This window comes from Streptosporangium sp. OZ121, from assembly GCF_051918885.1.
In the GTDB taxonomy this organism is placed as follows: Bacteria; Actinomycetota; Actinomycetes; order Streptosporangiales; family Streptosporangiaceae; genus Streptosporangium.
In genome coordinates this window covers 110,363-165,404 of sequence record NZ_JBPXMC010000011.1, presented here as the reverse complement: position 1 = coordinate 165,404, position 55,042 = coordinate 110,363, and the positions used below count along the sequence as shown (strand labels likewise).

The window sequence follows — 55,042 nt, the reverse complement described above, 5'->3', positions numbered from 1 at the left end:
CTGGAACGCGACGGTCACGTGGTCGAGTGCGTCGGAGACGGCGCCGAGGCGCTCAGACGCGCGCTGGCCAGTCCACCCGACCTGATGGTGCTCGACCTGATGCTCCCCAAGATGGACGGCCTCCAGGTCTGCAAGAAGCTCAGGGAGCGGTGGCCGGTTCCGGTGATCATGTTGACCGCGCTCGGTGACGAGCTGGACAGGGTCGTCGGCCTGGAGACCGGCGCCGACGACTACGTCACGAAGCCCTTCAGCCCCCGGGAGCTGGCGCTGCGCGTGCAGTCCGTCCTGCGGCGGGCGCGCGGGTCCTCCCTGCCGGCCGGTACCGGCGTGCTCAGGGACGGCGAGCTGGCTGTCGACGTCGGTGCCCACGAGGTGCGGCTCCGCGGTGACGAGATCATGCTGACCGCCCGCGAGTTCGACCTCCTCGCCCACCTGATGCGCAACCCCCGCCAGGCCTTCAGCCGCTCCGCCCTGCTCGACCAGGTCTGGGGCTGGTCCTTCGGCGACTCGTCCACGGTGACCGTCCACGTCCGCCGCCTCCGCGAGAAGATCGAGCCCGACCCGACCGACCCCCGGCGCATCGTCACCGTGTGGGGCGTCGGCTACCGCTACGAACCGCTGGTGGAGCCGTGATCCCGGAGATCCTGCTGATCGTCGCGGTCACCGCCGGGCTCGGCCTGCTGATCGCGCTGGCCGGGCTGGGCACGATGCGGCTGCTGCGCGAGCGGTCGATCGGCGTGATGCTCGCGGTGGTCGTCGTGGTGACCGTCATGGCGACGGTCGGCGGCATGACGGCCCTCACCCTGAAAATGATCATCGAGGGGGCGTTGAGGGACATCGTGCTCAGCGTCGTCGCCGTGAGCGGCCTGGTCGGGCTGGGCGTCGCGACCGTGCTCTCGCGCCGGGTCGTGGCGGCCAGCCGCAGGCTCGTCGACGCCGTGCACGCCGTACCGGCCTCGGGGGAGTTCACGCCTCCCGAGGGGCTGCCCGCCGAGCTCGGCACGATCGCCGGAAGCCTGGACCAGGCCTACCGGCGGCTGCGCCTCGGCCACGAGCGCGAGCGCGCCCTGGAGAGCGCCCGCCGCGAGCTCGTCGCCTGGGTCAGCCACGACCTGCGCACCCCGCTGGCGGGCATGCGGGCCATGGCCGAGGCCCTGGAGGACGGGGTGGTCGCCGACCCGGAGACCGTCGGCCGCTACCACCGGCAGATCCGCCTGGAGGTGGACCGGCTGTCCGCCATGGTCGACGACCTGTTCGAGCTGTCCAGGATCCACGCGGGGACGCTGCGCCTGTCGCGCGACCGGATCGGCCTCGGCGACCTGGTCGCCGACGCGCTGGCCGGGGTGGAGGAGCTGGCCAGGGGCAAGAGGGTGCGACTGGCCGGCGAGGTCGGCCCGGTGGTCCCCGTCCAGGCCGACGCGGCCCAGCTCTCCCGGGCGCTGCGCAACCTGGTGGTCAACGCGATCAGGCACACTCCGGGCGACGGCACGGTCGTGGTCCGCGCCTCGGTCGAGGACGACACCGCCTGCCTGTCCGTCGCCGACGGCTGCGGCGGCATCCCGGCCGACGACCTGCCCCGCGTCTTCGACGTCGCCTTCCGCGGCGAGACGGCCCGTACCCCCAGCGCCGACGGCGCCGGGGCGGGTCTCGGCCTGGCGATCGCGCGCGGCATCGTCGAGGCTCACGAGGGGGCGATCGGCGTCGTCAACTCCGGCCCCGGCTGCCGCTTCGAGATCCGCCTGCCGCTCTCCGCCTGAGCGGCCCGGCCGGTCCTGTCCTGTCCGGTCCGGACGTACGCAGGCGAACGCGGGGCGGGTGGGCGGTGGGCGGTCAGCTCGCGGCGGTGCCGTTGGAACCGGTGTTGCCGGCGGCGGTGCCGTTGGCGGTCGGTGCGGGCGTGACGTGGCTCGTGGTGCCCTGCGGGCCCTCGGGCCTCACGGAGACCATGAGGGTCATCTGCGCGCACTCGCCGCCCTCGGTGTCGGGTTCGACGTGCTGGCAGGAGGTCAGCCTCCTGGTGGTGCCGAGAGACTCCACCATCGCCCGGAACGTCGGGCACGGCCAGCGCCACATGCAGCTGCGGCAGCGCAGGATCGGATGCGCGGCGTCGCTGGTGATGCCGCCCGCGTCGCGCGGCTGGTGCAGGTCGAGCAGCCTGACGCCGAGCGTGGCGAAGTCGAGGAGCTCTTCGCGCGCTCCCTCGAGGAAGTCGAGGTCCTCGGTCGACAGGCGGGTTCTGATCGGGACGTATCCTTCGTGGTTCACCAGGCTTCGCAGTGAGCTCGCCGCGTCGCGCCACGAGGTGGCCTTGTCGGTGCGAGTGATCATGGATTCCAGGTGCTCCCGAAGCCGCTGTCGCTGGAGATCCTCAGGTAGGTCGGTGTTCATGGGTGCGTTCGAGCCCGTTTCTTGTAACTCAACGGCCGCCACTGACGTAGCGCAGCGACGATCGGGAGGCGCCGGGTCTCCTCCCCTTTCCGGCCAAGCCGGTGTTGCTTAGTGTCAAGCTTCGCGCACTCAGGGTTTCCATGAGGCGGAAACGGGGGACAAAGGGCGGACGACTCGGGTTGTTCAAGAGAACGTGACCAGCGGCTCTCGCGCCGCTAGTGTGCCCGCTGTGGAGCTAAAAGTCTCAACTCGATCTCATGCCGGGCACACCGTCGTGACCATCGTTGGCGAAATCGACCTATACACCGCGCCTCGCCTGCAGGCCGAGTTCACTCGGTTGCTTGGGCAGAGCCAGACCATGCTTGTCGTCCTCGACATGTCCGCCGTGGAGTTCTGTGACTCCACCGGCATGAACGTGCTGCTCTCCGCGCTCAAGCGACTGCGCGAGCGGGGTGGCACGCTGGAGGTGGCGGCGCCCCGGCCGGCCGTACGCAAGATCTTGCAGGTCACCGGCCTCGACTCCGTCTTCGTCGTGCACGAGACGCTGCCGGAGAAGCTGCTGACCTCCGACTCCCAAGGATGACGTCCTCCCCACGGCTGATGCCCGGGGTCTCCACACTGGAGGTGTTCGATGACCGGCACGGCGGCGATCATTCCCGCCAAGGATGAGGGCGACAGGATCGGGGCCACCGTGGCCGCGGTCCTGGCGCTGCCCGGCGTCGATCTCGTCGTGGTCGTCGACGACGGCTCCGTCGACCAGACGGGGCGGGTGGCCAAGGCCGCCGGGGCCCGGGTCGTGCGGCACAGCCACAACCGGGGGAAGGCCGCCGCCATGGAGAGCGGCGCCCACGCCGTACGCCTGCTCGACGGCGAGGAGCCCCGGCACCTGCTGTTCCTCGACGCCGACCTGGGCGAGACCGCCCGTACGGCCGTGCCGCTGATCGAGCCGGTCGCGGCGGGCGAGGCCGACATGACGATCGCCGTCTTCGTCACCCGCGTGAAGCTCGGCGGTCACGGGTTCGTCGTGAGGCTCGCGCGCGAGGGCGTCGAGCGCGCCACCGGCTGGACGCCCGCCCAGCCGCTCAACGGGCAGCGTTGCCTGACCCGGGCGGCCTTCGAAGCCGCCCGGCCGCTGGCGCGCGGTTTCGGCGTGGAGACAGGTCTCACGATCGACCTGCTCAGGAAGGGCTTTCGCGTGCGCGAGGTCCCGGTCGAGATGGCACACCGGGCCACCGGCACCGACTGGAAGGCCCAGATCCACCGGGCCAGGCAGTTCCGCGACGTCGCCCGCGCCCTCCTGGCACGCCGCTGACCCCGACCGGCTGGTCCGGACCGCCGGCCGGGCCCCGCGGCACCACCCGGTTCACCAGTGTCACACCGGTCACCGCACCGGGCACCGTGCCGGGTGTGCTGGAATTTGCGGGTGACTCGGGATGCGTCGGTCGTCGACGAGAGGCGGAGCCCCGCCGGCGATACGCCGCGCGGGCTCGACGTGGCCGCGTTCGGAGCCGTGGGGCTCTCGGTGGCGACCACGGTCCTGATCGGGCTGCTGGGCCCCTCGGCGATGGTCCCGAGGTTGCCAGGGCCCTCCTGGCAGCCTCCGTACTCGCTGGAGGCCCACCCCGGCGCCCATCTGGCCATCGCCCTGGGCGCCGTCGCGATCGTGCTGGGCGGGCTCGGCCTCGCCGCCGCGCTCAGGTCCCGGTGGCGGCCCGACCCGCGCCGGCTGCTCTACGCCGGTTGCGCGGTGGCGGGCCTGCTCGCCTTCCTGCCGCCCTCCGGCTCGGCCGACCACCTCAACTACGCCGCGTACGGCCGCCTGGTCACGCTCGGCCAGGACCCGTACGCGATCACCCCCGCCACCCTCCCCGGTGACCCGGTCACCGGCGCGGTGGAGGAGTGGGCCGGTGTGACCAGCGTCTACGGCCCGGTCGCCACCGCGGTGCAGGCGCTGGCGAGTTTCGTGGGCGGCGACTCGGTCAGGCTGACGGTCTTCGCGATGGCCGTCGTCAACGCGGCGGCGTTCATCGGCACGGCGCTGCTGCTGCACCGTTTCGCCAGGGGTAACGCCGACCTCCAGCGGCGGGCGGCGCTGCTGTGGACGGTCAACCCGCTGATGATCTACCACCTGGCCGCCGGGATGCACGTCGACACCCTCGCCATCGCCTGCATGGTCGCCGCGCTCACGGTTCGCGGCGCCGCCTCGGGGCTGCTGCTCGGGGTGGGCATCGGGGTCAAGCTCAACGCCGGGCTCGTCGCCCTCGGGCCGGCGTGGGAGCTGCGCCGCTCGCCGGGCAGGCTCGCCGTGGTGGCGGGGACCGCGACGGCCACCGTGGTGGCGGTCTACGCCGTCGCGGGGCCGCACGTGCTCGACCAGGTGAGCGCCGCCAGCAGGAAGGTCTCTCTCGCCACGCCCTGGCAGCTCGTCAAGGTGGGGCTGCAGTCGCTCTTCGGGCCGGGCGCGTACTCGGCCTGGATCCAGATCGGATCCCTGCTCCTGATGGCCTGCCTGGCCTGGCTGGTACTGCGGGCGTCAGGGGTGCTGCGGGCGTCAGGGGTGCCGGGGGCGCAACCCGCCGGCACCGCGCCCGCCGTCGCCGCCGCGATGGTGGTCGCCTGGCTGTTCGCCGCGCCGTACGCGCTGCCCTGGTACGACGGGCTGGCCTTCGCGCTGCTGGCCCTGGCGTCCTGGCCCGCGCTGGAGGCGTTCATGGTGGCCAGGGTCGTCGTGCTGTCGCTGGGCTACCTCCCGGCCAGGGAGGCGCTGCGGCCCGACGACCTGCTCTGGACGAAGACGCTGCTCAGGGAGACGGTGGTGCCGTGGACGCTGCTGGCACTGACGGTCGCCCTGGCGTGGTGGGCGGCGAGAGCCGGACGGCGCGCACGCAGGCGGCCAGCGTCAGCGGCACCGCGACCGTGAGGGCCATGGCCGGGATCGCGATGCCCGAGTCGTTCATCAGGAACCCGATCAGCGCGCAGGCCAGCGCCCCGATCAGCCCGGCGCGCAGCGCGGGCGCGAGCGCGTAGGCCCGGCCCAGGGCCGACGCGCCCCACCGCGACGGGCGGTCGAGCACCAGGAACAGGAACGCCAGCGCGACCAGCGTGAGCAGCGACAGCGACCAGTTGCCGACCGTGACCCCGATCATCGCGCCGAACTTGCGGCCGACCACGGTCCAGGCCTCCCCGTCCAGCACCTGCTGCACGAAGGCGCCCAGGTGGGTGCGCTGTCCGGCGGGCCGCAGCCAGTCGGCCACCGCTATGGCGCCGATCAGCAGGCCGCCCGCGAGGCCGGCCAGGAACAGCCTGACCGGCGAGACCCGCCCGCCGGACAGCAGGATCAGGAAGACCGCGACCCCGACCAGGAAGGCCGGGACCCCGCCGAAGTCGGCACCCCACGCGGGCCAGCCGTCGGCGAACACCGCCAGCCCCCCGTACGCCGCGCACACCGTGAGCGCGAGCGAGCGCCGGCCGCGCGAGATCAGCCACTGGGCGATCCCGGCGAGGGCCAGGATCGTGCCGGCGGAGTAGACGGCGAAGGCGATGTTGCTGAAACCGTAGAAGCGTCCGCCGGTGACCGGCTCGTAGCCGGTGACCGCGTTCACCTGCAGCGTCGAGCCGTTCATCACGTCGGCCAGCAGCGCCACCGAGGTGACGGCGGCGACCACCGTCAGCGGGCCGAGCGGGTGCGCCCGCCACGGGCCGGCGAGCGCCACCCCGGCGACCGCGCAGGCGAGGCCGAGGATGGTCACGATCACCCAGAACATCGGTGCGGGCAGGCTCCACCAGGGGACCAGCTGCGCCAGGAAGGTGGAGACCGCGATCGCCCCGCTGACCACGGCGACGACCCGGACGGCCGTCAGGGCGCGGGAGCCGCCCCAGCCCCGGCGGATCGCGGCGGCGGCCAGCAGGTAGAACAGGATCTGGACCGCCACGAACACCGCGAAGAACGGTCCCCTCACCTCGCGCAGCACCTGGCTCGCCAGGTCGTCGTCGGCGAGCTTCCCGGCCGTCGCCGCGACCGGCTCCCCGCTCGGCACGTCGCCCAGCCAGGGGCGTCCCACGACCCCGTTGGGGATCTTCATGTTCAGCAGGCCGATCGCGGTGGCGGTCAGGTCGGTGTTCGTGACCAGGCCGTCCTGGCGGGTGGAGGTGGCGGTGAGGTAGCCGCGCGCGTACGTCCCCCCGTCGGGGGACGGGCCCCGGGCGATCGCCACGTGCAGGTGGGGCACCACCGAGGTGTCGGCCAGGCCCCCGACCAGGACCGTGGTCCCCGTCCCCGGCGACGGGGTCCCGCGTGACGGGGGCAGGCGGTCGAGGACCGCGCCCACCACGCGGTCGGCCCCGGCCACGGCCTCCCGCCTGGCCTGGCCGGTCATCCCGTCCGCGGTGCCGGCCGGGGTGCCGTCCGCAGGGTCGTCCGCGGTGCCGGCCGGGGTGCGACCGACGCCGGTCCAGGCCCTGGTGAGGTCGTCGGCCTCGACCACGATCAGGCCGTACGGGGACAGGTCGCCCAGTTGCTCAATGCTCGCCGCGTATTTCCCGATTTTTCCTGACTTGTTGGCGGCGGCGAGGGCGGCTCCCGGCCCGACGGCGGCCACCTTCAGGCCCGCGCCGGTCGCGAGCTCGCCCAACTGCCCGAGAACCGGCCGGTAGGAGGTGGTGGCGTTGAAAGCGGACAGCTCGGCCCAGCCGGGCACGCTCGCCCCGCCGCCGGGGGCCGGCTCCGGCGGGCGCGGGGGCTCGCAGCCCGCACCGGGCGCGCCCGCGCGCCGGCCGGCCGAGACCGTCAGCCAGCCCGCCACCGGGCAGGTGATCCCCCGATCGGGCGGCGGGACCGCCCGGGTGGACATGGACGCGGAACCGCCCTCGCCCACCAGCCTCCACAGGTTCGGGGTCCGCTCCCGGTCCAGGTCACTCCACTCCAGGCCCGGTATCCCGACGATCACCACCTTCTCGGGAAGCGCCCTCGCCGAGACGCCCGTCGTACCGGCACCGAAGGCGCCCGGAGCGCCCGGGGCGCCTGAGGTTCCAGAAGCGCCGGAGGCGGCGAAGGACTTCGAGGCGCCCGGGACGCCGAGGAGGACGCAGAGCACGGCCAGCAACACGGCCAGCAGCAGGGACGCGGCGGCCGGAGCGGTCCTGGCGACCCGGTGGAGCGGTGGTCGCGTCGCGGTCCCCCCGGTGGCCGGGCGCGCGGTCCCGTGGCCGCGGTGTGCCGAAGCCATCCGGTTCCCCCTGTCCGTATCCGCCGGGCGGCCGTTCTCCCGGCCCCACGGTAACCTGCCTGCTCGTGAGGACTGGCGAGGTGACCACGACCGGGCGGCGCCCCCCGACGTGGCTGTCATGGCTGTCGTGGCTGCCCGCGTTGCTGCTCGTCGCCGCCGCGGTGGCCCCGCTGGTGCTCCACTGGCTGGGCAACGTGGACGACCAGCGCCTGGTCGACCTCGATGTTTACCGTACCGGCGGAGCGGCGATCCTGGAGGGCCGGCCCGTTTACGGGTTCATCACTCCCGCGCCGCAGCTGCTGCCCTTCACCTACCCGCCGGTGGCGGCGCTGCTGGCCACGCCGCTGGCGGTGGTGTCCTGGACGGCGGCGCAGTGGGCGTGGACCGCGTTGATCTTCCTGACGCTGGCGGTCACCGTCCTGCTCTCCTTCCGCGCCGTGCTCGGAGGCACGAAGGCCGTTCCCGGTGCGGCCGTTCGCGGTGCGGCCGTCGCGGGGCCGGGCGCCGCCTCCGGTGTGCCCGCCGGAGACGCGGCGCGCACAACGGGGACGTCCGAGGGCGTACGCGCCCGGCTGGGCGGGCTCGCCGGGTTCGGCGAGGGCGGGGCGGGCCGCCTGTGGACGCCGCTGCTGTTCGCCGCCCTGATGATCGCGTGCACCTACCTGATGCCGATCAGGGACCAGGTCCGCTTCGGCCAGGTGGACATCCTGCTCGTCGCGCTCTGCCTGGCCGACTGCGTGGCCCGGCGCCCGGTGTGGCCGCGCGGCATGCTGATCGGCCTGGCCACCGCGGTCAAGCTCACCCCGGGCGTCTTCCTGATCTACCTTCTCATCGCCGGTTTCGGGCCCGGCGCGAGGCGGGAGCAGCGCGGCACCTTTTTCGTGGCCGCGCTCACCGCGGCGCTGCTGACCCTGCTGCCGTTCCTGGTGATCCCGGCGGACGCCGCCGACTTCTGGTTCCGCGCGCTGCTCGATCCCGAGCGGCTCGGTGCCAACGCCGCGACCACCAACCAGTCGATGCGCGGCATGCTCATCCGCCTCTACCTGCCCGACGTGCTGACGAGCCTGCTCTGGGTGGCGCTGGTCGCGGTGGTCGCCTGGTACGGCTTCCGCCACGCCCGCAGGGCCCTGCTCGACGGGCACCTCGTGGCGGGGGTCGCCCTGGTCGGGCTGATGGCCGTACTGCTGTCGCCGGTCGCCTGGATCCATCATCTGGCCTGGGTGGTCGTGGTGCTCGGCGCGCTGGCCGGTGACGGGCGCGACCCGGTCAGGCTCCGGGTGGCCGCGGGGGTCTGGCTCTACTACGTGCTGCCGATCCCCTGGTGGGGAGTGACGATCAAGGCCGCGGAGATCCCGGTGCTCAGCCCCGTGCTGGGCAAGATCGTGCAGAACGGGTTCGGTCTGGGCGCGCTGGCCCTGGTCTGGTTGCTGGGGGTATGGCTGCCCAGGCGGAGAGAGGCGTTCCGGGCGCTCTCCTGACGGTGTCCCGGACCGGTCCTCCTGCCCGCTCCCCTGACGCCCCCCGCACGCGGCCTTCGAGGGGATGATCGACAGGAGACGGCCTCTGACGTGGAACGACTTCGAGTGATCATGTCGGAATCGGCCGCGTCAGTAGGTAATCCTGCGCACATTTTCCGACAGTCGCCGGATAACCTGGGGGCATGTCGAAACTCGCTTACCTGGGACCGGAGGGGACCTTCACCGAGGAAGCCCTGCGCATCCTGGCGCCCGAGGCCGAGCGCCTGCCGAGCCCGAACGTCACCGCGGCCCTGGAGGCCGTCCGGCGAGGCGAGGCCGACGGAGCCGTCGTCCCGATGGAGAACTCGCTCGAAGGCGCCATCACCACGACCCTTGACGAGCTCGCCCGGGGTGAGTCGCTGCTCATCACCGCCGAGCTGCTGCTCCCCGTCGAGTTCTCGCTCCTGGCGCGTCCCGGCACCGAGATCGGCCACATCAAGAGGGTCTTCTCCCACCCGGCGGCCATCACCCAGTGCCGCAACTTCATCGCCCGCGAGCTGCCCGACGCCGTGGTGGTCGCCGCCCCGTCGACCGCCGCCGCCGCGCAGGAGGTCGCGCTTCCCGGCTCGCCGTACGACGCGGCCATCGCCGCGCGCATCGCCGGTGAGCACTACGGCCTGGTCGAGCTCGCGGCCGGGATCGGCGACCGCACCGACACCGTCACCCGGTTCGTCCAGGTGTCGCGTCCCGGCCCGCTGCCCGAGCCGACGGGTGCCGACCGCACCTCACTGGTCGTCTTCCTCGCCGACGACCACCCGGGCGCGCTGCAGGAGATGCTGACCGAGTTCTCCGTCCGCGGCGTCAACCTCTCCCGCATCGAGTCGCGGCCCACCGGCGACGGCATCGGCCGCTATTTCTTCCACTTCGAATTCGAGGGCCACGCCGCCGACGCCCGCGTCGGAGAGGCGATCTCGGGTCTGCACCGCATCTCCGCCAAGGTGCGCTTCCTGGGCAGCTACCCGCGCGCCGACGGTCTCTTCCCGCAGATCAAGCGCGGTACGAACGACGATGACTTCGCCGAGGCCGCCGGCTGGCTCGACAGGGTCCGCACCGGTCAGGTCTGATCGCCACCCGGCCGGAGAGCCGGCACCCGGTCCCGGGACGGTGCGGGCGTGCGCCCGCCGAAGGCGTCCCGGCGGGCGGGAAACGGATGCCGAGGCCGGCTCGCCACCGCCACCGCGGGGGGCGGGCCGGTCAATCCGGGCGCGGGCGCGAGCCGTACATCGGTAGCCTTGTGGCTGTGATTGACCTGCGTACCCTTCGTGAGGATCCCGACCGGCTACGGGCGTCGCAGCGTGCCCGCGGTGAGGACGACTCTGTCGTCGACACGCTGCTCGACCTCGACGAGCGGCGGCGCGGCGCGCTGAGCCGCTTCGAGACGCTCCGCGCCGAGCAGAAAACCGTCGGCAAGTCTGTCTCCCGTGCCTCGGGGGAGGAGAAGGCCACCCTGCTGGAGCGGGCGAAAGACCTCTCCTCGCAGGTCAAGTCCGCCGAGGCCGAGGCGGAGAGGCTCGGCGCCGAGCTCGACGAGCTGCTCTACACGGTGTCCAACCTCGTGGAGGAGGGGGCTCCCGCCGGCGGCGAGGACGACTACGTCGTGCTGGAGGAGATCGGCGAGAAACCGTCCTTCGACTTCGAGCCCAAGGACCATCTGGCGCTGGGCGAGCTGCTCGGCGCGATCGACATGGAGCGCGGCGCGAAGGTCTCGGGCTCGCGGTTCTTCTTCCTGAAGGGCGTCGGCGCGCGGTTGCAGCTCGGGCTGCTCAACATGGCCATGCAGCAGGCGATCGAGGCGGGCTTCATCCCGATGATCACGCCCGTGCTGGTCAAGCCGGAGTCGATGAAGGGCACCGGTTTCCTCGGCGCCCACGCCAGCGAGGTCTACCACCTGCCCGACGACGACCTGTTCCTGGTCGGCACGAGCGAGGTGCCGATGGCGGCCTACCACGGCGACGAGATCCTGGACGGCTCCGCGCTCCCGTACCGCTACGCGGGATGGTCCTCGTGCTTCCGCCGCGAGGCGGGCTCGTACGGCAAGGACACGCGTGGCATCATCCGGGTCCACCAGTTCGACAAGGTCGAGATGTTCTCCTATGTGCGCCCCGAGGAGGCACACGCCGAGCACCTGCGCCTGCTCGACTGGGAGAAGGAGATGCTGGCCAAGGTCGAGCTGCCCTACCGGGTGATCGACACCGCGGCCGGAGACCTGGGGTCCTCGGCCGCGCGGAAGTTCGACTGCGAGGCGTGGGTGCCCAGCCAGGGCCGTTACCGCGAGCTCACCTCGACCTCCAACTGCACCGACTTCCAGGCCCGCCGCCTCGGCGTCCGCTTCCGCGACTCCGGCGGCAAGCCCCAGCACGTGGCCACCCTGAACGGCACGCTGGCCACCACCCGCTGGATCGTGGCGATCCTGGAGAACCACCAGCAGGCCGACGGCTCCGTCGTGCTCCCCAAGGCCCTGCGCCCGTACGTCGGTCTCGACGTGCTCGAACCCGTCAAGTAGGTCCGCGCCGCTCGCGGCGAGGCACGCGAGCTCGTAGTGAGGGCCCCGCCGCGCGGCGGGGCCCTCACCGCGTTCACGCCGGACGCTCCTCCGCCTCCGCCGATTCCCCCGCTCGCGCCGCGCCCGCCCAGTCGACCAGGACGGATCCTCCGAGTTCCGCTCACTCGGCGAGGTAGCGCTGGATCGTGGGGCCGAGCCAGTCGACGATCTCCTCCCGGGACATGGCCACCACGGGCGGCAGCCGCAGGACGTAGCGGCACAGGGCCATGCCGAGGACCTGGGTGGCGGTGAGCCCGGCCCGTAGCGCGGCCTGGGCGGGGTCGGCGCTGAGGCGGGCGACGAGAGGGCCGAGCTGGGCGGCGAAGATCTCGCGCATGCGCTCGGCGGCGCCCTCGTTGGTGACCCCGGTACGGAGCAGGATCATCATGCCCTCGTCGTCCTCCCAGCGGTCGAGGAAGTGGGCGACGAGCGTCCTGCCCACCTCCTCCCGGGGAACCGCCGACAGGTCCGGAAGCCTCAGGTCGACGTCGGCCGCGGCGGCGAAGAGCCTGTCCTTGTTGCCGTAGTAGCGCATGACCATGGACGGGTCGATGCCCGCGTCCGAGGCTATGGCCCGGATGGTGGCCCGCTCGTAACCGTCCGCCGCGAAGCGCTCGCGTGCCGCGGTCAGGATCGCGGCCTTGGTGTCCTCCGAGGTTCTTCGCATGCCAACAACTGTAGGCCAACGACTGTTGACATCGCCAGGACGGAGATGCACAGTTATGCCAACGAGCGTTGACCAACAAGCGTTGGCATTCTCAAGGAGGACGAAATGCTCCCCACGCTTCCCACGACCACGGACGTTCTCGTCGTCGGCGCGGGCCCGACCGGCCTCACCGCCGCCGTCCACCTCGCCGGGCAGGGATTCGACGTGACCGTCGTCGACGACCAGGCGGCCGGAGACAACACCTCGCGAGCCGCCGTCGTGCACGCCAGGACGCTGGAGGTCCTCGAGGACCTCGGAGTCTCCGCGCGTCTGGCGGCCCTGGGCATCCACGCCCGGCGGTTCACCATCAGGGACCGCGACAGGATCCTGGTGCCCGTCGGCTTCGACCGGCTACCGACCCGCTACCCGTACACGCTGATGGTCTCCCAGGCGGTGACCGAGCGGGTGCTGCTGGAGCGCCTCGCCGAACTGGGCGGACGTGTCGCCAGGCCGTACACCCTGGAAAGCCTCACCCAGGACGACGAGGGGGTGACCGCGCGCCTCTCCGGGGGCGCGGTCGTCACCGCGAAGTACCTCGTCGGCGCCGACGGCATGCACAGCACGGTCCGCGAGCAGGTGGGAGTCGCTTTCGAGGGTGGGCGGTACGCGGAGTCGTTCAGCCTGGCCGACGTGCGCCTCACCGGCGGCGTGCCCCGCGACGAGGTCGTCCTCTACTTCTCGCCCGCCGGGCTGGTCGTGGTCGCGCCGCTGCCCGACGGCACCCACAGGATCGTCTCCACCGTGGACGAGGCACCCCCCACCCCCGACGTGGCCTTCGTCCAGGGACTGCTGGACGCCCGGGGCCCCCGGAAGGAGCGTGCCGTGGTCGGCGAGGTCGTCTGGGGATCGCGCTTTCGCATCCACCATCGCGTGGCCCGTACGTTCCGCGCCGGGCGGGTCCTGCTCGCCGGTGACGCCGCGCACGTCCACAGTCCCGCGGGAGGGCAGGGGATGAACACCGGAATCCAGGACGCCGTCGCCCTGGCCGAAGCCCTCACGATCGCTCTCAAGGGCGCGGATGAGGCACTGGACCGCTATGCCGCCGCCCGTCGCCCCATCGCCCTCCAGGTCGTCACCTTCGCCGGGCGGCTCTCCGGGCTGGCCAACATGAACAGGCACCTGCGACCGCTCAGGAACCTGATCCTGCGACTCCTGGCGCTCAGCCCGGCCTTCCGCCGGCGACTCGCCTGGCGGCTCTCGGGTCTGGTCTACCGGTGAAAGGTAGAAGGCGGGGTTCGCTAGAAGCGAACCCCGCCTTCCGGTTCAACCAAGAGGTCTATGCGTCAGACGGCGCGGACCTGCGAGGCCTGCGGGCCCTTCTGGCCCTGGGTGATCTCGAACTCGACCCGCTGGCCGTCTTCGAGGCTACGGTAGCCGTTGCCCTGGATCTCGGAGAAGTGCACGAACACGTCCGGTGCACCGCCGTCCGGTGCGATGAAGCCGAAGCCCTTTTCAGCGTTGAACCACTTGACGGTTCCCTGAGCCATTAAAGCTCTCCCTCAGGATTTGAAACTTTGGGATTCACACCTCATGAACCCCATGTGTCGTACAGCGGGCCCCGGGGTGGCTCAGTCAAACTGGTTTTCACAACGGGATTCAGCTAATACAACGCCATCACATCTAACACTATCCGGCGCAGCCGTGTTCCCGCCATGAGGAAGATTCCTCGGACCGGATCCCTGGGGCCGACACGCCGACCATCACAGTGCACACTGGGACGTGTTATGCAAAGCCCCAGGCTGGTCGCCACCGACCTCGACGGCACCGCTCTGCGCTCGGACGGCACCGTCTCCCCCCGTACGGCCGCCGCTTTTGCGCTTGTGGAGAACGCCGGGGCCACGCTGGTCTTCGTGACCGGCAGGCCACCTCGCTGGATGCACATGGTCGCGGGAGCCGTGCGCCATCGAGGGCTGGCCATATGCGCCAACGGAGCCCTCGTCTACGACCTGCACAGTGAGCAGATCGTCAAATCCCACCTCATCCACCCGGACGTGCTTGAAGAGGTGGTGAGGCGTCTCCGCGAAAAGGTTCCCGACCTCGCGTTCTCTGTGGAATACGAGGGTGGATTCGCCCACGAATCGGACTTCCGTCTCGGAGGATGGGACAGCAAGGCGGTCGGCGGACGCCGCGTCGGAACGGACACGCTCACCTCACGGCCCTGCGCCAAACTTCTGGCACTACATCCAAGAATGGACCCCGACATCCTCCACGCGGCGGTTTACGGGCTGGTCGGCGACCTGGTCACCCCCACCCATTCCAGCGGCCGGGCACTGATCGAGATGAGCGCGCACGGCGTGACGAAGGCATCGGCGCTGTCCCACCTGGCCATGACGCTCGGCATCGTGGCCGAAGAGGTGGTCGCCTTCGGCGACATGCCCAACGACCTTCCGATGCTCCGGTGGGCCGGCGTCTCGTACGCCGTCGCCAACGCCCACCCGGAGGTGCTGGCCGCGGTCGATCACGTGACCGCGGCCAACAACGACGACGGGGTCGCCGGGGTTCTTGAGGAGCTCTACAGATCGTGACGGACTCCGCGAGCCCTCGGAAAGCCCGGTGAAAGTTTCGCGATCGGGGAGCCGGCGGCGTCCGCCGGACTCTCCGCCCGGCTCGTGAGCCTTCACCACGCCCCTCGGCGGGCCGGTGGGTGTGTCGTGCGGGGGTCTTACAGCGCGGGGGCCTTACAGATCGTGCGGGGGCCTCACAGGTAGGGACCCGCGTTGCCGCCAGGGGGGCCCTCCTGCTGCTGGAGGGACATGCCGCCGGGCAGAGCCCTGCGCATGTTCTCCAGCTGGGCGCGAGCCGCCATCTGCTGGGCGAACAACGTGGTCTGTATGCCGTGGAACAGTCCTTCGAGCCAGCCGACCAGCTGCGCGTGGGCGACCCGGAGCTCCGCCTCGCTGGGCGGGGTGCCGTTGACGTCCTCGGTGAAAGGCAGCGAGAGCCGTTCCAGCTCCTCGACCAGTTCCGGTGCCAGACCGTCTTCGAGCTCCTTGATGGAACTCTCGTGGATCTCCTTGAGCCGCTTGCGGCTGGCCTCGTCCAGCGGGGCCGCCCGGACCTCCTCGAGGAGCTGGCGGATCATGCTGCCGATGCGCATCACCTTGGCGGGCTGCTCGACGAGGTCGGCGATCGACCGGCTCTCACCCTCCTCCTCGCCCTGGGAGCCCTGGGGACCCACGACCACGATGTGCGGAGTGCTCTCCTCAGCGTTCATAGCCTCAACTTACTAGCAGGATTTTCCCGATGTGTTCTCCGGACTCCAGGATGCGGTGGGCCTCGGCCGCGTCGCTCATCGGCACCCGGGCGTGCACCACGGGCCGGATGGCCCCGGCGTCGAGCAGGGGCCAGACGTTGTCCACGACCCCGCGCACGATCGCCCCCTTCTCGTCGACGGGCCGGGAACGCAGCGTGGTGCCGTACACCGAGGCCCGCTTCGCGAGCAGGGCTCCCAGGTTCAGCTCGCCCTTCGCGCCACCCTGCAGGCCGATCACGACCAGCCGGCCGCCCGTCTTGAGAACCCTGATGTTCCCCGGAAGGTATTTGCCGCCCATGATGTCGAGGACCACGTCGGCCTTGACCTTCTCCGAGAAGTCCTCCCGCCGGTAGTCGATCCCCTCGTCGGCGCCCAGCTCCAGGCAGCGGTCGATCTTCTCGGGGGACCCGGCGGTGACGACCACGCGCGAGCCGAACGCCTTCGCCAGCTGTACGGCCATCGTGCCGATCCCGCTCGCGCCGCCGTGCACGAGGAGGGTCTCGCCCTTCCGCAGGCGCGCCGTCATGAAGACGTTGGACCAGACCGTGCAGGCCACCTCGGGCAGCCCGGCGGCCTCGACCAGGTCGACGCCCTCCGGCACCCGCATGACCTGCTGCCAGGGAACGGCGACCTTCTCCGCGTAACCGCCGCCGCTGAGCAGCGCGCACACCCGGTCACCCGGCGCGAACCCCTCGACGTCCGGAGCCACCGCCTCGACCACGCCGGAGCACTCCATGCCCGGGTACGGCGAGGCGCCGGGGGGCGGGTCGTAGAGCCCCTGACGCTGCAGCGCGTCGGCCCTGTTGACCGCGGAGGCGGCCACGTCGATGATGACTTCGCCGCGTTCGGGCAGCGGATCGGGAACCTCCCGCCACGTCAGCACTTCCGGTCCACCTGGTTTATCGATCACGATGGCGCGCATGTGAGCAAAGGTATCCGCTGAGCCCCAACTTGGTGGTTGCTCGCGTTGACAGGAACACAGGGCGTTAACCTGCTATGTGTTTGCTGCCCTTTTATGCCCATCCCGAGGGGGAACACGGTGGCAAGACACGATCGTGAGGAATCTCTCGAGGAACAGCTCGCATGGCTCGACGCCATCAAGGAGCAGGAGGAGGAGGCGCCCGCCCTGGCGGTGAAGGCCGGCGCGGTGGACGACGCCGTCGTCTCGCCGTACCCGAAGGACCCCTGGAGTCTGGTCCCGACCGAGCCGGACACGACGTCCTCGCCACTGTTCCGCGCGGCCGTCGACTCGGCTCACCCGGCCGCCGACCCGCCGGTGGAGGACGCCGACGCGGCCGAGTGGATGGAGGCCTCCGACACGGTGAGTTCCTTCACCGTGCCCGCTCCGGTATCCGGCAAGCAGGACAACGACGGCTTCCTCGCGCCGCTCAAGCCGCTGCCGCGCCAGGAGGAGGGCGACACCGGCGACCACGGCGTCGCCGACTTCACCGAGCCGCACCTTCGCACCCCGTTCGCGGCGCCCGCCCAGGAGCCGTCCCGCGGGCTGTTCGAGCAACCCCGGCGCCAGGCGGAGCCGGCCGAACCCTTCACCGCCTCCGCCTCCGCTCCCGCCTCCGTCTCGGCCGAGCCCTCCGACCTGGAGCCGCTCAAGCCTTCGTCCTCGGACACCGAGCGGTTCACCTTCGGCAGCACGGAGTTCGGCGGCACCGACTCCGACCACTTCTCCTTCGGGAGCGGCGGCACGCGCTCCACCTCGGGCGGCAAGGACTTCTCCTCCACCGGCTCCTCGACCGGCTCATCCACCGGCTCCTCGACCGGCGGAGACTTCTCCGCCGGAACCGCCGGAACCGCCGGAACCGCCGGAACCGCCGGAACCGCCGGAACCGCCGAGGCCGACCGGTCGGCGTCCGGCACGACCGGATCCGGTGGGTCCGAGACCGGCACGTCCGGTGCGTCCGACGGTGGCGACCGGTTCTCGTCAGGTGCCGCGGAGGCCGACCGCTTCCCCGCCGCCGGTGCCGAGCACGACCGCGACCGTACGATCTTCGAACCCTTCGAGTCCTTCGAGTCCACGGTGACGTCGGTGGTGAAGGAGCCGCCCAGGCAGGCGCCCGAGCGCTTCGAACCCGACTCGGATCGCTTCGAGCCCGTTCCGGCGCCCGTCCCCGCGTCCGGTTCCGAGCCCAAGCCGGAGCCCGCCGACTCGTTCCGGGCTCCCGAGTCCTTCGGCACCGACAGGCCGGAACCGGCCGCGGCGCCGGAGCGTCCCGCTACCTCGGGCGCGTTCGGCCCGGAGTCCTCCCCGGGCTCCTTCGGTACGGACACCGCCTCCGGCTCCCGTGGCTCCTTCGGCACGGAGCGTTCCAGCTCGGCTCCGTCTCCTTCCGGTTCTTCCGGGTTTGCCGCGTTCTCCGGCCCCACGGCCTTCGCGCCGGGACGGGACGCGCCCCCCGCCCCCGAGCGGGACTCGTCCCAGGAGCGCGTGGAACGGGAGAGCCCCTTCGCGCCGGGACGGGACGCGGCCGAACCGGTGCGGGAGCCGTACCAGGCACGCCGCCGCCAGACGACCCCGGCACCCGCCTTCGGCGCACCGGCCAGGCACCAACCTCCGGGCACGGCTCCCCGGCAGTCCGCCGACAGCCTGGATCCGGAGTCGCTGCTGAGGGGCCGTCGCAACGCGCCCGCCGGGGGCTGGCGGAAGCTGGTCTACAAGGCGTCGGCCGGGCTGATCAAGCCCGGCGAGTCCCCGGAGGTCCGTCGCCGCAGGGAGCTGGTCGGCCGCGCACGCACTCCGGTGGCCACCGGCCACCACCGCGTCGCCGTACTCAGCCTCAAGGGAGGTGTCGGCAAGACCACGACCACGGTCGGCCTCGGTGCCACGCTGGCCCAGGTACGCGGCGACCGGGTCATCGCGGTCGACGCCAACCCCGACCGGGGCACCCTGTCGGACAAGGTCGAGCTCGAAACCTCCGCGACCGTCCGCGACCTGCTCAACGAGCGGCAGCAGATCAAGAGGTACGTCGACATCCGGGCCTTCACCTCCCAGGCCCCGTCGCGCCTGGAGATCCTCGCCTCCGACCGTGACCCGTCGGTGTCCGAGGCCTTCAGCGCGGCCGACTACCAATCGGTCTCCCAGGTGCTGGAGAACTTCTACTCGATCTGCATCACCGACTGCGGCACCGGCCTGCTCCACTCGGCCATGTCCGGCGTGCTCGGCCTGGCCGACCAGCTCGTCCTGGTCAGCTCCCCCTCCGTGGACGGCGCCCGCGCCGCCTCGGCGACCCTCGACTGGCTGGAGGCCCACCACTACGAGGAGCTCGTCCGCTCCGCGACCGTGGTGCTGTGCAGCGTCCGTCCGCGCTCGAAGTCGACCGTCGACCTCGACCGCCTGGAAGCCCACTTCGCGGCCCGCTGCCGCGCCGTCATCCGCGTCCCCTACGACCCGCACCTCGAGGAGGGCGCGGAGATCGACCTGGAAAGGCTCCAGCCCGGCACCCGCGAGTCCTACCTCCGCCTGGCCGCCTCGGTCGGCGACGGTTTCGCGGGTCCCCAGCCCTGACCCACACCGGGCGGACGCCTCGTCCCCGAATCGGAGACGAGGCGTCCGCCGGGTCCGGGCACGCCCGGGTCAATGAGAGACTAGGGTGCAATCTGACACGTTCTCCGGACGTGTCACCAGGAGAGCTCGCCTAGTGGACGATGGCGGCGGTCTTGAAAACCGCTAGGCCGGGTGACCGGTCTCGTGGGTTCGAATCCCACGCTCTCCGCCGAGCATCACGAACGGCGTCTGACCAGGCACTCGGCCTCGGTGAGGCGCCGTTGATCGTTTCCGGGGTATGCAGCCGTATGCCGCTCTGAGCGGCCCTGAGTCGGTGTTCGCGGAATATGCGCGGAATGATGTTGGTCGCATCCGCGCAGGTCGCGTCGGAAGAAGCGCTACGAGACGTCTTCGAGGAGCGACGGTGGAGATAGTGGACTGGAGTCGGATACCCGGCCCGCGTTGGTACCGTCCCGAGGATGCTCAAGCCGCAGTGGAGGCGTTGGCACTCTCTGTCTCCGTTGGACGAGCCGTCCGCGCGCTGGCCGATCTGCGGTCCGCGGTCAGCAACGATCACGCCGGCACTCTCTACCCGGCCGCCGTCCCGGCTACAGGCGTGTTCCTGCGGGTCATCGGCGACCGGCCAGGCCCGCCCCGGCAGGAGGCTCTCAACACGCTGCTGGACTGGTGGGGCTGCTTTCAGCCCGAGCCGGGTTTCGAAACCTACGAAGATCCCTCGTCCGGATCCGTCGCTCTGATCGAAGGCATCACGAGTCGCGTTCGTAGCGCTACAGATGTGCTCCACCGCGTCATGGATGATCCATCCGAAGGGGGAGGCCACCGGCCCGGCGCCAGGCTTCTGTTGGCCAAGCTCGATATGGTTTGGACCACCGCCGGCGCTTGACTCAAGCGAATGAGGCTGTCTTGGAATTACTGGGAGAAAGCAAAGAGGCCCCGGTGGTTTCGGAGCCTCTTCAGTGCATGACCGATCATGCGGCCAATGCGTCGTCGATCCTACGATTGGCGATCTCCACACCCCCGTCGATGCACTTTGCATAGACCCTGAGCAGCACGTCCACCCCGTGCCCTGCCCGCTCAGCCACGTCTAAAGCCGCCACCCCGGCATTGAGCCAGAGGGACACTGCCGCGTGCCGCAGGTCGTACGGCCGGGCCGCCAGGGGTGAGACCTGCTGTTCGGGAGTCAACGCGAAGGCTCGCGCAGCCTTCCACACCTCGCAGTAGGTCCCGATGGAGATCACTCCGCCGCGCGAGGTCCGGAACAGCCGGCCGTCTTCATGGATGCCGAACTCCTCGATGTGCTCACGCAGGATGGCCACCAGCTCGGGCGGGATCGGCACGGGACGGCCCTCGTTCTCGGCCCGGTGCTTCAGGCCCCGATCGTCGTGAGCCTCACCGCTGTCGGTCCACTTCTTGTTCGTCTGCGGCCTGGACTTGGCCAGGACGAGCCGCCCCCAGCCCGTCGCGGGAAGTGGCAGTCCTGCTTGCGGAGCCCGAGTGCTTCGGCCGGGCGCAGACCGGCGAAGTAGAGGCAGGCGAAGAAACCGCGCAGGTGCCGGCCACGGTCGAGACGGCTCACGTAGGTCACCGCGGTGAGCAGCTCGCGCGCCTGAACCGGGTTGACCACCACACGCCGATCCACGACCTCCCGGACCTTCGGAGGCTTCCACGCCTTCACCTTGTCGATCGGGTTGGAGGGCAACTCCTCCAGGTCCACCGCGTACTGAAGGGCGTTGTAGAAGACCGACCGCTTGCGGGCGATCGTGGTGGCAGCGGCGGCCCCGCCGTCGAGCCGAAGCGTCAGCGCGTCCAGGCCGAGCCGTACGTTCCGGACCTTGTTCAGGTCGGCGATGTGGAGCGAGTGCCGTTCGAGCCAGGCGAGAGCCGTACGGATGGCCTCCGGCCGTACGAGTTGCCGAGCGGCAGGAGGAAGGGCGTACTGCCGGAGAGCCTCCCGGAGGACCAGCGGATCAGGTCTCCCCGACGCGTCCTCGTCGACCAGAGCAGGCGTCACGGTCGCCAGGGCATCGGTGAGACTGTCGCGGGTCTTCGCTGCCGCGTGGGGCCATTTCATGTCCACGTACGCCATGACGAAGCCGAACCATTTCACCGCGCTTTTGACAGCCAGCATGGAGAGCGGAAGTCCGGTCTCCTCGTCGAATGCCTCACCGCGCTTGGCCGCCTGCCGGAGATCGGACTGGAAGTTCTCGGCCAATGCCTTTGTGCGAAAGGTCCGTGACTTACGGCGACGTCCGACAGCCCATCGCAACTCATACGACGGTGCCTTACTGGACTGGTTCCGCCTGATATCCCAGACCTTGACGTCGTACGAGGTTTTCACGCCGCCTCCCGGAGGGTCTCAAGCCAGGCGGTGAGCTCGCTGCAGGCCCCGGTCTGCCACCACCGCGCCGTGGGGCGGGACCGTCGTGCGGTAGGTCATCACCGTTTCCTTTCGTGCCGGGGCGGTGCGCCTGCCTGCTGAGACGTTTCGACAAGAGCAGGCGCCATTCATGCCCTTTTCGGTGCAGAAAAGACAAAAAGTGGAAAAGGCGCATAGGGCATTAGTTGGGCAGAACGGGTCCGTTCGGTTCTGCCTCACGTGCCATAGTGAAGGGAAGCTCAACGCCCATCTAGAGATCTGTATTGGCCAATAGGATCAGCCAAATTGGCCAATACGGCGGGAGGTGGTCATGCCTCGTCGGCCGGACGCAGTTGATCCTTCGAAGTCGCCGATCGCCCTTTTCGGCGCATCCCTAAGGCGCTGGAGGGAGTACCGGGCAGGCTCCCTCAAAGACGTGGCGGCACAAATCAATATCGACTTTTCGGTGCATGGTCACTGGGAGCGTGGCGAGCGCCTCGCGCCGATCGAAGCCGTCGAAAGCCTTGACAGGCTCTACCGCGCCGATGGCGCTCTGACCGCTCTCCACGAGCTCGTCCACGCGGCCAAAACCGGGGCGGTGCCGCTGGCGGGATCGCCGACTCTGCCGGATCCTGTCGGTATGAACGAAGCACGAAGACGGCTTCTTTTCGGCGCTGTAGGAGTAGGCGCATCCACCCTGCTGCCAGGGTTGGAGCAGCTACGTACCATCGTGGACACGCAGCTCGGCGGGCCTGACCTGGACGAGTGGAACGAAATCGCCTGGGAGCACGCTCACGGGGTTGTCTCACGTCCCCTGGCTGAGGTGATCCGTGACCTGTCGGTGGATCTGCTGACCTTGCAGCAGACGCTGCCGACCGTACCCAGCCGCGACGCGGCTGGCTGGGCGATGCTGAACGCCCGTTTGACGTTCCTCCTGGCCTACGTACTCGGGGCGGCCGGACACACCCACCAGTCACGGCACTGGTGGGGTTCCGCGCGCCGGGCCGCCGCCCAGACCGGCAACAGCGAAGTCACTGCCTCGGCATATGCCTGGGAAGCGGTCCAAGCTGTGTACGAAGGCCGACCTCTGGCCCTGGCGCTGTCGCGCGCAAATGCCGCTCTCGCCCTCACCGCCAAGCATCCAGGGCGCGCCGCAGCAGAGGCCCTGTGCGCCCGTGCCTACACGCTGGCCCTCATGGGTGACCACGCCGGCGCGCGCGACAGCCTGGAGCGGCAGGCCGACGTTTTCGCCACGCTTCCCGACACCATCACCCGCGACAAGATGTCCCTGGAGGGATGGTCGGAGTCCCGGCTGCTGCACACCCGGTCTCTCGTGCAGACCATGACAGGCAGCCCAGCCTCGGCCTCTGCTCAGCAGGAGGCACTCGACTCCTACCCTTCCGACCGCGCCCGGGCGATAGCGCAGATCCGCTTGCACCAAGCGGCTTCTGAGGTCCGGGACGGCAGCGTGGAAGACGGCCTTCGAGCTGCAGCATCGATCGTGGAGGGCCTCGGGCCGGAGCATACGACGAGGTTCGTGCTGCATGTCGCTCATGGTGTGGCTGATGTCGCGCCAGCAGGTCACAAGACCACCGCCATTGCGGAGTATCGGGAGCGTCTCGCTATAACAGCGGCAAAAGAGGATGAGTGACTGATACTGATATCGAATATCGGCCCCTGACAGGTGAGGCTGCCTACGAAGTACTCAACGAGGAGTACATCGGCCTGTACCTGGAGAATTATGCCGAGAGGCCTTATTTGGCCGGACCGCTCTACAGTCGCGAGCGGTTCCTGCAGCGCACGGGCCAGCAGGTGCAGAATGACACTTTCGTTCTGGTGTCGGCCCGGGACCGGCGAGAGCTCGTGGGATTCTCTTTCGGCTTCGTGTTCGGGGCGGATCGGTGGTGGGGAGGGGAGAGCGTTCCTGCTCCCGCCGAGCTGGCGGGCTCGCCGAGGTTCGCGGTGATCGAGCTGGACGTCCGGGAGGACTACCGGCGGCGTGGCATCGGCCGGCGGCTCCTGGAGACGCTGCTGGCCCAGCAGGACGCGCCGTATGCGACGCTGCTGGCTGATCCCGAAGCTCCCGCCCACGCCATGTACCAACGCTGGGGATGGAGGGTGGTGGGTCCTGTCCGAGCTGCGCCTGACTCCAGGACCTCCGACGCTCTGGTGCTGGACTTCGGCCAGCGATAGAGGCGACACTCCACCGTGAGAGCGCACTCAGGGGAACGACGAGAGCCCCACCGCCCAAAGACGGTGGGGCTCTTCGTGTGTCACTCGGAGATGTTGAGGGTCGCGATCGCCGCGGTGGCCGCGCAGCTGTAGGCGCACAGGCGCAGGACAGCGGGGCGGGGCGAGCGGGTGGCGGCGTACATGATGAGCACGATCGCGACCAGGAGACTGATGGTGGCCAGCAGCATCACCCATCCCGGGGCACTCCAGCTGAGGGCCGTGCGCATCAGCGAGCCCTTTCCAACTTCGCGGCCCTGGTGAGCGCGCGAATGCCACACTGAAGACCTGGCGCATCCTGCGCAAACTCCACTGCTGCCCTCTTCGCGCGGGCCAGCTGGTCAAAGCCATCCGCACCCTTCAAATGCGCGAGGCAGGATGAAAACGTTCACTGGCTCTGCAGGAGAACTGACCTGTAAGAACTTCCATCCCGTCTGATGGACGGCTCATGGGTAAGGCGTTCTCGCTATCCCCTGAAGCTGAGCGTAAACGGGCATGCCCTTTTAGGTTTAGTTAAGATCTCGGAGATCTGCGAGTAGAAGTGAAAGTGATGCTCAAATCGAATCCAAATGCCTGGACGCGCCGAAAAATCGAAGCCCATGGTGTAGGTAAGCGCATCGTCCCAACCGGCACGCGATGTCGGAGAACATCGCTAATGGGCGGTGGTGGAGATTGGGAGCCGTAGCCAGGGCTCCTTCGAGGAGGTTAAGAAAGCAGAAATTATCAAGGCTGACCCCATAAGGTTTGGCTCCCTTGAGTCGTCCTTAGCGCTATTTCCGCAAACGAAGTCGCGGTTGTCGAAGTGGCTTCATTCGGGAAGGAGGCGAAGATGCACGGAAAATGCCTGCTCATTGCCAGTCCACTAGCCGTCGCCCTCATGTTTGGAACGGTCGACATCTCGCAAGCTTCGGCCGTTCCAACGTCCGTAGGCGTCGGCGACAGCTACACCATGGCGACCTTGAAGGTCGCGCCGCCCGTGTGCAGCCGATCATTCAAGGGCAAGCTCAAGAAGCTGTGCTCGAATGGCTGGAGCGAGGGATACACGGCCGGGATAGCCGCATGCAAGAACAAGGAGGGCTTCAGGTCCCTCAGCCCCGCGCTGCAGGATGCCGCATACATACATGGCTTCAACGCCGGGTTCAGCGCGGGCAAGACTGCTTGCTAGCCGCTGCCGAATCGTAGTTACCTAGGGGTTCGCGATCCCGTAAGGGTTCTCGGGCCAGAGCAGGGCGGGCCTGTCCAAGGTTCGGACAGGCCCACCTCCTGTTGAGCTACTGAGCCTTTTTCGTCCTGAAGCCGCAGCTCAGAGCGGGTGAACCAGTAGAGGCGAACACTCAGGCCGGGTCACGTCCAGCGAAGTGGTGTACGAGTTGACCTTCGCGTGATCCTGTCTCCGCGGGTCAAGCGGTAAGTATCCGCGGGGTCGTCAATCGGTCCGGGTGCGGAGGCTCCGCGCCAGGGTGGGGATCATCACCGTCGCAGGGACGAGGTGCAGCCCGAGGAGGGCGATGACGGTGGCGGTGTCCGCCCCGGAGAGGAAGGGCGGGACCAGCGAGATCGCGGTCAGCGACACCGCCGTCCACACGAATCGCTCGGCGGGGCGAGCGCTCCAGCGAAGAAGAGCGACGGCGATGACGATGCCCACGACCGAGAAGAAGCCGGTCACCACGGCGAACCCGGGCAACGGGATCGTCTCACCACCATCGGGGACCTCGAAGTCGACGCCGACGGCCTGGGCAAGCGCGGCGGCGAGGGTGGTGGCCACCATCGCCGCGAGCGTGGCGACGAAGCCGGTGCCGGCGAGCCCGCGGAGCCGGTGGGCGCGGCTGGTCCGGCCCGATGCCGGGCCTGCGACGGCCCCGGTGTCGTTCATGCTGTTCATGTCATCCTCCATCATTCGGCGGCTGGCGTAGGGGTGTGTTGACCGGCAGGTGACGGTCCTGGCCCCGGGGGTGACGATGCGCACCCTCGCCGTGCGGCGGCCGGGGTTGCGCAGGGCGCGGACGCCGGTGCCGCGGAGCCAGAACCCGGCGTCGCGTCCGAGGACCGGCCCGGGCTCGCCGTCGCGCAGCTCCAGCTGCACCCGCCCGTGGGTGACGACGCCGAACGCGTCGCACCACTCGGCCGCGACCACCGCGACACGCGCGCCACCTCGCAGTGCGAGCGTCCGCACCGGGAGCACCGGGAGCACCGGGACTACTCCGTGCCGTCCGCCGGCAGGCGCTCCGGCAGCCCGAGCCGCGGGAACCGGTCGTCGTGGAACGTGATGATCTCGGTGATCGCCCCACCGGTGACGCGCAGGACGTCGATCGTCAGCGGCAGGTACGCACCCTCCTGCTTCCGCCAGAGGTAGAAGGCGACGGCGGGCTGCCGGTTCACGGAGGTGAGGACGGCGCGCAGGTGCTTCATGCTCTCGAAGCCGCTCTCGATCCAGTCGTTCACCACCGTGTCGCGGCCGACGTACAGGCCCGGCGTGGGCGGCATCGAGCAGCGGACGTCGTCTCGCAGCAGTGCGGCGAGCCCGTCGACGTCCGTGGCCACGCTGGCGTCGGTATAGCGGCGTACCAGCTCTCGCGTCCCGGCGTCCTCCTCGCCGCCGGTCCAGTCCTGCCGCTCGGCGGGCAGGTGCTCCCGCATGCCGGCGCGGGCCCGCTGCAGCGCGCTGTTCACGGAGTTGACGGAGTCCCCGAGGAGCTCCGCGACGTCCTTCGCCGGCCAGCCGAGCACGTCCCGCAGGATCAGCACGGCCCGCGGGCGCGGCGCGAGGTGCTGGACCGCGACCAGGTACGCCAGCTCGATCGTCTCCCGCGCGACGGCGACGGTCTCCGGCTCGTCCGCGTCGCCCGCGGGCAGCTCGTCGAGCAGCCGGTCCGGGTAGGGCTGCAGCCACCGCACCTCGCCGCCGGTCGCGGGCTCCGGTCGGTACTTGGCGAGCAGGTCCAGGCAGGCGTTGGTGGCGATCCGGTACAGCCAGGCCCGGAACGTCGACCGCCCCTCGAAGGTCTCCCGCCGCCGCCAGGCACGGAGGAACGTCTCCTGCACGGTGTCCTCGGCGTCCTCGAACGACCCGAGCATCCGGTAGCAGTGCACGTGCAGCTCCCGCCGGTGCCGCTCCGCCAGCCCCGAGAACGCCGGCTCGTCGACCTCGTCCAGACCGCTCACGCCCAGATCCTCCAGCCGCGTGTCCGCACTCATCGCGTCATCCTTCCGCCTTGTCGTGTCCCGTCGTAGGTGTGACGGGTGCGGGCGCGACAACTCATCACCGGGATCGGTCGGAATGGCCGATCCGGTGACGGAGCACGACGCGCGGTACGGCGAGGCGGGCGCGAAGTGCCCGCCGCCGGTGAGTACGGGCACCCCCGCGTCGGTACGGTGAACGGCCACGACCCGCTCGGGATGATCGAGCGAGAGATAGCGGCTCGCGTGCCGATCCTCCCCGCCCTACCTGCGTGAACTGTGAACCATGGAATCAGGGATCTGTGATTGATCTTCGACCGCGGGACCGACGCGGGGCCGCGGGTTCCTGATCTGAAATTTTCACGGCTCGGCGAGAGGTTCACGCAGTTCGCCTGCTCACCGGCCCGCCTCGTGCTTGACCCGCCAGCCGGGACGGAACCACACTCCGCTGGAGTGTCACCCCCCGCGCGACCACCTGAGTGCTCCACATCGCCGTCGCCCTCGCACGCCGGTTCGTACAGGGAGATGTTAACGCCAACAATTTCGGGAGCCGATAACAGCCGCTCATGTTAGCGATAACACAATCAAGGTTCGTCCCATGACGACGCCGGGAGCCGGCGCCTGGTGGGCCAACGGGACTCAGAAGGCGCGGATCAGCACCGACAGGCAGAAGGACGAGACATGACGCAAGATCAGAATGAGCCCGCGAGCGGCGAGCGAAAGCCGCTGAGCCGGAGAACCGTCCTGACGACGATGGGGGCCCTGCCGATCCTCACGGCCGCGGGCACGGTCATGGGAGCCTCGGAGGCCGCGGCCGCCACGGCGGTCATCAACCCGTCGGCACAGCGGCAGACGATCCGAGGCTTCGGCGGCATGACCTTCGCGTCCTGGATCGGCGACCTGACGGCCGCCCAGCGGGAAACGGCGTTCGGCACCGGCGAGGGCCGGCTCGGGTTCTCCGTGCTGAGGATCCCCGTCCCCGAGAACCAGGCGGACTGGAGCCGTGACGTGGCGACGGCGAGGCGCGCGATCGAGCTCGGGGCGACGGTCATCGCGTCGCCGTGGAATCCCCCCGCCGGCATGGTCGAGACCTTCGTCCGCGGCAGCCAGACCAACGCCAAACGCCTCAGGTCCAACATGTACGCGGCCTACGCCCAGCACCTGAACGACTTCAGCACGCACATGCGGAACAACGGGGTGAACCTGTACGGCATATCAGTGCAGAACGAGCCCGATTACGCGCATGACTGGACGTGGTGGACTCCCGCCGAGATCCTCCGGTTCATGCGGGAGAACGCCGGCTCGATCAACACCAGGGTCATCGCGCCCGAGTCCTTCCAGTACCTGAAGAACATCTCGGACCCGATCCTCAACGACCCCGTGGCGCTCGCCAACATGGACATCCTCGGCGCGCACCTCTACGGCACGCAGTTCTCGAACTTCCCCTACCCCCTCTTCAAGCAGAAGGGCGCGGGCAAGGAACTGTGGATGACCGAGGTCTACCACCCCAACAGCAGCGACTCGGCCGACCTCTGGCCCCAGGCGCTCGACGTGGGGGAGCACATCCACCGTGCCATGGTGGACGCCGAGTTCCAGGCGTACATCTGGTGGTACATCCGGCGCAGCTACGGCCCCATGCGGGAGGACGGCCAGATCAGCAAGCGCGGCGCGATGATGGCGCACTTCGCCAGGTTCGTCCGCCCCGGATACGTGCGGGTCGACGCGACGGCGAACCCGGCGTCGAACGTCTACGTCTCGGCGTACCGGGGCGGTGACTCCTCGATCGTCATCGTCGCCGTCAACAAGGGCACCTCCGCGGTGAGCCAGCAGTTCACCGTGGCGAACAGCACCGGATCGTCCAGTGTCTCGTCCTGGCTGACCGACGCGAGCAGGAACGTCGCGCCCCAGGGGGCGACCACCATGTCGAACGGTTCCCTCACCGTCACGCTTCCCGCCCGAAGCGTGATGACCTTCGTGACCAGCCTGGGCTCCGGCCCCACCCCGACCCCCACCCCGAGCCCCACCCCGACTCCGACGCCCACCCCGACACCCGGCACCGGGCCCCGGGTCGCCTACACGATGAACTCCTGGAACAACGGCTTCACCGCCAACATCAGCATCACCAACACCGGGACCTCGACGATCAACGGCTGGACGCTGGTCTTCACCCTGCCCTCCGGCCAGTCCATCACCTCGGGCTGGAACGCCACCTACTCGCCCTCCAGCGGCCAGGTGAGCGCCCGCAACGTCAGCCACAACGCCGCGCTCGCCCCCGGGGCGACCATCGACATCGGCTTCCAGGCCACCCACACCGGCAACACCGCCGAACCGACCGCCTTCACCCTCAACGGCATCGCCTGCACCGTGGTCTGACCGGCGAGTGAAGACGGGTGAGACAACCCCAGAAGCCCGACCGGCGTTTCCGGTCAGCCTGCGGAAGGTCGGCGGTCCGTACGAAGCGTTCGCCGAGGACGGTGACGGTGGGCGGGCGGCCGTGACAGAAGGGCCGCCGACAGGCGGCCCGGAGTCTCTCAGTTCGTCGTTCCGGTGCCGATCCAGCGGGTCAGGGCGTGGTCGAGGTCTTCTCCGAGGGGCTCGCCGGTGGCGACCGCCCAGGCCACGTGGGCGTCCGGCCGGATCAGCAGGGCGTCGGCCGGCGGGTCGGGGCAGCGGGCCGTCACCACGTCGACGCGGTTTCCCCACGCCGAGACGCGGTCGCGCACGTCGTGCCTGTCCGCGAGGTCGAGGAGTACCGGCCGGGCGGCGTGCAGGAGTTCCGCCACCCGGGTGGCGTGCGAGGGCCCCGCACCCCGGGCGGCGCGCGAAGGCTTCGTCATCGGGGTGGCGTCCTCGCCGATCGTGAGCGGTAAGTCTGGTACGAAGGAGCCCAGCAGCGGGTGCGGCGATCCGGCGGGGTCCACCGGGTAGCGGACGTCGGAACCCTGGAGCATCCGCCCCAGCCGGCGGAGCGGCTCTTCGTGTTCGAGCATCATGCCGAACAGCTCGCGCAGCGCCGTGACGCCACCACCGGGTGCCATGAGGGCCGACTGGGCCTGGGTGTGCATGAGAACCCGTGCCGCGACCGGATGCCGCTCGTCGTGGTAGGTGTCCAGGAGTCCGGGGGGTGCCCAGCCGCGCACGCGCGCGGCGAGCTTCCAGCCGAGGTTGACCGCGTCCAGAAGGCCCACGTTGAGCGACGGCCCGCCGAACGCGGCGATGGCGTGGGCGGCGTCACCGGCCAGCAGGACCCGGCCGGAGCGGTAGCGTTCCGCGTGCCGGCTGTTCGCCCCGACCTTCGACAGCCACACCGGCCGGTCGACGGGCAGGTCCGTGCCCAGCACACGGCGTACGCCCTGCCGCAGTTCGTCGAGCGAGATGGGACCGCCCCGGCCGCTGCCGCCGCCCTGGCCGTCCCCGCCGCCGTCCCCGCCCTGACCGTTCCCGCCGTCCCCGCCGTTCCCGCCCTGGACGGTCAGGCCGGGCGGCGGGTCCGCCCACTCGATCACGGCGATCCGGTGGACGCCCGGCCTGAACGACGCGTGGACGAACACGCCGGTCGCGGTGCGGGTGAAGCCGGGGCGCACGCGGCCCGCTCCGGGCACCTCCAGCTCCCCGGTGCCGGGTACGACGACCGAGGTGGGCAGGACGACGTCGCCGAAGCGGGCCACCTCGTGCCCGGTCGTCCCGGGGAAGGGGATACCGGCCTGTTCGCGTACGAGGCTGTGTGCCCCGTCGCAGCCCACCAGGTAGTGGCCGCGCAGCCGGTAGCCCCCGCCGGGCCCGTGCACGCGGGCCGTCACACCGTCGCCGTCCTGCTCCAGGGCGGTCAGTTCGTGCCCGCGCCGGATCTCCACGCCGAGTTCCCGGGCGCGCTCGCCCAGCAGCCGTTCGAGGCGGGGTTGCTGGATCGGCAGCAGGTGGAGTGGGCTCACGCCCAGCCTGCGCAGGTCCAGCGGTATCGCGCCGAACTGGAAGAACGGGGTCGGCCCGGCGAAGGGCGCTCCGGCGGCGAACCGCTCCAGCAGGCCGCGGTAGTCGAGCATCGGCACGATCTGGCCGACCAGGCCGTTGGCCTTGGGGACGTCGCCCGGCTCCGGCAGCCGTTCCAGCACCACCGGGTGCGCGCCGGAGAGACGCAGCTCGCAGGCCAGCATCAGTCCGACCGGGCCACCTCCGGCAACGATGACGTCGGCGGTCATGGCAGGCACCTCCGTAGCGCTTCGATGAGAGCGGTGTGGCGCGGGTCGGGGCCCAGCAGGCCCGGCGCCATCCTGTTCACCACGTAGCCGAGGGCCACGCCGGTGCGGGGATCGGCGAAGGCCAGCGCGCCTCCGGATCCGGTGTGCCCGAAACGGCCGGTACCGCCGAAGGGCGAGAAGGGTGAGTGGAGCATGAAGCCCAGCCCGAACCTCGTGTCGACGAACAGCACGCGGTCCGGCCCGTCGGACCGCGTACGGATGGCGGCCTCCACCGTCCGCGGCGGCAGCAGGCGTACGCCGTCCACCTCCCCGACGAGTGCCGCGCACAGCCGTGCGAGGGACCGCGCCGTGGCGATCCCGTTGTGTCCCGGGATCTCCGCGGCGTGCACGGCGCGGCTGTTGTCGTCGAGCTCGGGCCAGGTGAGCGCCCGGCTGCTCAGCGAGCCGGGGTCGGACCTGGCGGCGAGCATGCGGCGCAGGGGGGCGGGCAGGGTCGCGGGGTCCAGGCCGGCCGGAGGCTCGGGCGGGATCAGCCGTCCGACGCGCCGCTCCAGCTCGCCGGGCAACCCGATCCAGAAGTCCAGGCCGAGCGGGCGCGCCACCTCCTCGGCGAAGTACGTCGCGAGCGGGCGGCCGGTGACGCGCCGGACCAGCTCGCCGATCAGCCAGCCGAACGTGCGGGCGTGGTAGCCATGTGCCGTGCCGGGTTTCCAGGCGGGCCGCTGCCGGGCGAGTGCCTCGACGATCGGATCCCACGCCTGGACGTCCGCCATGGAGAACGGTCGTTCGAGGGCGGGCAGGCCGCAGCGGTGCGAGAGCAGCCATGACAGGGGGATGTCCTTCTTGCCCGCGGCGCCGAACTCCGGCCAGTGCTTCGCGACCGGTCCGTCCAGGTCGAGGCGGCCACGCTCGACGAGCAGGTGGGCGCAGACCGCCGTCGCGATCTTCGTGGTGGAGAACACGGGAATGAGCGTTTCCCGTTCCCACGCCCGGCCGGTCGTCCGGTCGGCCGTGCCGCCCCAGAGGTTCACCACCTCTCGTCCGGCCAGGTAGACGCAACAGGCCGCGCCGACCTCGCCGTTGCGCCGGAAGTTCTCCGCGAATGCCGCGCGTACCGGCTCGAAACCCGGCGCCGTCGATCCGCGCACGGGGTCGCTCGCCGTGGGTCTCCCCCCTCTGCTCCGGGGGGCCTCCTCGGTGGTGCAGCCTCCGCCGAGGAGCATCGCCGCACCTGACATCAGACTCGCCTTCAGCATGCTCCGCCGGTTCGTCGGCGGGCCGTGGTCCGTCGCATCCATGGCCGTTACAGTAAATATTTACTTAACGACCGTCAAGGGCCCCGCTTGCGATGCGAGCCTCTGCGGTAAATAGTTACTGCGTGCCAGACAGTCGCTCCCTGCTGCTCACCGCGGCCGCCGAGGAGTTCGCCGTGCGCGGTCGCGAGGGAACCCGGGTCCAGTCGATCGTGCGGCGGGCGGGCGTCAACGAGCGCATGATCTACTACCACTTCGGCAGCAAGGACGCGCTGTACGCGGCCGTGCTGGAAGCCGAGATGGCCGAGATGGCCGACGCGTGGCGCCCGATCATCGATCGAGCCGCCGAGCGCGAGCCGTACCAGGGGATGCGCGAGGTCCTGGCGGGCTTCGTCGACGTGATCACGGCCAGGCCGCGCCTGACGGCGCTGCTGGTGCACGAGGCGCTGGCCGGGTGGCCTGCCACCACACCGCCGGTGGCCGACATGCTTCCCGCGGCGCTTCGCGAGCTGTACCGGCAGGGGCAGGAACAGGGCGCCTTCCGCGCGGACTGCTCCTTCGAGGTGGCCTACGGGACGGCGCTGTGCGCCCTGATCGCCCTGCCCATCTTCCTTCCGCGCTTCGCCGGCGTCTTCGGCACGGAAGCGGACGGCCACGCCGTCGGCCACGACCTGCGAGACCGCATCGTGGGCCAGTTGCTCGACGGCATGACCGGTCCCCGGGCAGGGTGAAGGACGGGCGCCCGTTCGCCGGACACCGCACGAGGGGGACCCGGTGGTTTCCCGCCGAGGGGGACCGGGGCACGCCGGTCGATCCGCCGCACCACCGGCACGTCACCCGCCTATGGCACCTCTTCGGCGACCGGCACTCGATCGCCCCGTCCGTGCGGCATCAGCAGGAACACCTTGGACGACAGGCGGTCCATGTCCCCGCCTCTGCCGAACACCAGGCCGGCGGCGAAGTCGACGAACTGTTTCGCCTCGTCGTCCGGTAGCCCGTTGAGGTCCATCACCACGGGCACCCCCGTGCGGAAGAAGTGCCCGACGTAGATCGCCTCGTTGTAGTTCTGGGGACGTAGTGTTTTGACCACCGCGCAAGTCTCCACTGTCCGTCACGCCCGTCAAGATGTCTTCCGAAGCGTGGGTGGCACCTCACCACCGCGCTCACCACCGCGCTCACCACCGCGCTCACCACCGGGGGAACCGTGCGCATCGTCATACCGCTGTTCGACCGGTTCACCGCGCTTGACGCGGTCGGCCCGTACGAGGGGCTCAGATTCCTGCCGGATGCCGACGTCGTGTTCGCGGCCGCCGAGGCCGGGACGGTACGGAACGACGCCGGGTCCCTGGCTCTCATCGCGAGCGCGGCGTTCGCCGGGATCGACTCCTGTGACGTGCTGCTCGTCCCGGGAGTGATCGCGTGACCGAGTCCGGCAGGCTTCTCCAGGTCATCGTGTGCGCGGCCGGTGCCGCCCGGGACGTCGGCCGTCTCGTCACCCTCGCCCAGGACGAGGGCTGGACCGTCCAGGTCGTCACCACCCCGTCCGCGCTGGACTTCGTCGACGTCCCCGCCCTGGAGAGGCAGACCGGACGCCCCGTCCGCAGCCGGTACCGGACACCGGACGAGCCCAAGCCCCCGCGAGCCGACGTGATCATCGTCGCCCCCGCCACGTACAACACCGTCAACAAGTTCGCCCAGGGCATCGCCGACACCTACGCCCTCGGCCTCCTCGCCGAGGCCCCCGGCCTCGGCATCCCCGTGGTCGTCCTGCCCTTCGTCAACGACGCTCTCGCCACCCGCGCGCCGTTCCGCCGGAGCGTCGAAGGCCTCCGGGCCGAAGGCGTCCGTGTCCTGCCCAGCGCTTCCGAGCCCGACCCGGCCGCCACCGGAGACGAAAGCCGGGAGAGCCACCCCTGGGCCCTCGCTCTCACGGAGATCTCGGGGAAACAGGCTCACCGGACGCGCGCTGATCGGTCATAGCGAGCGGCGAGGAACCGGCGCCATCGGACGCGTCGATTCTCCGCGATTATCGGTCTGCACCAGAATCTCATTATGTGTCCGTAGTCATTGTGTGACGTGAAATAATCATTGATTCTCATGTTTCCGGCCTGTTCCGATGTTCTTCCTCTCCCGGCCGGTGACTCATATGTCGTCGGGCTTCCGGGTCTTACAATGACCACCGGAAGGAAGGACGGTGGGATCTGGAAGCCTCAGGAAGGCCGCGGCCCGGTGTGGTGGTCGATCCCGGGCTGCCGCCCGAGGTCGCGGGTTTGCTTCGCGCGAATCCATCACTGCTCAGACGCATACGGGCCGGTTGGAGGCCGCTGGAGAATCCGCCGAGGAGATCCGCGGTTCTCCCGGCTGTCGCCGGTATGTTCGCGGCGGTCGGCTTTCTGGCGGTGCTTTCCCTCGAAAAAGGGGCCGGGCTCGGAATCCTGCTGCTCGTCATGCTCGCGTACTTCGTTTTCGCGGCGATCAGGGCCGCCAGGGATTCCGAGGAGAGCGACAGCCCCGAGCAGGAACTGTTCGAGCTCGCGCACCGCCACCGCGATTCCTATCTTCTCCCCGACGACTTCGACGCCGCCGCGAGCCGCCTGTTCGGCCGGGCGCGGCTGGCGGTCGACTCCGTCCTGCGATCGCGCGTCAACGCCGAGGGACTGCTCGACGACGTACGGAACGCCGTCATGCTGCCGCCACAGGAATGGGAGGTCGCACGCCTGCTGGCCAAGTTGTCCTCCCTTCGTGGAGAACACCGCGATCTCATGCGTGGCGGGGTCACCCAGGAGGTGGCGGCCGTGATGAAGCCGCTGGAACGCGTGCTCGCCGGCAGCGAGAGCGCCGTCACCGCGCGGGTCGAGGCGCTTGAGCGTTACGCGGCTCATGTCGCCGACGCCGAACGTGCCTACCGGGCCCGGAGCCAGATCGAGGCGCTGGTGGAGCGGTTGCCCCGCTACGAGGAACTGCTCGCCGAGTCGGGGGCCGACGGCCTGAGCATGCCCGAGATCGGGCATCTCACCGGCGAGGCCGACGAGCTGGAGCAGGCGTTGCGCGCGAGCATCGGTTCGGCGCACGAGCTGTTCCACCATCTGGACGGTCCGGCGCCGTCCGGGTGAGGGGCAGCGGCTGATCACCTGCCACGCGGGCCGGGGATCAGCCGAACAGGCAATAGACGGCCGTCGCGTCGTCGTGGATTTTCGTCCGGGGCCAGCGGGAGCCTTCGGGGTCGGTGTGCTCCGCCTCGCGGACCCGGCGGATCAGCTCTCCGGGGCCGGACCGTTCGAGGGTGTCGAGGGCCTCACGCCAGGTGGCCAGCTCGAACAGGTCGACGAGCCGGGAGGCTCCGTCGCTGAGCAGGGCGGCCGCCCGTACCCGGTGGGCGGGGAGGGTGCCGGTGAGCGACTGCTCGGCGGTGAGCGGGTCGACGGCGGCGATCCAGAAGCCGCCCTCGCGGTTGCGGTGGTCCCGCATGGTCTCCACGTACTCCCGGCGCGCGGTGACGTGCTCGGCACTTCCGTGGGCGAGGCCGTCCATGGTCGACCGGTGCGCCCTGCCGATCCGGTCCACCCGGTCGTCGCAGACGACCGTCGGCTCCGCCTGGCCGACCACGTCCAGGACGAGGACGGAGTCCGCCAGGACGAGGAAGTCCAGGTCGCCCGCCGTGCGGCGGACCATGACCACCGTGGCGGACGGCGATCCGGGATGGGTGAGGTCGCAGACGAAGTCGTGGAGGGAGGCGACGGCCTTTATCCCGTTCGCGAGTATCTCCGTGAGCGTTCCGGTGTCCTGCGTCATGCCCGCGAGGAGTGTCGAGCCCAGGGAACGGACGTACCAGCTGACGCCGTGATCGCACCCGGACTCCGCCCCCGCCGGGGTGCCCGCGCCGTCGAGGAGGACGAAGGCGTCCGGGGTCGCCCCGAAGAAGTCCTCGTTGCCGTCGTTGCCCGCTGTGTTTCCGGCGTTCCCGGTGCTGCCGGTGTCCGCGTTCTGTCTGCCGGGTGCCGCTTCGGTGGCGAAGGTGATGCGCATCGGTTCGGGGCTCCTGGTGCTGGACGGGCCCGCGCTGGACGGGCGTGCACGTTTCCCTCACGAGTTCCCCCGTTGGAACGGCGTACTCCCACGCGTCCCCCGCCCGGACATCCCTCGCGGTGGTCCTCCGTGACGTACCGCCACGACGTCAGTAGGAGGGCTCCGAAATCGACTCGGCTCGATAGACGTCCATCGGTCCCTCGTCGTCCTCGTCCACCCCCACCTTCCTCAGCAGCAAAGTCCGGCTGCCGATTTTCAGGGAACGTTCGCCGTTGATCTCCGTGGACGCGAACACCGTGACCGCGTGACCGTGCATATCGCGCACCTGGTCGTATTCTGGTCCGTCAGGAATGTCTAGCTTGATGCGCCTCGTCTGGAATGTCACTCTCCCAGTGTGAAAGCCGCGGCCCCGAAAATCGATCGTGCGCGTGACGATATTTGGCATCATTTTCGACCGGAAAGGTATGGGCGGCCGGCCCCCTCCTCGGACCGGGCCTCGCGAGGGCCGTAGTCACAGAGACCGCCGTGGGCCACCGGGAGCGGAGATCGCTAGGGCAGGGGATCGATCCCGATGTTCTGGTCGTACTGGACGAGCTCCGCCCCGCGATCGGTGAGGATGGGCCAGCGGGTGGCGCGGGCACACCAGACGACGTGTCCGGCCGTGATGTCGCGCGATCCGTCGAGGATCTCCGCGATGTCCCCCACCTTCCCGTGGGTGAAGTCGTCGATCCTCACGCCGGGCGTCGTGACGAGCTCGAACAGCTCCTCCTGGGTCGAGAGCGGGGAGATGGACAGGACGGCCGCGAGGCTGGTGGCCGGGACGCATATCCCGCCGCCACGGAAGAGACACATGGCGGCGACGCTCCGGGAGTATTCGGTCTTCGCCACCGCGATGTCGACCAGTGCGCTCACGTCGAGCACTCGACCGGGAAGCATGGCTCAGCGCCTCCGGAAACGGCGTATGCCGATCTGGCCCCACTCCGCCTCGGAGAGCTGGTCGACCCCGAGGGAGTCGGCCGCCGTGTCGAGGTCTTCGCGATGCAGGTTCCAGCGGTGCATCAGGGTGATCACGTGAGGTTTGTTGCCGATCTCTCGCTGGACGGCCGCGTGGAGCACGTCGGCGACACGGTTTCCGGTCAGTCGCGCCTTACGGGAAAGCGCCTCATAATCCGCTTTATCCAGCTCTATGGTGATAGATGTATCGGAAGCTGGCGTGCCGATTGCCTTTTGTCCTTCTCTGAGCTGGAGATGGGCCAGCCACAGCGGAACCGAATCCGACTCTTGTCTGGCGCCATCGTGATCATTCGATGATGGTTTTTCCGATCCTGTGCCGTCTCGCCATGCCGGCATGGAGTGGGCCATGCGTTCGACAGTAGCTGTGAATTGTCGATTATGGCAGCACTTCTGGGCCAAAGGTCATCACTGCGGGAACCCGGACGGCTGAGTGGCGGGATCGGTGGGAACAGCGGGATTCGTAGGAACGGTGGGCACCGAGGGGTCGGTGGGAGGGGTGGGGGTGGGCGCACCGGGGGTGGAGGTGGGGGCGACCGCGCCGCAGAATCCCATGGCTCGCCGTTGCTCGGCTATCTGGTCGACCGGGGCCTGGTAGGTGAGCCGCTCCTCGGGTGAGGGCTCGTACCGCCACGTACCGCCTTCGAAGGCGAAGTCGAAGTCCGTCGAGTCGTCGAGCCGGGTCGCCTGGACACTGGCGAGGTCGCCGGTGATCGTGACGGTGGCGATGGTGAGCGGGGAGTTCGGCAGGATCGGGGGGCAGATCTCGAACAGCCGCACATACTCCTCCCGGGCGATCAGTCCCTGTGCCTCGGTGGTCCACAGGTCCCAGAAGTCGCCGTACGACCCGCTGCTGTAGGCGTCGAGCGCCGGTTGGACGGCCTGGCGGACCGAGGCCTCCGAATGCTCCGAGTGCTCGCCGCCGCGTGTCGGGGCCGCCGTGCTCGGCGGCGACGAGGGAGGGTTGAACACCATGAAGACGGTGACGACGGCCCCGATGGCCACGCCGATGGCCATGACGACCATCACGACCAGCCCTCGTCCCGTCTCGCCCCGTGGCGGCTGGCCGTACTGCGGCGGATAGCCCACGTGCGGTCTCCGGGGAAATGACAAGAGCGGATGAAGGTGATCATAACTCCCGCGGCTCTCGGCTGGCCACGGTCATCGCGCACCCGCGACGGGAGCCGACATAATGCGCGCGTGATTCAGACGATCGGTACGGCCGTCGCCGTCTTCGCCGGTACCAACGTGGACGACATCATCATTCTGACGGTGCTCTTCCTGGCGTCCAGAGCGGGAGGCGTTCCCCGCCCCTGGCAGATCGTCGTGGGCCAGTACGCGGGCATCGCCGCGCTGGTGGCCGTCTCGGCGGCGGCGGCGCTCGGCCTCGCGGTGGTGCCGGACCGCTGGGTGGGGCTGCTCGGCCTGGTGCCGTTCGGCATGGGGGTGTGGGGGCTGGTCAGAGCCGGGAGAGCCGGGAGAGCCGGGAAGGACGGCGACGACGGCGACGACGGCGACGGCGACGGCGACGGCGACGGGGCACCCCGGGTCGCCTCGGGCGTGCTCTCGATCGCGGGGGTGACCATTGCGAACGGGGCCGACAACATCTCCGTCTACACCCCGATGTTCCGCACGATCGGCCCGGCGTCCAGCGCCGTCACGGTGGCCGTGTTCGCGGTGCTCGTCGCGGTCTGGTGCGCGGCGGCCTCCTGGCTCGGGTCGCACAGGAAGGTCATCGCCCTGGTGGAGCGGACGGGGGCCTGGCTGGTGCCCGTGGTGTTCATGGTCATCGGTGCCGTCATCGTGGCGGAGTCGATATTTAGATAAATATCGACAAATCGCCCGAATCTAGGGCAAACGTACTGGGGAATTACTTACCATGCGAGACCATTTGCGCTTCTATCGGCATCGATGGTTCAAAGTGTGGATCGCCCTGATCGTTCTGTCCTTCTCGCTCATCGCCATGATGCAGGCGGCCGGCAACCAGGCGCTCCTGCCCGCGGCCTTCTTCTACGGGGCCGCGGCCGGGCCCCTCGCCCTCCTGCTCGCCATCCACGACCGTATCCACGTCGCCACCAGCGTGCCGCCCATGACGCTGATGGGCATGTTCCTGTTCGGCGGAGGCGTCGCCCTCCTGCTCGGCGGCTACTTCGACGCGCTCCTCATCTCCGCGAAGAACAGCACCTCGATCCTGCGGGTCGGCTGGATCGAGGAGCCCGCGAAACTCGTCCCGCCCCTCGCGGTCGCGCTCACCGGCCGTCACCTCACCAAGGCCGCGGGGGTCGCGCTCGGCCTGTCCTGCGCGACCGGGTTCGCGATCATGGAGTCGATGGCCTACGCCTGGAAGAGCATCGCCAACCACGACGGTGCCGTGGGCGCGGGTACGGTCCTCTTCCTGCGCGGCCTCAGCACCCCCTTCAGCCACCTCGTCTGGACCGGCCTGGTCTGCGCGGTGGCCTTCGGGGCCTGGCAGGTCAAAAGGCGCGCGGTCGTGACCCTGCCCGTCGTCGCCGCCTTCGTCGCGGCGGCCACACTCCACTCGCTCAGTGACGGCCTGCTCGTCCTGGACATCCCCGGGCCGGCCAGGCTGCTCTTCCTCGTCGTCGCCGCGGCGAGTTACTGGCTGTTCCACCGGGCCACCCGAGATCTGAAACCGGTGCCGATCCCGGAACCGGAGCCGTCCCGGGCCTGACCTCACGGAACCGGAGCCCTCCCGCGCCTGACCTCACGGAACCGGAGCCCTCCCGCGCCTGACCTCACGGGCGCGCGGGCCGGTTCGAAGCTCGGATACGCCCCTCACCGTGCGATATCGCGTCGACGTCCCACGTGGAACATCACACCTGCGCCAGCAGCCACCGAGGCCCGATGACCTCGGCGCCCAGTTCCGTGACCCGCTCGCGCAGCCCCCGGTCGGCGGTGACGACCAGGACGCGCTCCCAGGGGCGGGCGTCCCGTACGGCCTGGACGACGGCGTCGTCCCCGCTGCCCGGCGCGGCGATCACGGAGACACCGGGCGCGGGGGCGGTGTCGCGGGCGGCGCCCTCGACGACCGCGGTCAGCCGGGGGAACCAGCGGGCCAGCACCGGGGCGCGGTCGGGCGCGGCCACCCGGCCGTCGGCGGCACGCGCGCCGACCTCGGCGAGCAGCTTGGCCGCCGCCCCCGCGCGGTCCCGCCACCAGCCGTGCTCGGCGCGGGCGCCCACGATGTTGGCGACGTCGAGGACGACGAGGGAGGGGGTGAGTGCGAGGCCGACGACCGGCCAGGTCGCGGCGAAACCGGGGTGGAGCCTTCTGGCGGTGATCTCCTCGGCGGGAACCCAGCGCAGGTCGTCGCTCTCGGTGTTGGCGGGGATCGCGCGCAGCAGCTCGGCGGCCTCGGCGATCACGGTCTCGAAGGACCAGCCGCCGTGGTCGTCGAGGTAGACGCCCTGGACCCGCAGGCCGGTGCCGTCCAGTGCGGCCTCCTCGAAGGCCTCGCGCAGGGCGGTGTCGATCGTGTCCTCGTGGCTGTCACGGGCACCGCCCGGCAGCCCCCAGGTGCCGCCGTGGTGGCTCCACGCGGAGCGTTTCTGCATCAGGACGCGGGGGCCGTCCGCGGCGTCGTGGTGGACGGCGAGCAGGCCTGCCGCGCCGTGCACCCCCCAGTGCCGGTGCCCGAGATCGCAGCGAGCCCATCCGTCCCCGTCCCCGGCCGTCATGGACCAATGATGCATCAGGGCACGGCCGCGCACTTCCCGCCCCCCGGCCACCGGGGAGACGCCGGTGGCGAAGGAGGCAGCCGGCGGGCGGAAAAGCATTAAGGGCGCTATGTCGTGATCCGGCATACTGGCCGCCTTGATCCTCGTTGAAGGACTCCCATGCACTCGAGCGTGTACCCGAGCGCGCTTTTCGCGCCCGTCCGCCTTCTGCGGCCGATCCGCGCGTACGCGACCGTCGCCCTCACCCTGATGGCGTTGAGTTCGGTCGTCTCCGCCGGCGCCTCGACGCTGTTGCTCGTCTCCCGGGAGGGCTGGTCATGGCTGGCGGTCCGGCAGTGGAACGCCCTGTACGCGCTGCTCCTCTCCCCGGTCGTCCTTCTCTTCTCGATCATCCCCCTGCTGGCGGGCATCGCCTTCGTGTGCTGGCTGTTCCGCGCCCGGGGCAACGCGTACGCGATCTCTCCCGGGGTCTTCCACAGGTACGCCACGCCGTTCCTGGTGTTCGGGTGGTTCGCTCCCCTCGTCAACCTGTTCGTCCCCAAGGGGCTCGTCGACGACATTCTGACCACCTCCCGGCCGGGCGGGCTGCGGCCGGGAACCGACCTCTACCGGGGACGCCGCTCGGGTCTGGTCTGGGCGTGGTGGCCGGCGTGGCTGCTGTGGACGGTGATGGAGGTGGCGTTCGTGGCGTTCGTGGCTTTCGGGAACGCGGGCATGACCGCGCTGGAGACCGTCACCCTGGTCGCCTGCGTCCCGCTGCCGATCGTCACGGGCGTGCTCGCCGCCGGGGTCGTCCTGACGATCACCAAGCTTCAGGAGAACGCCCGTGCCGGCCTGCCGGCGGGGGGACGACCCCTGAAGAGGCCCGGGCCGCCGGTGGGGTCCTACTTGGGGCTCACCACTCTCGTCGTGCGTGACTACGACGAGGCCATCGGCTTCTACCTCAACGTCCTCGGCTTCGAGCTTCTGGAGGACACGCCGCTGGGCGACGGCAAGCGCTGGGTGACCGTCCGCCCACGCGGCGCCCGGGAGACGGCCCTGCTCCTCGCCCGCGCCGTCGGTCCCGAGCAGGAGGCCCGGATCGGGGACCAGACCGGCGGCAGGGTCGGCCTGTTCCTGCACACGGACGACTTCGCCCGCGACTACGAGCGGCTGCTGTCGGCGGGCGTCGTCTTCGAGGAGGCCCCGCGCGGCGAGCCCTACGGCCGGGTCGTCGTCTTCCGGGACCTGTACGGCAACCGCTGGGACCTGCTCCAGCCCGCCGACGTCTCACCGGCGTACGGCTGAGCCCGGCCCTTGCCGACGCCCCCTCGGACAACGGCCCGGGGCCACCGGGCAAGCGCTCCCGCGAGTCTCAGTTCCCGCCCTTGGAGAAGTGCTGGTAGTCCTTGATGCCGGACCAGTAGCCGCCCCACTCCCAGCCTCTCTGCTGGAAGGCCTTGACCACGCGGTCGCCCGGGTTGATCACTCCGGGAGCCCGGACGGGGCGCTTGAAGAACTTGCGGGCGTTCTCGTGGGACCCCGTGCCGTTGGCGTATATGTACGGGTTCTCGCGCGGGTTGATGTCGACGGCCAGGCCGTAGGCGTGCCTGGACCAGCTGCTCGACCCCTCCGCGGGGCGGCAGTTGAAGGCCGAGGTGTTGTCGGCGTCGATCGAGGCGTAGTCGTCGGCCTTGTAGGCGTCGACGAGCCGCATCTTGTAGATGGGCCAGCGCCAGTCGTACAGGCGGCGGAAGACGGCGACGATGTCATCGGTCGCGGACTTGTTCACGACCAGCTCACCGGTGTGCGGCTTGTCGTCGAAGCCCCAGTAGGTCATCGTGATCAGCCGCAGGTCGCTCACCGGGACCGGGCATCCGGGCCGCCACGAGTGTTCGAGCCGTTCGCGGGGGACCCGGGAGACCTTCGCGGAGAACGCCGGCGGGCCCGTCGGGGTCGGCGACACGGTGGTGGACGGGCCGGCCGTCGGCGTCACGACGGTCGGTTCCGGGGCGGACACACCGGTGGCGGACGAGGACGCCGGGATCGGAGCCGAGGCGGCCGGAGGCGCGGCGGGGGCGGGCTGGGAGGCGGCCGTGCCACACGAGGCCGCCGCCAGGCAGCCGACGGCCGTCGCGAGCACGGCCCGCGCGCGGATCGTGAATCTGGAATCTGACACGTGCCGCCCCCTCAAAAAACGGACAAAAGCGACAAAAAGCCATTGTAGGTGACCGGCTATCCGAGGTGAGAGGCGGCCGCCGCGGCGATCCACTCGTGGGCGATCACGGATTCCGGTGGCCAGGGCGTGCCGTTGACCACGGCCACCAGCTCCCAGTATCGCCCGGCGCGCGGGTCGTGCTCCGCGTAGTCCCGTACGACCGACTCCGGGGCGCGCCTCTGCGCTCCGGCCAGGACCGCGACGAGCTCGGCCACGACGGGCGCGGCGGCCTGCGAGTCCGGGGCCACCCCGTCCCGCGCCGCGGCCAGCGCCGTCTTCGTGACCAGGGTGTTGGCCTCGTGCCAGGCCGCCACGTCGATCTCGGAGGCGTTCTCCCAGAAGTCGCCGCTCATCTCGCGCAGTGAGGCGCGGAAGCCGTCGTCGGCGAGCAGCTCGGTCAGCTCCAGCCAGGCGTCGAGCTGCTCGATGCCCGGCTCGTCGGGCAGGTCGGGCACCATGGCCTCGCGCAGGCCGCCGAGCCACTCCTGCCTGGCGGCGTTCTCGCCGGCGACCTCGTCGACGAACTCGTTCACCAGCGCCGCCGTCTCCGCCGCGCCGAGCCGCCCGAGGGCGTTGAGCCGGCGCAGGTCCTCGTCGGCGGGCTCGTCCCGCTCCAGGGTGGCCCTGAGCACCGCCCGGGTCCGCTGCAGCGCCCTGATCTGCGTCTCCACCGTACGCAGGTGCAGGGAGAGCACCTCGCCCAGGTCGCGGTCGCCGAGTGACCTGATGGTCGCCAGGTCGACGCCGATCTCGCGCAGCGTCCTGACGAGCTCCAGCCGCCCGCGGTCCTCGTCGCCGTAGAGGCGGTAACCGCTCCGGGTGCGGCCGCGCTCGGGGAGCACCCCGATGTCGGAGTAGAAGCGGATCGTCTTCACCGGCAGCCCGGAGAGCTTGGCGAGCTGTCCGATCGTGTAGCTCATGGCCTCGATTATTCCGTTGAGTTTCCAGTTACGGGAGACTTTAGCTTGGCGGGCATGTCGAAGAAGAAGGTCAGCCGGATCGCGAAACTGCAGCTCCAGGCCGGTGAGGCCGGTCCCGCCACCGTGGGCAAGGACCTGGGCCCGCTGGGCCTGAACCTCATGGAGTTCTGCCGCCGGTACAACGCGGCCACCCAGGACCGGCGGGGGTTCGTCGTCCCCGTCGTCGTCACCGTGTTCGAGGACCGCTCGTTCGAGCTGGCGATCAAGATGCCCACCACGGCCTCGCTGATCCGCCGGGCCGTCGGCCTGGACCGGGGCGGCTCCCGCCCCGGACACCAGGCGGCGGGCGTGATCACCCGCGCGCAGCTGAGAGAGGTCGCCAGGACCAAGCTGCCCGACCTCAACACCGCCGACCTGGACCAGGCGGAGAAGATCGTCGCCGGCACCGCGCGCTCGATGGGGCTCACCGTCCGGGACTGAGCCACCCGCACGTCGCCCGCGCGCCCTGCCGCGTCCTTCTATATCCCTGTCGCGTCCCTATACATCCATATACGTCCCCTTGTGTCCCTCGTGCGGCCCGGTGCGGCTCCCGGTCTGGTTCGTGGCGGCTCGGCGCGGGGGTCCACATTCCTTGGGAAGGCTTTTCATCGAAACGTATCGCGCCTGTGTTCGAACCCGCGCTACAGTCATGGGCACGGGATCGAACACGGGTTCGGGCTGACGTTCTCGCAGGTGAAGGGGTGTGCCATGGCGATGCTCGCGGTGCCGCCGACGGCGCGCCCCCCGCTTCCCCGGTCGCCGGTGGAGCGCGGCGCGACACGCCGTAGCACTTTCTACGGAATTCTAAGCCGGCCGCTATATCCCGTCATAAAGTCCGAGAGCGTGGACCCCGTGCGCAATCCCTACGCTCCCGGTGCCGGACAGCGCCCCCCAGAGCTCGCCGGTCGCGACCGCGAGCTACAGCAGTTCGAGATCGTTCTGGAACGGGTGGCCCGAGGGCGCCCCGAGCGCAGCATGGTGGTCACCGGGCTGCGCGGCGTGGGCAAGACCGTTCTCCTCAACACCTTCAAGTCGATGGCCATGCAACGGCTGTGGGGCACCGGCAAGATCGAGGCCAGGCCCGACCAGTCGATCCGGCGCCCGGTGGCCGCCGCCCTGCACATGGCGGTCAGGGAGCTGGCCCCGAGGCATCGGGCGCCCGAGCGCATCGAGGAGTTCCTCGGCGTGCTCAAGGCGTTCGCGATGCGCGACCCGTCCGCGGCCAAGGGCACCTCGCACTGGTCGCCCGCGATCGACGTGCCCGCGGGACGGGGGCGCGCCGACTCCGGAGACCTGGAGATCGACCTCACCGAGCTGTTCGTCGACGCCGCCGCGGTCGCCACCGACCTGGGTGTCGGCATCGCGCTGTTCATCGACGAGATGCAGGACGTGCAGGCCCCCGACGTCTCGGCGCTCTGCGCGGCCTGCCACGAGCTCTCCCAGAGCGGTGGCCCGCTGATCGTGGTGGGCGCGGGGCTGCCGCATCTGCCCAGCGTGCTGTCGGCCAGCAAGAGCTACTCCGAACGGCTCTTCCGCTACGCCAGGATCGATCGTCTCGACCGCGAGGCGGCCGACCTGGCGCTCATCGCCCCGGCCGAGAGCGAGGGCGTGGAGTTCACCCAGGACGCCCTCGACGCCCTCTACGTGGCCGCCGACGGCTACCCCTACTTCGTCCAGGCGTACGGCAAGGTCGCCTGGGACCTGGCGCTGCGCAGCCCGATCACCGCCGACGACATCAGGGTCTCCGCGCCGGAGGCCGAGGAGGAGCTCGCGGTCGGCTTCTTCGGCAGCCGCTACGAGCGGGCCACCCCCGCCGAGCGCGACTACATGCACGCCATGGCCGCCATCGGCGACGAGCCCGTCGCCACCGCCGAGGTGGCCGAGGGGCTCGGCCGCAAGCCGTCGAGCCTCTCCCCGGCTCGCGACAGCCTCATCAAGAAGGGCCTGATCTACAGCGCGGAACGCGGGCTGATCGCGTTCACCGTCCCGCACTTCGGAAAGTTCCTGCGGTCACAACCGGTCTGACTGAACATTTGTTCGATATAATGCGAGGGAGCCCCTAGCCCTCTATATGGCTCTCTAGTGGGGAAGCTAGAGAGCCATATAGAGCTCAATCATGCTGCCCTAGGAAAATCTAGGGTTCTCTAGTGTCCAGCCGATATCGGCAGAGATTCCGGCAGAGTTTCGGTCTTCACCGGCTGCCCGTCAGAGCCGACCATGGCGACCCGCACCGCCGGGTGCCGCCCGCTCAGATAGATCGCGAAGACCACGTCGACGGGGTCGCCCGCGTGGCTGTTGCCCGGATAGACGAAGAACCGCCAGCACAGCTCCCGCCAGCTGTCGACCGGATCCTTGCTCGACAGCACTCCCTCGTGCGAGCGCCAGACCGCGCTCGACCGCAGGCGCCCGAGCGCGGAGGCCGGGTCGAGGCGGCGCTGCTCGCAGGGTGCCCGGTAGCGGAGCCTGGCGACCGTCTCCTCGATCTCCGGCGAGAGCGCGGCGAGCACCAGCAGCCCCGCTAGCGTGGCCGGCGCGTGCGCCCACGTCAGGTCCGCCATCGCCACCCAGCCGGGGATCTCGGGCGTCCAGACCAGTCCCAGGGACATGGCCGTCAGCACCATGGTGCGCCCCAGCGACCGCCGTCCCACCGGGAGCGCGCTCACCTCGCCGAAGCAGCCACAGCCCACGTCCGGGCGACGGCGCCGCAGTTCCCACAGGACGTAGGTGGAGACGGCGAAGAACCCGCAGATTCCCCACCGGAAGAGCGGATGACCGGTCAGCAGCAGCCCGCTCACCAGGAACAGCTCTCCGAGCGCGCAGCCCAGCATCGTGGGCGCGCGCCAGCGCTCGGGCACCAGCACGGCCGGTCCCAGCCTGCTCAGCATGCCCGGTTCGGCCTCGCGCGCGACCGTCCAGATCTTCGCGATCGTACCCGCGGCCAGCAGCAGGAACACGACCGGCAACTGCGCGGCGGCGATCGTCGTCAGCATCTGTGTCACCCCATTCCAAGCCGGGCGTTGAAGCACCCGGTGGTCAGGTCTCCGCCGAGTTCCACGAAGGAGCTCGGGGACAGTTCCAGGATCCGGCCACGCGGCGAGGTGCCACACTCCAGGCACCGGTCGCAGAACCGGCCGGCCAGACAGCCGCACGCCACGATCGGCAGGACCGAGGTGCGCCCGGCGCACACGTTGCGCACGTTGAGCATCGACCCCAGCGCCAGGTAGGGCAGGCCTGCGCAGGACACCCCGGTGTCGTCGCACGCCGTGTCGGCCCGCTCCAGCATGGGGTAGGCCACCCCCTGCTCCCCGCAGTCGAAGGTGTCCGACCAGGTGGCCGTGCCCGAGATCCGCGACTGCACGCCGACGTAGCCCGGGGGCGGTGGCGGCACGGCCGTCCACCGGTAGGGCGGCTGCGAGGTCGCGGGCAGCCGCGCCAGTGCCGTGCCGTCCTCACGGACCCCGATGGCGTCGAACAGGTAACCGGGTTCGAACTGCGGGTGCCTGACCCGCAGCCGCCCGGAGGACCGGTAGGGGATGACGATCGTGCGCCGCCCGCGGTGCGGCCCGCAGTACAGCTCCACGGTGTGGTCCTTGCCCTCGGAACCGATCGACTGGATCACTCCGGTGATCCTGGTGATGTCCGCCCAGATCCGGTCCGCGACCCGGCCGGCCCGCAGCGCCTTGATGATCACATTGGACCCCGGGGAGAGGTTGGCGGGGCTGACGGCCTCCCCGCGCCAGGCGGTCGCCCACGGCGCGATGACGAGCCGCTCCTCGTCGCCGTCCGGGGTGTCGATGACGATCAGGTGCGGGCTGACATCGAGGATCGTGCCGCTGACCGCCTGGAAGAGCTCACCTTCCGCGGGGAGGGGACCCGGTTCCTGAACGGTCCGGCCAAGCGCGGCGGCCGCCAGCGTACGGCGGCGATCGGCGCTGCGATAGGGCATCGTCGCTCCCCAGTTCTGCAAGGTGTCGCAGCCAGCGTCACACGCTTCACGGAATCCCGCTGTCCGCTCCACCAATAATCACGGCAGGTGTCCAACCGGGTACTAAAGTTCCCCTCCCCGGTAGAACGCATTGGTGTCCGCCCGATGACAAACCGCTATCTAAGGCTTCTTGTAGGCTCCATCGCCCATCGAAGCTGATCTTTACCGTTGACGGGATGAAATATAGATTTCGGTTCAGCCGCAGTATGGGATCTGGCTGCGATTCTGGCCACCATACGCACCTGGAGCACAGGCTGGTGATCGCGGTGGCCGGCGGGACCGACGAGGAGTTCCGCGAGTACGTCGTTGCTCGCGGCCCGGCGCTGCTGCGTGCCGCCCACCGGCTCACCGGGCACCCGAGCGACGCCGAGGACCTGTTGCAGGCGGCGCTGGTGAAGACCTACCTCGCCTGGGACCGCATCCAGGACCGTAGCGCCCTGGACGGCTACGTGCGCCGGGCGATGGTCAACATCAACATCTCCTGGTGGCGGCGGCGCAAGCTGGAGGAGTATCCGTCGAGCGAACTCCCCGAGCCGGTCGTCGCGAGCGCCCAGCACCTGCCCGAGCGCGTCGAGCAGGCCCTCGACCGATTGCCCACCCGAATGCGGACCGCCGTCGTCCTGCGCTACTACGAGGACATGACCGAGCCGGAGATCGCCAAGGCCCTGGGCATCAGCGTCGGGACGGTCAAGAGCACGGTCTCCCGGGGGATGGCCAAGCTCCGGGGCGACCTCACCTCCGAACCGCGGCATCTGGAACCGCAGATCTGAGGCGGCCGGCACGCCCCTCGCCCGTCACCGTCTCCTCGCCGGTTCGTCCTGTGAACCTTCACCGGCGCACCTTGTACGGGAATCCCCGCCGGTTCGCCCGTACGGAATCTCTGCCGGTCGCCCACGGGTCTCGTAAGGACTCGCGCACCCGGCGGGGGACTCGCACGGAACCCGTGTGGAACTCGCGGGACTTCGTATCGGATGGGCGCGTCACTCGGACGAGACGAGCGTGGTCTCCTCCGCTTCCGGCCGGAGGCCTTCCGCTCCCGCGGTGGCGCACGGTCGTACGGCGTCGCGAATGGTCCGCAGGGTGTCGAGGAAGGTGTCGAGCTGCGCGGGAGGGAGAAGCCCGGTGAACCAGGTGTCGATGTCGATCAGGTGTTGCGGGAGGACGCCGCCGAGCCGGTCGGCGCCGGCCTCGGTGATGGCCGCGTAGGAGGCCCGCCGGTCGCTGGAGCACGCCTGTCTCGTGACCAGGCCCTCGCGCTCCAGCCGGTCGACGACCCGGGTCGTCCCGCTCGTGGACAACCCCGTCTGCGCCGCCAGGTCGCTCATGCGCAGCCGCCGCTGTGGCGAGCGCGCCAGCCTGATCAACGTCTCGAAGTCGATCTCTGAGAGCTTCGCGGCGACGAAGGACTCATGCGTCTTCGCTGAGATGCCGGCGTAGACCTCGGCGAGAAGGCCCATCGCCGTCAGCCGGGAGTCGTCGAAGTGGTTCACGCTCCCCACCCTACCCGACAGTAGTTGACGAGAGGAATATTCCTCGTGTAGAAATCTGTTGACGCAAGCATCCACTCAGTAAGCATCTCTTCGGGAGCAGAAAAATGACCACTCGGACCTGGGAGAACCTTCAGATCCCCGCCCCGGGCACCTACGCTCTGGACGTCGCCCACACCCAGATCGGCTTCGTCGTCAAGCACATGATGGTGAGCAAGGTTCGCGGTCAGTTCAACGAGTTCGCCGGCACCGTCACCATCGCCGAGAACCCCCTGGACTCCTCCGCGCAGCTCTCGATCAAGGCGGCGAGCATCACCACCGGCGCTCCCGACCGTGACAACCACCTGCGCAGCGACGACTTCCTCTCCGTCGACAAGTTCCCGGAGCTGACCTTCCGCAGCACCCGCGTCCTCGGCCACTCCGGTGACGAGTTCACCCTCGTCGGCGACCTCACCATCCGCGACGTCACCAAGCAGGTCGAGCTCACCGTCGAGTACGGCGGCGCCGGCACCAACCCGTGGGGCCAGGACGTCTGGGGCTTCTCGATCAAGACCGAGATCGACCGCGAGGAGTTCGGCCTGACCTGGAACCAGGCGCTGGAGACCGGCGGCGTCCTGGTCGGTAAGAAGATCAAGATTGAGATCGAGGGCGAGGCCAACCCGGCCGCCTGATCTCCGTGACCACCCGAGGTCTCTCCCGTCCCGACAGGCGGTGGGAGGCCTCAATGGTGTTCACTTGTTGAGATGTAGCGTCTCGCGAACTGGGAATCCACAGGATTTTCACCGCGTTCAGCTGCGGACTCCTCAGTTTGTCCACAGGGGCGGGGAGAGTTATCCACTACTTGTGGATAACTCTCCCCCAACTCTTGCCCGAGACGCGATCGTCAACCGCTTTGCCGCCTTGCCTGATGGCCGGTACGCTGTGCTGAGCCGAACGGCAACCAGGAGGCTTCGCCTAGTCAGGTCTATGGCGCCGCACTGCTAATGCGGTTTGGGTTTACCGCCCATCCGGGGTTCAAATCCCCGAGCCTCCGCAGGTCAGAGGCCCTCTCCCGAGTCTTGGGAGAGGGCCTTTTTGATCTCTAGGGGCGTCATGGTTGCAGTTCGAGTTGCAGTTGGGCGCCGACCCGGGATGCGGCGACACGGAGGAGCAAGATCGACCATGCCGCCGCATCCGCCTATCGGGCCTCCCCGGAGAGCAACGCCCTCCATATATCGCTGGCCTGCCGGATCGGCCATCGATAGGTCTCGTGTACTTCCGGACTGCCTTCCAGCTGGAGTGTGCGCCGGATGAAGCCCTGTCCTCCGGCCTGGCACAACTCGTACAAGGTGGCCCGGCACCGGCAGGTCCAGCTGATCACCCGCAGGCGTGCGGTCCCTCTGTCAGGGGTCAGCCAGACCAGTCGTGTGTGACCAGGCTGCGGCGTGGAGACGTGAGGACTCAGGCAGCCCGTCAGCTCGATCACTGCGGAGCACACCCGTTCAGGCCGGGAACCGGAACCGGCCCCCGCTCGCGAAGCTCGACGCAACGATTGGCGACCCGGCGAGCGGCTGTCACCGGATCGCTCACAGGGCAGAAGGCGTAGCGCCGAAGGCGAGCCCGTCCCGCCTCCTGTCCGGCCCACCAGCGGAACACCTGGCCGTCGGTCCATACGACCAGTCCGAACCAGACCGACACCAGCGCCAGCCCGTACCCGTCGTGAACATCCGAGGCGATGTTCAACGCGGCCAGCTCATCGCGCAGCCGCCGCGCCGCCCGTACCGGGGTGATCGCTTTCTGTCGGCTGATGGCCGGAATCTCATCTCCGCTCATCACGCCGCCTCCAGCGGAACTCGACAGCGGCACGACTTCGGTGGATTCACCACGACCGTGGCGGGCCCCACGACCCTCATCGTCGGCTCACTCATGGATCAAGGGTCGCCACCTGGCCTTACGCGCCCCATCCTGAGCCGCAATACTCCGGCTGAATAACCGATATCCCTTGACGGGATAACCCTCGGTGACAAGCGTTGGATATCCGGAAGCCGAGTCGCGAAAGAGGGGAGGCGCACATGCCCGCAGATGCGACTGAACCCGTCGTTATCCCGCCGGAGTTATGGCGGCGCCCGGGAACGCTGGCAGCTCTCCGCGACCGCGATATCGGACAGCTCTTCCGGCTGATCCGTCAGCACACCGGCTTCAGCCAGACCCGCATCGGCATCGCGGTCAATCTCAGCCAGGGCAAGATCAGCGAGATCATGAAAGGAGCCGTTCAGGTCACCTCATTCGACGTGATCGAGCGCATCGCCGACGGCCTGGACATGCCCGACCCCGCCCGGCTGGCTCTCGGGCTGGCACCGCGAGGCCTTCCCGCAGCCATCTCACAACCTCAGTACACGCCGACCTCACCACCGTCCGATCAGCCGGCGTCGAGAGCGGGCCTGCCGACTCGATACCTGACTAGCCTGACCAGCGCATCCAGCCACTCCGTCATCTCCGGACTCCGGCACGTCCTCACCGGCCACATTCAAGCCGAGGCCATCATGGGACCGCTCCTTTTGATCAGCGCTGTTCAAGGCCAGGTGCCCGTAGTAGGGCAGCTCTGTCAGGTGACCCGAGGAGCCGACCGCGTCGAAGCCCTGAACTTCGCCAGCGAACTGCTGGAATTCTGCGGGTGGCTCCACCAGGACCTGGGCGATTTCCTCCATGCCACGATGTGGACCAACAAGGCCCTGGACTACGCGATGGAGGTGGGCGACCAGCGCGTCATCTCCTACATCCTCATGCGCAAAAGCATCATCGCCACCGAGTCCGGCGACCACGGCCACGGCCTTGGGCTGGCGAACACGGCCCTGGCCAACTCCGCTGCCCTCACACCTCGACTCAGAGCGGTCATCCTCAGAACCCGTGCGACAGCGAACGCTCACCTCGGAGAGGCAACGGACTCCGACCGCGATTCGGAGATGGCCCTCGTCGAAGCCACTGCGGGGATGGCGCAGAGCGAGAGCGACCGTGCTCCGTACTGCACTCCCGCCTACATCGCCATGGAGATCGGCGCGACCCGCGTCCTGCTGGGCCAGGCCACTGCGGCCATCCCGATATTCGAGGCCAGCCGCTCCCAGTGGCCCGAATCCAGCCAAGCCCGCGATCACGTTCTGTTCCTGACGCGTATGGCGACCGCCTACGCCATCGCGGGTGAACGAGAGCACGCCTGCGCGGTGACCGAAGACGCCCTCTCCCGCATGCAGGCCCTTCGCTCCAGTCGCGTCACCGCTCAGCTCACAGCACTACGCGCTCACCTGGCCCGATGGACGGCAGACCGCTCCGTGGCAGACTTGCTTACCAGGCTCGACATCCTCTCGGAGTGCTTCTCCCTGCCAGCACCCCAGCCACAAGGAGACCGGTGACCACCTTGCTGCCCACCGCGACCAGCACCCAGGAACGAGACCGCAACGCCCAGGTCGCGATCCTCCCCGTCGGCAGCTTCGAACAGCACGGTGACCACCTGCCCCTCAGCACCGACACCATCGTGGCTACCTTGATAGCCCGCCGGATCGCCGACGCTCACCCCGTCCTGCTGCTCCCGCCCGTGACGATCTCCTGCTCACACGAGCACAGCGCCTGGCCGGGAACCGTCAGCATCTCCGCGCGGACCCTGCACGCGATCATCACTGACGTCTACGCCTCCGTCACCCGCTCCGGCCCCACCGCCCTGGTCGTCGTCAACGGCCACGGCGGCAACTACGTGCTGAGCAACGTCGTCCAGGAGGCCAACGCCGAAGGCCGCCGTATGGCGCTGTTTCCTTCACGCGAGGGCTGGAATGAGGCCCGAGCCGCCGCTCACCTCACCAGCTCTATGCATGAGGACATGCACGCCGGAGAGCTGGAAACCTCCCTCCTGCTGCACGCCTGTCCCGAGGTGATCCGCCCCGGCTACCACTCCGCCGACTGGATCGCCGACGACCGCCGCCATCTCCTGACCAAGGGCATGCAGGCTTACACGGACAGCGGGGTCATCGGCCGCCCATCCCTGGCCACTGCCGAAAAAGGCAAAGCTCTCCTCGACAGCCTCACCACCGGCTTCAGCGACGTGCTCGACATTTTCACGAAGTCCTGAGCAACAGCACACCAGCCGATCACGATCTGAGTCACTGCCGAATTGTTCTCATGGGGTATCAAGCGGCGGCGCGCCGCGCCGCCGTACCCGGCCCTCTGCCGCCCGCCGACCGGGCGTGCGGCGTGGGCGCCGGTCCCGGCCGGCGGCGCCCCGGGCCGTCCACCGACCCGCGCACCCGCCGTACCCAACCCACTCGCCGACCTCAGCGACGCGCCGCCACACATAGGTCAAGCGCCCCTGTTTGCGTGCCAAGGCTCGCTGGGAGGGGTCATGACGCCCCCCGGACGTGAGTGACGCGGTCTGGCTCTCCGAGCCCTCGGGTGTCGATCCAGCCCCGGCCGGTGAAATGTCCGGCGGCCAGCAGGCGATCCTGCTGACCAGGCGGCGCGAGCTCGCGGTTATACATTTGCGATAACCCCTCCCTGGTGTCGGGGAAAAGGTAGCGAGACGCGTAGACCTGCCCAGCGTGTAACCATTCGTAGCGCACAACGGGACGTCTGATGATGGCCTCAAACCAGCCTGCCGCCTGCTCTGCCAGCTCTTCGGGAGAACCCGATGCTTCCATCGCCAGGCTGGTAGGTACCTCAGGCAAAGTGAAGTCCTGATTGTGGAGTCTGTCGCCACGAAGATGATGGCCGTCCAGATGCACGCCAACAGTCAGAAGGGCAAAGTTCTCCTGAGGTGCATCGATATTAAGGCACGCGACGAATGGATAGTCGCGCTCGGGTGGCACTAAGCGACTGTCGACCGGATCTGCCGCCCATGTCAGTGCACGTGCCCGTAACGCAATGACAAAGGCGTGTTGAGCCTCGTCCAGCTCTTCGTCACATTCGAACCAGTCATACTCATACTCGCCCACGACGATCACCGTAGGTCACAACCCTCCGAATGAGCCATCTCAGGGCCTGAAAAAAGCGGGTGAACCCCTGCCCTCCGGCGGGGGACTCGGCTCCGGGATGATCGACGTTGTGCCACGAAGACCGTAGGTGGTTGAGGTGGAAGCCGGATCTTCCCGTCTGCCACGTCCCAGGCAAGCCCAACATCTCGACTCCTCCGGATCAAGGCCGTCTGTGACCGTTGGCGTCCCATGGCCGAGGAACGCCTACCGGCCGACGTACACGCGAAGACGGCCTTGATCCTCCGTCCCCGAGCTGTTGCCCCTCCGGGGTGGGACGAGGCAGACGGGAAGATCCGGCGGGCGGGGTGTGTGCGTCCGCA

At 69.6% G+C, this 55,042-nt stretch carries 56 protein-coding genes, 2 tRNA genes and 1 pseudogene (1 of these 59 only partly in view); 32 read left to right on the top strand and 27 right to left on the bottom strand.

What is annotated here, in order from left to right; translation table 11 throughout:
• On the top strand, positions 1-633 hold the 3' portion of the coding sequence (locus tag ACTOQ1_RS21430) for a response regulator transcription factor (protein ID WP_440069634.1). The gene continues 63 nt to the left of window position 1, outside the view; only the last 633 of its 696 coding nucleotides appear in the window; its start codon lies beyond the left edge, outside the window; its stop codon occupies positions 631-633.
• Positions 630-1,757, top strand: a complete 1,128-nt coding sequence (locus tag ACTOQ1_RS21425) for a sensor histidine kinase (RefSeq protein WP_440069632.1) — start codon at positions 630-632, stop codon at positions 1,755-1,757. Before ACTOQ1_RS21430 ends, ACTOQ1_RS21425 begins: the two co-directional genes overlap by 4 nt.
• Positions 1,758-1,830: 73 nt before the next feature.
• Here ACTOQ1_RS21425 and ACTOQ1_RS21420 read toward each other — a convergent pair whose 3' ends face one another.
• On the bottom strand, positions 1,831-2,328 hold the full coding sequence (locus tag ACTOQ1_RS21420; protein ID WP_440069630.1) for a hypothetical protein: 498 nt from the start codon (positions 2,326-2,328) through the stop codon (positions 1,831-1,833).
• A gap of 289 nt (positions 2,329-2,617) precedes the next feature.
• On the opposite strand from ACTOQ1_RS21420, the gene ACTOQ1_RS21415 reads away from it, so the two are divergent.
• The 3 genes from ACTOQ1_RS21415 (at position 2,618) to mptB (ending at position 5,308) form a co-directional block, all read left to right on the top strand.
• On the top strand, positions 2,618-2,971 hold the full coding sequence (locus ACTOQ1_RS21415) for an STAS domain-containing protein (RefSeq protein WP_329088376.1): 354 nt from the start codon (positions 2,618-2,620) through the stop codon (positions 2,969-2,971).
• 48 nt (positions 2,972-3,019) lie between these two features.
• Entirely contained in the window at positions 3,020-3,700 is a 681-nt protein-coding gene (locus ACTOQ1_RS21410) for a glycosyltransferase family 2 protein (RefSeq protein WP_440069628.1), read from the top strand.
• Between the two features lie 111 nt (positions 3,701-3,811).
• Positions 3,812-5,308 (top strand): polyprenol phosphomannose-dependent alpha 1,6 mannosyltransferase MptB, encoded by a 1,497-nt coding sequence (gene mptB, locus ACTOQ1_RS21405; protein WP_440069626.1) that lies wholly within the window; start codon positions 3,812-3,814, stop codon positions 5,306-5,308.
• Here the strand turns inward: mptB and ACTOQ1_RS21400 are convergent.
• Positions 5,190-7,613: a hypothetical protein gene (locus ACTOQ1_RS21400; RefSeq protein WP_440069624.1), complete on the bottom strand. Its 2,424-nt coding sequence runs from the start codon at positions 7,611-7,613 to the stop codon at positions 5,190-5,192. The two genes, mptB and ACTOQ1_RS21400, sit on opposite strands and share 119 nt — an antisense overlap.
• A 65-nt stretch (positions 7,614-7,678) precedes the next feature.
• On the opposite strand from ACTOQ1_RS21400, the gene ACTOQ1_RS21395 reads away from it, so the two are divergent.
• From ACTOQ1_RS21395 to serS, 3 genes are all read left to right on the top strand, one after another.
• Positions 7,679-9,091: a glycosyltransferase 87 family protein gene (locus ACTOQ1_RS21395; RefSeq protein WP_440069622.1), complete on the top strand. Its 1,413-nt coding sequence runs from the start codon at positions 7,679-7,681 to the stop codon at positions 9,089-9,091.
• Between the two features lie 182 nt (positions 9,092-9,273).
• The gene (gene pheA / locus ACTOQ1_RS21390) at positions 9,274-10,194 is read left to right on the top strand and encodes a prephenate dehydratase (protein ID WP_440069620.1); all 921 of its coding nucleotides are present in this window, start codon (positions 9,274-9,276) and stop codon (positions 10,192-10,194) included.
• A 176-nt stretch (positions 10,195-10,370) separates the two neighbouring features.
• Entirely contained in the window at positions 10,371-11,633 is a 1,263-nt protein-coding gene (serS, locus tag ACTOQ1_RS21385) for a serine--tRNA ligase (protein WP_440069618.1), read from the top strand.
• A gap of 160 nt (positions 11,634-11,793) precedes the next feature.
• Here the strand turns inward: serS and ACTOQ1_RS21380 are convergent, their stop codons facing one another.
• Positions 11,794-12,339: a TetR/AcrR family transcriptional regulator gene (locus ACTOQ1_RS21380; protein ID WP_440069616.1), complete on the bottom strand. Its 546-nt coding sequence runs from the start codon at positions 12,337-12,339 to the stop codon at positions 11,794-11,796.
• 105 nt (positions 12,340-12,444) lie between these two features.
• Here ACTOQ1_RS21380 and ACTOQ1_RS21375 point away from each other — a divergent pair, with 105 nt between their 5' ends.
• Positions 12,445-13,596 (top strand): FAD-dependent oxidoreductase, encoded by a 1,152-nt coding sequence (locus ACTOQ1_RS21375; protein WP_440069615.1) that lies wholly within the window; start codon positions 12,445-12,447, stop codon positions 13,594-13,596.
• A 65-nt stretch (positions 13,597-13,661) separates the two neighbouring features.
• Here ACTOQ1_RS21375 and ACTOQ1_RS21370 read toward each other — a convergent pair whose 3' ends face one another.
• Positions 13,662-13,865, bottom strand: coding sequence for a cold-shock protein (locus ACTOQ1_RS21370; RefSeq protein WP_012886943.1), 204 nt, complete (start codon positions 13,863-13,865; stop codon positions 13,662-13,664).
• A gap of 237 nt (positions 13,866-14,102) precedes the next feature.
• Between ACTOQ1_RS21370 and ACTOQ1_RS21365 the strand changes: the two genes are divergently transcribed.
• Positions 14,103-14,903, top strand: a complete 801-nt coding sequence (locus ACTOQ1_RS21365; protein ID WP_440069612.1) for an HAD family hydrolase — start codon at positions 14,103-14,105, stop codon at positions 14,901-14,903.
• 173 nt (positions 14,904-15,076) lie between these two features.
• Here ACTOQ1_RS21365 and ACTOQ1_RS21360 read toward each other — a convergent pair whose 3' ends face one another.
• On the bottom strand, positions 15,077-15,592 hold the full coding sequence (locus ACTOQ1_RS21360; protein WP_440069610.1) for a bacterial proteasome activator family protein: 516 nt from the start codon (positions 15,590-15,592) through the stop codon (positions 15,077-15,079).
• Between the two features lie 4 nt (positions 15,593-15,596).
• Complete coding sequence (locus ACTOQ1_RS21355) at positions 15,597-16,553, bottom strand: NAD(P)H-quinone oxidoreductase (protein WP_440069608.1); 957 nt, start codon at positions 16,551-16,553, stop codon at positions 15,597-15,599.
• 117 nt (positions 16,554-16,670) lie between these two features.
• Here ACTOQ1_RS21355 and ACTOQ1_RS21350 point away from each other — a divergent pair, with 117 nt between their 5' ends.
• The 3 genes from ACTOQ1_RS21350 to ACTOQ1_RS21340 all read left to right on the top strand — a co-directional run bounded on the left by ACTOQ1_RS21350 (position 16,671) and on the right by ACTOQ1_RS21340 (position 20,034).
• Positions 16,671-19,151, top strand: coding sequence for a nucleotide-binding protein (locus ACTOQ1_RS21350; protein ID WP_440069607.1), 2,481 nt, complete (start codon positions 16,671-16,673; stop codon positions 19,149-19,151).
• Between the two features lie 119 nt (positions 19,152-19,270).
• Positions 19,271-19,359, top strand: a tRNA-Ser gene (locus tag ACTOQ1_RS21345).
• A gap of 195 nt (positions 19,360-19,554) precedes the next feature.
• Complete coding sequence (locus ACTOQ1_RS21340) at positions 19,555-20,034, top strand: hypothetical protein (protein ID WP_440069605.1); 480 nt, start codon at positions 19,555-19,557, stop codon at positions 20,032-20,034.
• Positions 20,035-20,119: 85 nt separating this feature from the next.
• Here the strand turns inward: ACTOQ1_RS21340 and ACTOQ1_RS21335 are convergent, their stop codons facing one another.
• Both ACTOQ1_RS21335 and ACTOQ1_RS21330 read right to left on the bottom strand, forming a co-directional pair.
• Entirely contained in the window at positions 20,120-20,488 is a 369-nt protein-coding gene (locus tag ACTOQ1_RS21335) for a hypothetical protein (RefSeq protein ID WP_440069604.1), read from the bottom strand.
• Between the two features lie 29 nt (positions 20,489-20,517).
• Positions 20,518-21,363, bottom strand: a complete 846-nt coding sequence (locus ACTOQ1_RS21330) for a hypothetical protein (protein ID WP_440069603.1) — start codon at positions 21,361-21,363, stop codon at positions 20,518-20,520.
• 475 nt (positions 21,364-21,838) lie between these two features.
• Between ACTOQ1_RS21330 and ACTOQ1_RS21325 the strand changes: the two genes are divergently transcribed.
• Together ACTOQ1_RS21325 and ACTOQ1_RS21320 are read left to right on the top strand one after the other, a co-directional pair.
• Positions 21,839-23,158, top strand: a complete 1,320-nt coding sequence (locus ACTOQ1_RS21325) for a helix-turn-helix domain-containing protein (protein ID WP_440069602.1) — start codon at positions 21,839-21,841, stop codon at positions 23,156-23,158.
• A complete protein-coding gene (locus tag ACTOQ1_RS21320; RefSeq protein ID WP_440069601.1) occupies positions 23,155-23,700 on the top strand; it encodes a GNAT family N-acetyltransferase in 546 nt (181 codons plus the stop codon). Before ACTOQ1_RS21325 ends, ACTOQ1_RS21320 begins: the two co-directional genes overlap by 4 nt.
• A gap of 80 nt (positions 23,701-23,780) precedes the next feature.
• On the opposite strand, the gene ACTOQ1_RS21315 is transcribed toward ACTOQ1_RS21320, so the two are convergent.
• Positions 23,781-23,966, bottom strand: coding sequence for a hypothetical protein (locus tag ACTOQ1_RS21315; protein WP_440069600.1), 186 nt, complete (start codon positions 23,964-23,966; stop codon positions 23,781-23,783).
• A gap of 14 nt (positions 23,967-23,980) precedes the next feature.
• On the opposite strand from ACTOQ1_RS21315, the pseudogene ACTOQ1_RS21310 reads away from it, so the two are divergent.
• Positions 23,981-24,118 (top strand): annotated as a pseudogene (locus ACTOQ1_RS21310) (IS5/IS1182 family transposase); the annotation flags it as partial.
• A gap of 447 nt (positions 24,119-24,565) precedes the next feature.
• A complete protein-coding gene (locus ACTOQ1_RS21305) occupies positions 24,566-24,901 on the top strand; it encodes a hypothetical protein (protein WP_440069599.1) in 336 nt (111 codons plus the stop codon).
• A gap of 261 nt (positions 24,902-25,162) precedes the next feature.
• Here ACTOQ1_RS21305 and ACTOQ1_RS21300 read toward each other — a convergent pair whose 3' ends face one another.
• Both ACTOQ1_RS21300 and ACTOQ1_RS21295 read right to left on the bottom strand, forming a co-directional pair.
• On the bottom strand, positions 25,163-25,927 hold the full coding sequence (locus ACTOQ1_RS21300) for a DUF6069 family protein (protein WP_440069598.1): 765 nt from the start codon (positions 25,925-25,927) through the stop codon (positions 25,163-25,165).
• Between the two features lie 5 nt (positions 25,928-25,932).
• Positions 25,933-26,931, bottom strand: a complete 999-nt coding sequence (locus ACTOQ1_RS21295) for an RNA polymerase subunit sigma-70 (protein ID WP_440069597.1) — start codon at positions 26,929-26,931, stop codon at positions 25,933-25,935.
• A 663-nt stretch (positions 26,932-27,594) separates the two neighbouring features.
• On the opposite strand from ACTOQ1_RS21295, the gene ACTOQ1_RS21290 reads away from it, so the two are divergent.
• Positions 27,595-29,286, top strand: coding sequence for a cellulose binding domain-containing protein (locus ACTOQ1_RS21290; RefSeq protein ID WP_440069596.1), 1,692 nt, complete (start codon positions 27,595-27,597; stop codon positions 29,284-29,286).
• Between the two features lie 158 nt (positions 29,287-29,444).
• On the opposite strand, the gene ACTOQ1_RS21285 is transcribed toward ACTOQ1_RS21290, so the two are convergent.
• Together ACTOQ1_RS21285 and ACTOQ1_RS21280 are read right to left on the bottom strand one after the other, a co-directional pair.
• The gene (locus ACTOQ1_RS21285) at positions 29,445-31,112 is read right to left on the bottom strand and encodes an FAD-dependent monooxygenase (protein ID WP_440069595.1); all 1,668 of its coding nucleotides are present in this window, start codon (positions 31,110-31,112) and stop codon (positions 29,445-29,447) included.
• Positions 31,109-32,410, bottom strand: coding sequence for a serine hydrolase domain-containing protein (locus tag ACTOQ1_RS21280; RefSeq protein ID WP_440069594.1), 1,302 nt, complete (start codon positions 32,408-32,410; stop codon positions 31,109-31,111). The genes ACTOQ1_RS21285 and ACTOQ1_RS21280 overlap by 4 nt, the downstream gene beginning before the upstream one ends.
• Positions 32,411-32,490: 80 nt before the next feature.
• Here ACTOQ1_RS21280 and ACTOQ1_RS21275 point away from each other — a divergent pair, with 80 nt between their 5' ends.
• On the top strand, positions 32,491-33,096 hold the full coding sequence (locus ACTOQ1_RS21275; RefSeq protein WP_440069593.1) for a TetR/AcrR family transcriptional regulator: 606 nt from the start codon (positions 32,491-32,493) through the stop codon (positions 33,094-33,096).
• 110 nt (positions 33,097-33,206) lie between these two features.
• On the opposite strand, the gene ACTOQ1_RS21270 is transcribed toward ACTOQ1_RS21275, so the two are convergent.
• The gene (locus tag ACTOQ1_RS21270) at positions 33,207-33,455 is read right to left on the bottom strand and encodes a cell division protein SepF (protein WP_440069592.1); all 249 of its coding nucleotides are present in this window, start codon (positions 33,453-33,455) and stop codon (positions 33,207-33,209) included.
• 114 nt (positions 33,456-33,569) lie between these two features.
• Between ACTOQ1_RS21270 and ACTOQ1_RS21265 the strand changes: the two genes are divergently transcribed.
• The 3 genes from ACTOQ1_RS21265 (at position 33,570) to ACTOQ1_RS21255 (ending at position 35,478) form a co-directional block, all read left to right on the top strand.
• Positions 33,570-33,788 carry a hypothetical protein gene (locus ACTOQ1_RS21265; RefSeq protein WP_440069591.1) on the top strand — a complete coding sequence of 73 codons (219 nt, stop codon included), beginning with the start codon at positions 33,570-33,572 and terminating at the stop codon, positions 33,786-33,788.
• Positions 33,785-34,345: a flavoprotein gene (locus ACTOQ1_RS21260; protein WP_440069589.1), complete on the top strand. Its 561-nt coding sequence runs from the start codon at positions 33,785-33,787 to the stop codon at positions 34,343-34,345. Before ACTOQ1_RS21265 ends, ACTOQ1_RS21260 begins: the two co-directional genes overlap by 4 nt.
• A gap of 419 nt (positions 34,346-34,764) precedes the next feature.
• A complete protein-coding gene (locus ACTOQ1_RS21255) occupies positions 34,765-35,478 on the top strand; it encodes a hypothetical protein (RefSeq protein WP_440069587.1) in 714 nt (237 codons plus the stop codon).
• A gap of 37 nt (positions 35,479-35,515) precedes the next feature.
• Here the strand turns inward: ACTOQ1_RS21255 and ACTOQ1_RS21250 are convergent, their stop codons facing one another.
• The 5 genes from ACTOQ1_RS21250 to ACTOQ1_RS21230 all read right to left on the bottom strand — a co-directional run bounded on the left by ACTOQ1_RS21250 (position 35,516) and on the right by ACTOQ1_RS21230 (position 38,491).
• Positions 35,516-36,391, bottom strand: a complete 876-nt coding sequence (locus ACTOQ1_RS21250; RefSeq protein ID WP_440069585.1) for a protein phosphatase 2C domain-containing protein — start codon at positions 36,389-36,391, stop codon at positions 35,516-35,518.
• A gap of 148 nt (positions 36,392-36,539) precedes the next feature.
• Positions 36,540-36,776, bottom strand: a complete 237-nt coding sequence (locus tag ACTOQ1_RS21245; protein ID WP_440069583.1) for a hypothetical protein — start codon at positions 36,774-36,776, stop codon at positions 36,540-36,542.
• A 164-nt stretch (positions 36,777-36,940) separates the two neighbouring features.
• Positions 36,941-37,327, bottom strand: coding sequence for a hypothetical protein (locus ACTOQ1_RS21240; RefSeq protein WP_440069581.1), 387 nt, complete (start codon positions 37,325-37,327; stop codon positions 36,941-36,943).
• Positions 37,328-37,330: 3 nt separating this feature from the next.
• Complete coding sequence (locus tag ACTOQ1_RS21235) at positions 37,331-37,753, bottom strand: hypothetical protein (RefSeq protein WP_440069579.1); 423 nt, start codon at positions 37,751-37,753, stop codon at positions 37,331-37,333.
• A 57-nt stretch (positions 37,754-37,810) separates the two neighbouring features.
• Entirely contained in the window at positions 37,811-38,491 is a 681-nt protein-coding gene (locus ACTOQ1_RS21230; protein WP_440069577.1) for a hypothetical protein, read from the bottom strand.
• A gap of 111 nt (positions 38,492-38,602) precedes the next feature.
• Here ACTOQ1_RS21230 and ACTOQ1_RS21225 point away from each other — a divergent pair, with 111 nt between their 5' ends.
• On the top strand, positions 38,603-39,229 hold the full coding sequence (locus ACTOQ1_RS21225; protein WP_440069575.1) for a cadmium resistance transporter: 627 nt from the start codon (positions 38,603-38,605) through the stop codon (positions 39,227-39,229).
• A gap of 94 nt (positions 39,230-39,323) precedes the next feature.
• The gene (locus ACTOQ1_RS21220; RefSeq protein ID WP_440069573.1) at positions 39,324-40,094 is read left to right on the top strand and encodes a PrsW family glutamic-type intramembrane protease; all 771 of its coding nucleotides are present in this window, start codon (positions 39,324-39,326) and stop codon (positions 40,092-40,094) included.
• Between the two features lie 142 nt (positions 40,095-40,236).
• Here ACTOQ1_RS21220 and ACTOQ1_RS21215 read toward each other — a convergent pair whose 3' ends face one another.
• The gene (locus ACTOQ1_RS21215; protein WP_440069571.1) at positions 40,237-41,100 is read right to left on the bottom strand and encodes an NUDIX domain-containing protein; all 864 of its coding nucleotides are present in this window, start codon (positions 41,098-41,100) and stop codon (positions 40,237-40,239) included.
• Positions 41,101-41,259: 159 nt separating this feature from the next.
• Between ACTOQ1_RS21215 and ACTOQ1_RS21210 the strand changes: the two genes are divergently transcribed.
• Positions 41,260-42,387 (top strand): DUF4328 domain-containing protein, encoded by a 1,128-nt coding sequence (locus ACTOQ1_RS21210; RefSeq protein ID WP_440069569.1) that lies wholly within the window; start codon positions 41,260-41,262, stop codon positions 42,385-42,387.
• Between the two features lie 67 nt (positions 42,388-42,454).
• Here the strand turns inward: ACTOQ1_RS21210 and ACTOQ1_RS21205 are convergent, their stop codons facing one another.
• A complete protein-coding gene (locus ACTOQ1_RS21205) occupies positions 42,455-43,258 on the bottom strand; it encodes a M15 family metallopeptidase (RefSeq protein WP_440069568.1) in 804 nt (267 codons plus the stop codon).
• 56 nt (positions 43,259-43,314) lie between these two features.
• A complete protein-coding gene (locus tag ACTOQ1_RS21200) occupies positions 43,315-44,217 on the bottom strand; it encodes a MerR family transcriptional regulator (protein WP_440069566.1) in 903 nt (300 codons plus the stop codon).
• A gap of 54 nt (positions 44,218-44,271) precedes the next feature.
• On the opposite strand from ACTOQ1_RS21200, the gene rplK reads away from it, so the two are divergent.
• Both rplK and ACTOQ1_RS21190 read left to right on the top strand, forming a co-directional pair.
• Complete coding sequence (gene rplK, locus ACTOQ1_RS21195; protein ID WP_440069564.1) at positions 44,272-44,697, top strand: 50S ribosomal protein L11; 426 nt, start codon at positions 44,272-44,274, stop codon at positions 44,695-44,697.
• Positions 44,698-45,108: 411 nt separating this feature from the next.
• Positions 45,109-46,281 carry an AAA family ATPase gene (locus ACTOQ1_RS21190; RefSeq protein ID WP_425581868.1) on the top strand — a complete coding sequence of 391 codons (1,173 nt, stop codon included), beginning with the start codon at positions 45,109-45,111 and terminating at the stop codon, positions 46,279-46,281.
• Between the two features lie 119 nt (positions 46,282-46,400).
• Here ACTOQ1_RS21190 and ACTOQ1_RS21185 read toward each other — a convergent pair whose 3' ends face one another.
• Together ACTOQ1_RS21185 and ACTOQ1_RS21180 are read right to left on the bottom strand one after the other, a co-directional pair.
• A complete protein-coding gene (locus ACTOQ1_RS21185) occupies positions 46,401-47,246 on the bottom strand; it encodes a MauE/DoxX family redox-associated membrane protein (protein WP_440069562.1) in 846 nt (281 codons plus the stop codon).
• 5 nt (positions 47,247-47,251) lie between these two features.
• Positions 47,252-48,202: a hypothetical protein gene (locus tag ACTOQ1_RS21180; RefSeq protein ID WP_440069560.1), complete on the bottom strand. Its 951-nt coding sequence runs from the start codon at positions 48,200-48,202 to the stop codon at positions 47,252-47,254.
• A gap of 296 nt (positions 48,203-48,498) precedes the next feature.
• Here ACTOQ1_RS21180 and ACTOQ1_RS21175 point away from each other — a divergent pair, with 296 nt between their 5' ends.
• Positions 48,499-49,011, top strand: coding sequence for a SigE family RNA polymerase sigma factor (locus tag ACTOQ1_RS21175; protein WP_440069558.1), 513 nt, complete (start codon positions 48,499-48,501; stop codon positions 49,009-49,011).
• A 210-nt stretch (positions 49,012-49,221) separates the two neighbouring features.
• On the opposite strand, the gene ACTOQ1_RS21170 is transcribed toward ACTOQ1_RS21175, so the two are convergent.
• Entirely contained in the window at positions 49,222-49,731 is a 510-nt protein-coding gene (locus tag ACTOQ1_RS21170) for a MarR family winged helix-turn-helix transcriptional regulator (RefSeq protein WP_440069556.1), read from the bottom strand.
• A gap of 104 nt (positions 49,732-49,835) precedes the next feature.
• Here ACTOQ1_RS21170 and ACTOQ1_RS21165 point away from each other — a divergent pair, with 104 nt between their 5' ends.
• Together ACTOQ1_RS21165 and ACTOQ1_RS21160 are read left to right on the top strand one after the other, a co-directional pair.
• Entirely contained in the window at positions 49,836-50,399 is a 564-nt protein-coding gene (locus ACTOQ1_RS21165; protein ID WP_440069555.1) for a YceI family protein, read from the top strand.
• A 272-nt stretch (positions 50,400-50,671) separates the two neighbouring features.
• Positions 50,672-50,761: transfer RNA gene (locus ACTOQ1_RS21160), tRNA-Ser, on the top strand.
• Between the two features lie 428 nt (positions 50,762-51,189).
• On the opposite strand, the gene ACTOQ1_RS21155 is transcribed toward ACTOQ1_RS21160, so the two are convergent.
• Positions 51,190-51,540, bottom strand: a complete 351-nt coding sequence (locus ACTOQ1_RS21155; protein WP_440069553.1) for a hypothetical protein — start codon at positions 51,538-51,540, stop codon at positions 51,190-51,192.
• A gap of 239 nt (positions 51,541-51,779) precedes the next feature.
• On the opposite strand from ACTOQ1_RS21155, the gene ACTOQ1_RS21150 reads away from it, so the two are divergent.
• The gene (locus ACTOQ1_RS21150; protein WP_440069552.1) at positions 51,780-53,114 is read left to right on the top strand and encodes a helix-turn-helix domain-containing protein; all 1,335 of its coding nucleotides are present in this window, start codon (positions 51,780-51,782) and stop codon (positions 53,112-53,114) included.
• On the top strand, positions 53,111-53,824 hold the full coding sequence (locus ACTOQ1_RS21145) for a creatininase family protein (protein ID WP_440069550.1): 714 nt from the start codon (positions 53,111-53,113) through the stop codon (positions 53,822-53,824). The genes ACTOQ1_RS21150 and ACTOQ1_RS21145 overlap by 4 nt, the downstream gene beginning before the upstream one ends.
• A 268-nt stretch (positions 53,825-54,092) precedes the next feature.
• Here the strand turns inward: ACTOQ1_RS21145 and ACTOQ1_RS21140 are convergent, their stop codons facing one another.
• Positions 54,093-54,683, bottom strand: a complete 591-nt coding sequence (locus ACTOQ1_RS21140) for a hypothetical protein (RefSeq protein WP_440069548.1) — start codon at positions 54,681-54,683, stop codon at positions 54,093-54,095.
• Between the last annotated feature and the right edge of the window lie 359 nt (positions 54,684-55,042).

What these genes read in the sequence shown, in the direction of transcription:
- ACTOQ1_RS21420 (WP_440069630.1), bottom strand. Translation starts at nt 2,328, where the DNA reads ATGATCACTCGCACCGACAAGGCCACCTCGTGGCGCGACGCGGCGAGC.
- ACTOQ1_RS21410 (WP_440069628.1), top strand. Translation starts at nt 3,020, where the DNA reads ATGACCGGCACGGCGGCGATCATTCCCGCCAAGGATGAGGGCGACAGG.
- ACTOQ1_RS21400 (WP_440069624.1), bottom strand. Translation starts at nt 7,613, where the DNA reads ATGGCTTCGGCACACCGCGGCCACGGGACCGCGCGCCCGGCCACCGGG.
- pheA (WP_440069620.1), top strand. Translation starts at nt 9,274, where the DNA reads ATGTCGAAACTCGCTTACCTGGGACCGGAGGGGACCTTCACCGAGGAA.
- ACTOQ1_RS21380 (WP_440069616.1), bottom strand. Translation starts at nt 12,339, where the DNA reads ATGCGAAGAACCTCGGAGGACACCAAGGCCGCGATCCTGACCGCGGCA.
- ACTOQ1_RS21375 (WP_440069615.1), top strand. Translation starts at nt 12,445, where the DNA reads ATGCTCCCCACGCTTCCCACGACCACGGACGTTCTCGTCGTCGGCGCG.
- ACTOQ1_RS21370 (WP_012886943.1), bottom strand. Translation starts at nt 13,865, where the DNA reads ATGGCTCAGGGAACCGTCAAGTGGTTCAACGCTGAAAAGGGCTTCGGC.
- ACTOQ1_RS21365 (WP_440069612.1), top strand. Translation starts at nt 14,103, where the DNA reads ATGCAAAGCCCCAGGCTGGTCGCCACCGACCTCGACGGCACCGCTCTG.
- ACTOQ1_RS21360 (WP_440069610.1), bottom strand. Translation starts at nt 15,592, where the DNA reads ATGAACGCTGAGGAGAGCACTCCGCACATCGTGGTCGTGGGTCCCCAG.
- ACTOQ1_RS21355 (WP_440069608.1), bottom strand. Translation starts at nt 16,553, where the DNA reads ATGCGCGCCATCGTGATCGATAAACCAGGTGGACCGGAAGTGCTGACG.
- ACTOQ1_RS21325 (WP_440069602.1), top strand. Translation starts at nt 21,839, where the DNA reads ATGCCTCGTCGGCCGGACGCAGTTGATCCTTCGAAGTCGCCGATCGCC.
- ACTOQ1_RS21315 (WP_440069600.1), bottom strand. Translation starts at nt 23,966, where the DNA reads ATGCGCACGGCCCTCAGCTGGAGTGCCCCGGGATGGGTGATGCTGCTG.
- ACTOQ1_RS21305 (WP_440069599.1), top strand. Translation starts at nt 24,566, where the DNA reads ATGCACGGAAAATGCCTGCTCATTGCCAGTCCACTAGCCGTCGCCCTC.
- ACTOQ1_RS21295 (WP_440069597.1), bottom strand. Translation starts at nt 26,931, where the DNA reads ATGAGTGCGGACACGCGGCTGGAGGATCTGGGCGTGAGCGGTCTGGAC.
- ACTOQ1_RS21290 (WP_440069596.1), top strand. Translation starts at nt 27,595, where the DNA reads ATGACGCAAGATCAGAATGAGCCCGCGAGCGGCGAGCGAAAGCCGCTG.
- ACTOQ1_RS21285 (WP_440069595.1), bottom strand. Translation starts at nt 31,112, where the DNA reads ATGACCGCCGACGTCATCGTTGCCGGAGGTGGCCCGGTCGGACTGATG.
- ACTOQ1_RS21280 (WP_440069594.1), bottom strand. Translation starts at nt 32,410, where the DNA reads ATGGATGCGACGGACCACGGCCCGCCGACGAACCGGCGGAGCATGCTG.
- ACTOQ1_RS21250 (WP_440069585.1), bottom strand. Translation starts at nt 36,391, where the DNA reads ATGCGCATCACCTTCGCCACCGAAGCGGCACCCGGCAGACAGAACGCG.
- ACTOQ1_RS21240 (WP_440069581.1), bottom strand. Translation starts at nt 37,327, where the DNA reads ATGCTTCCCGGTCGAGTGCTCGACGTGAGCGCACTGGTCGACATCGCG.
- ACTOQ1_RS21235 (WP_440069579.1), bottom strand. Translation starts at nt 37,753, where the DNA reads ATGGCCCACTCCATGCCGGCATGGCGAGACGGCACAGGATCGGAAAAA.
- ACTOQ1_RS21215 (WP_440069571.1), bottom strand. Translation starts at nt 41,100, where the DNA reads ATGACGGCCGGGGACGGGGACGGATGGGCTCGCTGCGATCTCGGGCAC.
- ACTOQ1_RS21210 (WP_440069569.1), top strand. Translation starts at nt 41,260, where the DNA reads ATGCACTCGAGCGTGTACCCGAGCGCGCTTTTCGCGCCCGTCCGCCTT.
- ACTOQ1_RS21200 (WP_440069566.1), bottom strand. Translation starts at nt 44,217, where the DNA reads ATGAGCTACACGATCGGACAGCTCGCCAAGCTCTCCGGGCTGCCGGTG.
- rplK (WP_440069564.1), top strand. Translation starts at nt 44,272, where the DNA reads ATGTCGAAGAAGAAGGTCAGCCGGATCGCGAAACTGCAGCTCCAGGCC.
- ACTOQ1_RS21185 (WP_440069562.1), bottom strand. Translation starts at nt 47,246, where the DNA reads ATGCTGACGACGATCGCCGCCGCGCAGTTGCCGGTCGTGTTCCTGCTG.
- ACTOQ1_RS21180 (WP_440069560.1), bottom strand. Translation starts at nt 48,202, where the DNA reads ATGCCCTATCGCAGCGCCGATCGCCGCCGTACGCTGGCGGCCGCCGCG.
- ACTOQ1_RS21165 (WP_440069555.1), top strand. Translation starts at nt 49,836, where the DNA reads ATGACCACTCGGACCTGGGAGAACCTTCAGATCCCCGCCCCGGGCACC.
- ACTOQ1_RS21155 (WP_440069553.1), bottom strand. Translation starts at nt 51,540, where the DNA reads ATGAGCGGAGATGAGATTCCGGCCATCAGCCGACAGAAAGCGATCACC.
- ACTOQ1_RS21150 (WP_440069552.1), top strand. Translation starts at nt 51,780, where the DNA reads ATGCCCGCAGATGCGACTGAACCCGTCGTTATCCCGCCGGAGTTATGG.